We start from the raw sequence: 40,500 nt of genomic DNA on the forward strand, positions 1-40,500 counted from the left end.
CCGCATCAGTGATTCGACGTCGGCGGGTAGGTCGCTGACTGGGGGGACGGTGTTCATGCGACTGGTTCCTGTCTGTCGATGGTGGTGTGGTTCAACCTGTTCCAGCCGCTGGTTCCCTGGGCGAGGGACGAGTGTTCGGAGGCGCCGCGGCGGGTGGTGTCGAGTCCTTTGGCTGCCAGGATCGAGTCGAGGTCCCCGGTGGCGAACCGGCCGTGGACCGCGGCGTGCCCGAGTGCCCAGTTGACGTCGTTGTTGGTGCCCAGGGCGGCCAACTCGACTGCGTGGGCCATCTTCTGCATGATCCGCTCGGTGCCGGCGGCAGCGGCTTCCTTGAGCCAGATCGCGGCCCCGTCCCCGATCGCGAGGAAGGCGTGTTCGGCGGTGGTGCGCGCGCGGATGCGGTAGTCGCCGGGGACTTTGTCGTGGTGGCCGGGGAAATGGGTGTCGTCGACCGCGGGGGTGCCGGGCGTGGTGCGCCGGTGCCGGGCGACTTCGACGGGCCCACCGTCGTCGAGCGCGCAGATGACGATCTCGTCGGTCCCGTCGTGATGTCGGACCCACACACTTTGACCCAACAGTGTTGCAGGAGTGGAGTATTGGCAGTGTTCGAAGGTGATCATCGGCGTGTTGGCGGGGACCCGTCGAGTCACGCCGAGACTCGCGGTATGAGGTAGATCGGGAATCTGGTGCAGCCGCGTGCGTTCCTCGGCGAGCATCTCGGCAGGGACTCGGCGGGTGGCCCGATGGACCCGGGCGTTGATGTGGTCGGTGAACGCGGCGCATGCCGCTTCGACGTCAGCGAAGCTGGCGTACTGGGGCAGCAGGTTGGTCTCGGTGGGCACGATGTCGGCCTTGGCAAGCTTGACGGCGCTTTCCACCCCGCCCTTCGATGCCGGATCGGCGGGTTCGCAGGTCAGTACCGAGATGCCGTAGTAGCGGCCGAACGTCACCGCCTGCCGATTACGGACCGGAACCCCGGCGATATGGCCGGTGGTGACGGTCTTCTCGTTGTCGGTCAACAGATAGGTGGGGGCGCCGCCGATGATCCGGAAGATCCGGTCGAGGCCGGCGAACACACTCGCGGCGGTCCGGTCGTGCAGGGCGATCACGACCCGGAAGCGGCACCACGCCAGCCAGGCGACCAGGAGCACAACCTTGCGGCCGTCGACGACCGGACCATCACCGAAGTCGTATTGCAGCCACAGTCCCGGCTCGGTGATCCACGGCCGATGTACTCGTGTATTGCCCAGGCGCCAAGCGGATTTGATCTCCGCGAGCGCGCGGCGGGTCGTGCGGTCGGTGCCTGTGTAGCCCAAAGCTTGCAAACGTTCGTGTGCCTTGTCGCCGCGGATCTTGCCCCGCGAGTCGTCCACCCACGCTTCAAGAACATCGCGGTAGTCATCGATCAACCGGGCCCGGCGCACCGCCGGTGGCAGGCCCGCGGCCCGGGCCTCGACAGCCTTCTTCACGGTGTGATGCGAGCAGCCACACAACTCCGCGGCCGCCCGATACGACCTGGTCAGATCGTAGGCATTGAGTATTTCCATGAGTTCTCCGTCAGACTTCACTACGGCCTCTCCTGCTGGTTGCGATTCGACTTAGGCATCGGTATCGAAACCACAGGAGAGACCGCCCCGGCGACGACGCGCCGGGGCAGAGGGGATCGGTCTGGGCAGATTCGTGTCCACCAGCGGGCACTTTCATGTCCGCAGGTGGGCAGTTCTTACTGGCCGTCAGCGGGCACTTTCATGTCCACGCATGGGCAGGTTCTCATGTCCGCCGACATCCATACCGCGCCACGCGGAATGGTCACGGGTTCGCGCGGTTCTAACTTGCTCGCGCGGCTGGTCGACCAGCCGCGCGAACCAGCACGGTCCGCGGGAACCAGCACGGTCCGCGGGAACCAGCTGCGGGCCGCGCGAACCCAGCTTCCTTTCGGTGGTCGCGGGCCGAGCCGGCACCGCGAGTTCAGCGCGAATCATTACCGACTATTCGTGCGGTAACCCGATGCGGGGTTAGTATTGTGGTGGATGAAGGGAAGGCGACGAGATGGCGAGACCGACGAGGGTCAGCGGGCCGTGCCAGGCATGGCCGGAGGAGAGTGCGTTCATCCGCGAGGTGCTCGACCGGATCGGCGACAAGTGGACGATGCTGATCGTCAGCACGCTCGACGGCGGGCCGCTGCGTTACTCCGAACTGCAGGCGAGCATCCCGGGGATCTCACAGCGGATGCTGACCCAGACGCTCAAGCTCCTCGAACGTGATGGGCTGATCACCCGGACCGCATACCCCGAGATCCCCCCGCGGGTGGAGTACGAGCTGACGGATCTCGGCCGGTCCCTGATGAACGCGGTCATGGCGATGGCCGGCTGGGCCGTCGCCCATCACAGCGAGATCGCCAGTAACCGGGCGGCCAGCGAACTCACCGGAGTGGGCCGCGGCAGGGCTCCGGTCGGCGCGTCCGCCGGCTGATCCGCGCGGTCCCGCTACTTGTTCCAGCAACTGGCGATGGGCGGAGCATGGGCGGCGCAGGTCGGACCATACCTCGACGACGACCGGCGATCCTTCGCGTTCCGATAGCTGCTCATAGTTCACCTCACTGGTAGTGCGTAACGCCATCGTGAGTGAGATGACAAGCATCTACAAAAGGCACTTTGACGTGCGTCAGGCTCGGCAGAAACGACGTCACCAGAAACGTCGGGTGCACTGCGTCCCACACGTGCCGGAACGTGCCGGCCGCGATGCTCGCGATCTCGTCGGCCCGGGCCCGGCCGCGTTCGGCGATGTAGGTGCCCCCGGCCAGGCGCCGCCATCCGAGCGCGCGTAGTTGCTCGACCTGCAGCAGGTAGTGCTCGACGGTCGGATCCAGCGTCGCCGGGTGTAGCGTTGCCCGCACCCGGTGCGCGCCGGTGAACGCGAAGTCGACCCGGCCGTGCAGGCCCTCGTGGATGGTCGGGTCCTGTGCGATCCAGGCGGTCGCACCGTCGGCGAAGTTGCGCAGGTGCGCGGCGAGCACTGCCTCGAAGTTCTGCCAGCCATCATCGACGGATGTATCGAAGTCGTTGGTGCGCATCATTTCTCCCTCCGGTCGGCCAGGGAGTGGTCCCCCTTGATGCCTACGGTATGCCACGGATACGACACTCCCGGTCCGACTCGGGCGACACCGGACGGATGGAAAGTCAGCGCAAACGTGCCCCCGGCCGTGGGGCCGGGGGCACGATCGTCGGTGTCGGGAACCGATGGTTACTTGAGCTGACCGGCCGCGATCTGGTTGGCGAACTCGGGGTGGTTGTTGAGCCACTCGGTCACCGCGCCGTCGGGGTTGTTGCCCGCGTACTTCTGGGTCATCAGGTTCTCGAGCTCCGAGAGATCGGCGTCGGGGAGAACCAGGTTCTTGAACAGCTGAGCCGCCTTGGGAGCCTTCTCGGAGAAGCCCTTGGTCGCCCAACTCCAGATGCCTTCCTTACCGCCGAGGGCTCCCTTCGGGTCGGCGAGGTCACGAATCTTGAACGCCGAGTAGGCCCAATGCGGCTTCCACAGGGTGACGGCCACGTTGGAGCCGTCGGCCTCGGCCTTGCGGATCGAGGCGAGCATCGCCGCCGTCGAGGACGTGGTGAAATTGAGGCCCTGCAGCCCGTACTGCGGGATCACATCGTTCTTGACGATCCCGGTCTCACCGGCGCCCGGTTCGATGCCCACGAGCGTGTTGTTGAACTGAGAGGCCATCGTCTTGAGGTCGCCGATCGACTGGGCCGGCGACGAGTTGTTCACGGCGATGGTCAGTTTCGCGCTGTCATACCAGCAGCTGAGTGGCTCGAGCTGGTTGCCGTAGCGATCGATGTAGGTCTTGTGCGTCTTGGGCAGCCAGACGTCGGTGAGCACGTCCACGTCGCCCTTTGATGCGGCGGTGAATCCGGCTGCGGCGTCGAGTGTCTTGATGTCGACGGTGTAGCCGTTCTTCTGCAGCACGTCCTTCATCAGATACGCGGTGGCCGCCGACTCGTCCCAACCGCTGAACGCGCCGATGGTGATGTTCTTGTCGTCACCGGCGCCGAGACCGCCCGCGGGTGCCCTACCGTCGGTCAGAGAGCAATTGGCGTACTTCGAGGCGATGTCGTTGGTGGAGCTCGCACCGCCGCCGGAGCCGCTGTCGGAGTTGGAGTTCGATGCTCCGCAACCGCTGAGTGCGAGCGCACCGACCGTGACGGCGGCCGCGACCGCCCCGAGCCTACTTCTGATATTTCTCATCTGTACTTACCCTCTTTCACTACTTCATTGGGTCTTTCAGAGCTTCCCGACGCGTCCGCGGTCGCCGATCGCCGCGCTGAGTCGATCGAGGTAGACGGCGATGATGACCACGGCGAGACCGGCTTCGGCCCCGAGTGAGAGATTGAGGGTCTGCAGTGCCTCGTTGACCTGGCCGCCCAATCCGCCGGCTCCGGCGAATCCGGCGATGACCACCATCGACAGCGCGAGCATGATGACCTGGTTGACGCCGGCCATGATCGTCTTCATCGCCAGCGGGATCTGGATCTGGGTGAGGATGCGCCGCGGGCTGGAGCCGAATGCCTGTCCGGCCTCGACGACTTCGGGATCCACCCCTCGGATGGCCAACTCGGTCAACCGGATTCCCGGCGGCATCGCGAACACCAACGTGGAGACGACGCCCGGGGTCGGGCCGATACCGAACACGATGATCACCGGCACCAGGTAGACCAGGCCGGGCAGGGCCTGCATCAGGTCGAGGATGGGCCGCACAATCGAGGACACCACCCGGCTACGCGCGGCGAGAATGCCGATGGGCAGGGCGATGATCAGGGCGATGATCACCGAGACCAGTACCAGCGCAATGGTGTTCATCGCGTTGACCCATTGGTCGAACGCGCGGATGAAATAGAAGCCGATCACCGTGAACACGGCCAACTTCCAGCCTCGCCGCAGGCCGGCGGCCAGCAGCGCCAGCACCGCGAAGATCGCGATCATCACGTAGTACGGCGGAGACGACAGCACGGTGTTGAAGGCGTCGTAGAGTCCGGTGATCACCGTCTTGATGGCGTCGAACAGCCAGCCGGCGTGCTGGGTCAGCCAGTTGAAGGCGTCCTCGATCGCATCGCCGACGTGAATGCGCGGGTTCATGAAACTCATGCGTTTTCCTCCCCGCGCGGGACGAGCGCGGCCAGCAGACCGACCCGCGGGATGACGCCGCGTAACCGGCCGTCGTCATCGGTGACCACCAACGGGACCGGCGATTCGGCGGATGGCGCGAACAGTTCGGCGACCGGTGTGGATTCGTTCACCTGGACGAGGGTTTCGGTGCGCACCAGCGTTCGCAGGTCCCCGACGTCGGCGTTGACCGCGGCGACGGCCTCCTCGTCGACGACGTAGCCGAGGAGTCGGCCGCGTTCGGTCACCAGCACCCCGCCGACCTGCTTCTGCCGCATCTCGTTGATCGCGCCGCGTGGACCGGCGGTGACGGGCACGACTGCGGCGGCGGGCTCCATCACCGAGCCGGCGGTCAACACGCGGGTGCGGTCGACCTCGGCGGTGAACTTGGCGACGTAGTCGGTGGCCGGGTCGGTGAGAATCTGCTCCGCGGTACCGATTTGGACGATCCGGCCCGACCGCATGACCGCAATCCGATCACCGACGTACATGGCTTCGTTGAGGTCGTGGGTGATGAACACGATCGTCTTGCCGAGGCTGGACTGCAATTCGATGAGCTGGTCTTGCATTTCGCGGCGAATCAGTGGATCGAGAGCCGAGAATGCCTCGTCCATCAACAGGATCGGGCTTTCGGCGGCCAGCGCGCGAGCGAGCCCGACACGCTGCTGCATGCCGCCGGAGAGCTGGGAGGGATAGCGGTCGCCCCAGCCCTTCAGGCCGACGACCTCGAGCCAGTGATCGGCGCGTTCGAGACGTTCGGATTTGGATACGCCCTTTTCGCGCAACGCATACGCCGCATTGTCGCGAACCGACCGGTGCGGCAGCAGCGCGAAATGCTGGAACACCATCGAGATCGAGTCGCGGCGGATCTGACGGAGTTGCTTGTCGCCGACGGTGGTGAGGTCGATGTCGCCGACGAAGACCGAGCCGGCCGTCGGCTTCCACAGGCCGTTGAGTGTGCGGATCAAGGTCGACTTGCCCGACCCGGACAGGCCCATCACCACGAAGATCTCCCCGGGCGCCACGTCGAAGGTGGCGTCGATGACGGCTGCGGTACCGAACTCTTTGACGTCGTCGGCGTCGGCGCCGTCACGCAGGCGTTTGATTGCCTCGCCGGGTCGCCGGCCGAACACCTTGTAGACGTGGTCGGCGCGCAGCGCGGGTCCGGCGTCGGGCGCCGCGCTCGTGGCGTCGCTCTCGGGCGAGATGGTCAAACCTTCCCCTTCCGGCGGGTGTTCAGACGTTGTGCATTGCCCAACAGAATTCGGTGTTGGCAACCGGACACCCTTAGTCACCCTAAACAGCAGCTGAGTGACAGGTATGAGGTACCCCACGATCGAACCACATACTTCTCCGTCGAGCAGTGGAGTGCGAGCGCCCCGGTGGAACTATCCGGTATGTGGCGAATGCACGATATCCGTGCCCGGCCGGCAGCGGGTCGGACATCAGGAATTCGACGCGGCGGCCGACTTTCGGGCGGCGGTGTAGGTGCGCGCGGCCTCGGCGTCCGAATCGACCTGTGGCGGTGAACCACGCAGCGGCTGACGTGCGGATTCACGGAGAAACCAGATCGCGACCAGACCCACCACGCCGCTGGCGATCAGATAGAAGCCGGGTACCAGTCGATTGCCGGTGAGACTGACCAGGGCCGAGGTGATCAATGGGGTGGTGCCGCCGAACAACGACACCGCGATGTTGAACCCGATGGAGAGCGCACCGTAACGCACCGACGTCGGGAACAGGGCAGGCAGAGTCGAGGCGGTGGGCGCGGCGAAGCACGCGAGGATCGCGCCCAAGACCACACACGCCACGATCGGCGCCCAGATCGCGTCCATCCCGAGCAGGATGAAGCACGGGACGGCAACGATGATCTGGATGACCGCGCCGATGGCGAAGACGGGACGCCGGCCGATGTAGTCGCTGACCCGGCCCAGTGCCAGGATCAGTGTCACCACCACGAGCATCGCCAGCAGCACCAAGAGGTCCGAGCTGAGCTGACTGCGTCCGATGACGTCGGTGAAATAGGTCGGCAGATATGCGGTGACCATGTAGTTGGTGACGTTGTAGAGAATCACCACCCCGACACACACCAGCAGCGGCCGCCAGAATCGGACGAAGATCGCGCCGATCTCACGTCCGGCACTCTCGGTCTGCTTGACCTTCGCGTCGTGCTCGTCGAGCTGTTTGCGATAGGCGGGGGTGTCTTCCAGGCGCAACCGCAGATAGAGCCCGATCAGTCCCATCGGGCCGGCGATGAAGAACGGGATCCGCCAGCCCCACGAGAGCATGACGTCGTCGCCGAGTGCGGCGTTGAGGATCGTGACGACCAATGATCCGAGCGAGTAGCCGATGAACGTTCCGAAGTCGAGCCAGCTGCCGAGGAATCCGCGGCGGCGGTCCGGCGAATACTCGGCGATGAACGTGGTCGCCCCGCCGTATTCGCCGCCGGTGGAGAAACCCTGCACCATGCGGGCCACCAGCAACAGGATCGGCGCCCAGATACCGATCACCCCGTAGGAGGGGATCAGGCCGACCGCGAACGTGCCCGTTGCCATCATGATCATGGTCGTCGCCAGCACCTTCTGCCGGCCGATGCGATCGCCGAGCGGGCCGAAGAAGAACCCGCCGAGCGGCCGCACCAGGAATGCCGCGGCGAAGGTCCCGAAGGTGGCGAGTAACTGCACGCTGGACGAGGCGTCGGGGTAGAAGACCTTGCCGAGGGTAGCGGCGAGGTAGCCGTATACCCCGAAATCGAACCACTCCATCGTGTTTCCGAGCGCGGAGGCAGTGATCGCCCGCTTGAGCATCGGCTGATCGACGACGGTGATCGACTCTTGCGTGAGCGGTGGTTTGCGGCCTATCAACAGCCCCAGCGCCCGCAGATGACGGTCGACGACGTGCTCGTGCGCCCAGCGCACGAGAGACGGCCTGCGGCCGTCGGGTGCAGGATCAGGCATTTCCTCAGCCTAGATAGTGAAGGTCCGTGCCGTCCTGCGAAGTGTTCAGCGCGGGGGCGGTGCTCGGATATCGTCGATGGATGGAGCTGCCGAAACCCCGCCTGGAACCGCGTCGGCGTGTCGTTCCGGCGGCGGGCGCGTTGCCCGCGCCGACGCGGCCGTTTCCGCCGGCTCGGCTGATTCCGCTGCCGGGGCGGGCACCCGAGGACGTGGTCGTCGGCGCTGATGGTCAGCTCTATTGCGGGCTCGAGGGCGGGGCCATCGTGCGCGTCGATCCGACGACGCTGCGGACGGAGGTGGTCGCCGACACCGGCGGCCGGCCACTCGGGTTGCTCGCATATGACGACGGATTGATCGTGTGCGACTCGCATCGGGGGCTGCTGCGCGTCGACCCGGCCACCGGGAGCGTGGACGCCCTCGTCGAACGCGTCGACGGTGTGCCGCTGCGGTTCTGTTCGAATGCGGCGCTCGCCCCGGACGGCGCGATCTGGTTCACCGAATCGTCCACGCGGTTCGGCTTCGAGCACTACATGGGCGCGTTCCTCGAACACCGGCCGTCCGGGCGGCTCCTGCGGCGTGACCCGGACGGGACGGTCACGGTGATCCACACCGAGCTGGATTTTCCGAATGGGCTGACACTGGCGCCGTCGCAGGACGCGCTGATCATGGTCGAAACCGGGGGCTATCGCATCAGCCGCGTGCGCCTCGCCGACGGTGCGACGACGACGCTGACCGCCAACCTGCCCGGGTTCCCCGACAACCTGTCGATCTTCCGGGACGGACTGGCCTGGGTGGCCTTCACCAACCCGCGCAGTGCTGCCCTCGACCGCGCCGGCCGACTACCGGGCTGGGTGCGCCGGGCCATCTGGCGTCTGCCCGACGCGCTCATCCCCGGCCCGCGCGAGGCCATCTGGGTGCGGGCCATCACCGAACACTGTGAAACGGTGCACGATATCCGTTCGGTCCGAGGCGATTTCGCGATGGCCACCGGAGTCGTCGAGCACGACGGGTTCCTCTATGTGGCCGGGCCGCCTCAGGGGGCGCTGCTGCGGCTCGATCTCTCCGGATCCGCGCCCGAGGCCGACAACCGCGCCTGATCGGCGCCGCCGGGGGTTCGAAGGTTGGGGGGTCGAAGATTGCCTCGCGGCAATCCGGGGTACGCACACGCGGTATTCACATATCTCGGAAGGTGGCACCGATGACACTGCCCGACGGTCTGTGGGGTGAGCGGACACCATACGGACCCGGCGACCCCTGGCCCACTCGCGCCGACGTACAGCTGGCCGACGGGATCGGCGAGTCCGACGTCGAGCGGTGGGTGCCGACGGCGTCGGTGCTGCATTCCAACGGTGACGGCCTCGATCTCGCGGTACGCGGTGAGCAGATCGTCGGTGTGCGCGGATCGACCGGCGACCGGATCAACCACGGGCGCCTCGACGTCAAGGATCGGTACGGATGGCAGGCCACCGCCTCGGACGACCGGCTGACGCGGCCGCTGATCCGGTCCGGCGGGCGACTGGTCGAGACCGACTGGGAGACCGCGATGGGTCGCGTGGTCGATCACAGCCGCCGGCTTCTGCAGAGCTACGGGCCCGGTTCCATCGGCTTCTACACGTCCGGGCAACTGTTCCTCGAGGAGTACTACACGCTGGGCGTGATCGCCCGCGCGGGGATCGGCACCAACCACATCGACGGCAACACCCGGCTGTGTACCGCGACCGCCGCCGAGGCGCTCAAGGAGTCGTTCGCCTCCGACGGGCAGCCCGGCACGCTCGCCGACATCGACCATGCCGACGTGATCGCCCTGTTCGGCCACAACATCGCCGAGACGCAGTCGGTGTCGTGGATGCGCATCCTCGACCGCCTCGCCGGCAGCGATCCGCCGTCGCTGCTGTGCGTCGATCCGCGGCCGACTCCGGTGGCGCGGCACGCCGCGATCCATCTGGCGCCGCTGCCGGGGACGAATGTGGCGTTGATGAACGGTCTGCTGCACGAGATCGTGGCGCACGGCTGGATCGACCGCGACTACATCGACGCGCACACCGTCGGTTTCGCCGAACTGGAGAAGCAGCTCGCCGACTATCCGGTGGAGCGGGCCGCCGAGATCTGTGGTGTCGATGCCGGCGAACTCCGCGCGGCCGCACAGCTGCTGGGCGGCGCGCAGCGATTGATGTCGACTGTGCTGCAGGGCTTTTACCAGTCACATCAGGCGACAGCAGCGTCGGTGCAGGTGAACAACCTGCATCTCGTCCGGGGCATGCTGGGCCGGCCGGGTTGCGGCGTGCTGCAGATGAACGGCCAACCCACCGCGCAGAACACCCGGGAATGCGGCGCCGACGGCGATCTCGCCGGATTCCGCAACTGGGCCAACGACTCCCACATCAAGGAGCTCGCCGAGCTGTGGAACGTCGATCCGTCGCAGATCCCGCACTACGGTCCACCGACGCACGCGATGCAGATGTTCCGCTACGCCGAGCAGGGCTCGCTCAAGATGCTGTGGGTCTCGGCAACCAACCCGGCGGTGTCGCTACCCGAATTGACCCGCATCCGTTCGGTTCTCGCCCAGCACCGGTTGTTCCTGGTGGTGCAGGACATCTTTCGCACGGAGACGGCCGAGTTCGCCGATGTCGTCCTGCCGGCCGCCGCGTGGGGCGAGAAGACCGGCACCTTCACCAACGCCGATCGCACCGTGCACCTCTCGGAGAAGGCCGTGGACCCGCCAGGGCAGGCGCGCTCGGATCTCGACATCTTTCTCGACTACGCGCGCCGAATGGACTTCCGCGACAAGGACGGTCAACCGCTGCCGCCGTGGACCGACGCCGAGTCGGCGTTCCGCGCGTGGCAGGCGTGCAGTGCCGGTCGGCCGTGCGACTACACAGGCATGAGCTACGACGCGCTGCGCGAGCGCGGCGGCATCCAATGGCCATGTACCGCAGATACTCCCGAAGGCACCGAACGTCTCTACACCGACGGCCGGTTCTGGAGTGCGCCCGATTACTGCGAGGCATATGGCAAGGATCTGGTGACCGGCGCCCCGGTCGAGCCCACCGAATACCGGGCGCTCAACCCTGATGCGAGGGCGATCATCAAGGCCGCTGAGTACCTGCCGCCGCACGAATGCCCGTCGGACGACTATCCGTTCGCACTCATCACCGGACGCATCATCTACCAGTTCCATACCCGCACCAAAACCGGCCGCACACCGCAATTGGACGGTGCCGCACCAGATGTGTGGGTGGAGATGTCGTCCGAGGATGCCGCCGACCACCACGTCACCGACGGCGACCGCGTGGAGATCACCACCCCGCGCGGGGTGGTGCATGCCGTTGCTCGCATCACCGACATGCGGCGGGGCGTGCTGTTCGTGCCGTTCCATTACGGCTACTGGGATGAGCCCGACGATCACCCCACCGACCGTGCCGCGAACGAACTCACCATCACCGACTGGGATCCGGCATCCAAGCAGCCGCTGTTCAAGACCGCGGCTGCGGCACTGAGACGGTGTCCACCGGAGGCTGAACGCCCTGGGGAAACCGTCAACACCGGTGGAGATGCGTCATGAACAAGCTCGGTCTGGTCCTCCGCGAGCTGCACCGGAGCGAATTGCACCTCGCCCGTGACCTCGACGCGGTGTCTCGTCGACACAAGGCCGATCACGAGATCTACTACGTTGCAGGAGATGTCGCCGGATGGTCGCGCGAGCATGTCCGCCGGATCGCCGAGGCGGCAGCCGACATGAACATCGACCTGTCCGCCCGGCCGCGCACCGCAGCACGTGCCGGTGAATTCGCCGAACGATTCAGTGACCTCGTCGCGAGACGACCGGAGCCGTCGCTGCTGCTCCTCGTCGATCTTCGCCGCCTGCACCAGCGAGCCGCCGGGGTGTCGATCGACTGGGAACTGCTCGCCCAAGGCGCCCAGGCAACCAAGAACGCCGACCTGCTCGAGTTGGCGTCGCAGTGCCATCCCGAGACGCTGCGCCAGCTCCGGTGGACCAACTCGATGCTGAAAGTGCTCTCACCGCAAGCACTGATATGAAGTTCTCAAGGAACGGTTGCGGTCCCGGCAAGCCGGGGTGCAGGGTCAGGAAGTTATTGTGGCGAAGCCTGTTTCAGGGCTGTTGGTGTCAGGCGGCGTCGTTGAGGTGCAAGGTGCGTCGGTTGTAGGCCGGAAGTGGTCGTCGCCGGGGGTCGACGGAGGCTGGTGGGACCAACCATGGGTGCCGGTCGAATCCCATCACCACATCCCAGCCAAGGTCGTGTACATCGTGGTGGCACGCGGTGCACAGCAGGCACCCGTTGTCGAGGTCGGTGGGGCCACCATCAACCCAACTGACGAGGTGGTGCGCCTGCGTGCGCGAGGCGGGCGCACCGCATTTGATGCAACATTTGTCGCGTAGCAGCAACGCTTTTCGCTGTGACGGCGTGAACAACCGCTTCTCCCGTCCCACGTTCAACGGCACTTCCTCGCCGTCGATGATGGCGACGGTGATCGCGGCATCACAACCCAACGTTCTCGCCGTGGCGGGCGTGACCGATCCCATGAACTCGAGCGCGGACAGCTGTGGGGCACCAGCAGGAATGGTCAGCAGGACGCCGCCGGTCGGCTTGCACGACACGGTCTCATCAGCAAGACCTCGTTCAGCGAGTTCGAGGACCGTTTCGAGAGCATCGGCGCGTCTACGTTCGACCGGACGCGGGTCGTGTGAACCGTCGGGCTGCGGCTTTGGCGCGGACAGTGTTTCGACGAGACTGTGCAGCTTCTCCCCGGCGACGGCGTCGAGATTGGCGCGCACGTCGAGGCGTCCGTCGCTGGTCTTGTGGTAGCCGAGTTCGTTGATCGTCTTGTCTTCGGCGGCGGGTGCGCCGCCGGTGTCGTCGGCAACAAGGTTGCCGAGTTGGCGTGCGTGCTTACCGATTTCGGCGGGACTCATCCCCGACAGCGCTTGCGACACCAACGCGCGGGTGTGATCGCGACGCTCTTCGGGGGTGACAGGTTCGCCGGCGCGGGAGTCGATATGGGTGAGTCCGAGAACAATGGCGTCGGCGTGGTCGAGGGATATCGCACCATCCACGGTGTGGATGCGTAGTCCGTCGAGCTCCTTCGTGGTGCCGATGCGGACGAGCCGCCCGGCGACGGCGGGCGCGATTCCCATGGTGATCAACAGTTGTCGCACCGACCGGCCTTGGGGCGCGGTCACCTTGAGACGGTCGAACTCGCCGGTCAACGTCGCGGCGAGGTGATCGACCTTGTTGCGCAAGATGATCAGTTGCTGCATCGCCGCGAACGCCTCCCGTGAACTGAGATCCGCACGGACCGTGCGGTCGTGGAGTTGTTTGATGAGACACGCGAATGCATCTGCAGACAGTGATGGCGTAGCTGCGGTGTCGTCGATCATGGAATCCCCCCTGGATGATCTTGCGATGGGTCCAGTGGAGCAGAAGATTCGTTCGATTGGCAGGTCTTGTGGAATCAATCCGCAAGGACCGCAACCGCTTTCGTCCCACCAGTGAACAGGAGCCACACGCCTCCGTCGACGGCGAGTCGGATCAGAGCCGTTCGATGATGGTGGCGTTCGCCAGTCCGCCGGCTTCGCACATCACCTGTAAGCCGTAGCGCCCGCCGGACTGCTCGAGATTGTTGAGCAGGGTGGTCGCCAGGCGGGCGCCGGACGCGCCGAGCGGATGACCGATGGCGATGGCACCGCCGTTGATGTTGACCTTGGCGGGGTCGGCGCCGGTCTCGTGCAGCCAGGCCAGCACCACCGACGCGAACGCCTCGTTCACCTCGAACGCATCGATGTCGTCGATGCCCAGACCTGCTCTCGCGAGGACCTTTTGGGTGGCGGGAATGATCCCGGTGAGCATGTAGATCGGGTCGTCGCCGGCGACGGCGAAGGAGTGGATGCGGGCCCGCGGTGCAAGACCGAGGCGCTGCGCGGCGGCGTCGCTGGTGATGAGTACCGCGGCCGACCCGTCGTTGACCGGCGAACTGTTGCCGGCGGTGACGCGCCAGTCGAGCTCGGGGTAGCGCTGTTCCCAGAACTCGTTGCGGAACGCGAGGCGCAACCCGGCGAGGGTGTCGACGCTGGAGTCACCGCGGACGGTCTCGTCGACGTGCAGATCGGTGACCGGGGTGATCTGGGAGTCGAACAGCCCGTCCTTCCACGCGCGGGCCGCCCGCTGGTGCGACGTCGCCGCGAACTCGTCGAGCTGAATGCGGGAGAGGTCCCAGCGATTCGCGATCAGATCGGCACTGATGCCTTGCGGCACAAGGCCGTCGGGGTATCGCGCCGCCACCTTGGTGCCGAGGAAGTCCTTGCCCTCCGACTGGGACCCGATCGGGACGTGGCTCATGGATTCGACGCCGGAGGCGATCACGACGTCGTAGGCGCCGGCGATCACGCCCTGCGCGGCGAAGTGGATGGCCTGCTGGCTCGAGCCGCACTGCCGGTCGACGGTGACGCCCGGCACGGATTCGGGGAATCCCGCCCCGAGCAGCGCCCACCGAGCGGTGTTGCCGGACTGCTCGCCGACCTGGCCGACGGCCCCGCTGATCACGTCGTCGACGACGGCTGGATCGATATCGTTGCGCGCCACCAGGTCTGCCAGGACGTGGGCGTGGATGTCGACGGGGTGCAGATCGGCGTAGGCGCCGCCGGGCTTGCCCTTGGCGATCGGTGTACGGACGGCGTCGACGATGACGGCTGTGTTCATGACTTGTCCTCTCGGAACTCCGACCACCAGGCTGACTGTTGATCGTCTCAGTCAGAACGTACGCCTCTGGCTGTGGTTTGGCAAAGGCAGAGTTCGGCGTCGGGGCCCAGCGCGGCAGGCGCGCCATATGTCCGGCACGCCTGCCGCGTGGCAACCGCAGCGACACCGCGCTTCCGGCCGTGAACGCTACTTCTTGAACTGGAGAACAGCCTTCATCGTGTCGCACTGCATTGCGCGGAACGTGTCGTCGATTGCGGCACGATCCTCCGACAGCCACGAGGCGATGTCCTCGACCCAGTGTTCGCCGCCAACCAGGGTGGGGCAGCCACTGGTCAGCGGGATGTCGACGGTCACCGGCCGGCCGTCGTGAGAATGGATGACCACCCATGCCCGCACCTGCTTGCCTTCGGCCCCGAGCATTTCCGCGAGCCGTGCCGCGGCGACACCGAAATGAATCTCGTGACTCTGCAATTCGTGCCCGCGGCCCGAGGTGATGAGGGTGCCGTCGGCCCACTGGTAGTTGCACCCGCGCCAGTACTTGGAATCGACGAGCGCGACTCTGTCCCCGAGCACGATGGCGTGGTCGACGTCGGCGACCTCCGAGCCCGGAAATTCCAGGGTGTTGATCATCTGGGCGTCGGGCAACAGGTCGCTGCGGCGGTCGAAGCCGTCGGAGGTGAGCTGTTCGCCCTGGATTCCCTTGGTGACATTTCCGACGCCGAACTTCTCGACGGCGTCGCCGAGTCCGCTTGCCGGTTCCCCGATGACCCGGCGTGCCAGCAGGTCGGGTTCGATCGGCCGGTAGTTCTGCTCGTCCTTCCGCCACGAGGATGCGACGGCAGCGACCGTCACCAGAACCAGCGGTACAGCCAACTCGACCGTCACCTCGGCGTTGGCCACCCACAGGATGAGTGCGAGCAGCAGGACGCAGACGGCAACAGAGAACTTTCCGAGGTAACCGACCACGCCGATGACAACTGCGACGATCGCGAGGACCACACTGATCGCGAGGGAGTAGGCGATCGCTGCCAACACGCCGTGCGCGGACCATGCCTTCCAGATCTCGGTCACCCAGACCACCACGAGGTAGACGGCTGCCACGCCGACGCATGAGACCCGAATCCGTTCGATGTTCCGTCCCAGCGGCGTGGGCACAACCCGCGGGAGTTCGTAGTATTCCGACCCGTTCATCTTGCTCTCCTTGGTTGGGTTTTCAACTGACGGGAGAACGCTATCCAGGGGGTCTTCGGGGGTGCGGCACTTGTATTCGTGCAGGTAGTCGGGTTTTCACCGAACGCCGGCTCTTGACGAGCTTCTCGTGGGGTGGAACCGGGGGACGGTCCGCGGTGGGTGCGCAGCCGAACCTGGTGCGTGCTTTCGGAGCAGCCCGATGCCCGGCTACGCGTCAGACGAAAAGGACGCCCTGCCGGGGCTCGTCTCGACGCCACGAACATGCCCGCCGTCGATATTGCCGGGCAAGATCATCGGGGGAGTTTGATCGCCACCGAAATGTCGTCCACCGGCTCATCGGTCATCACCTGTACGAGATCTCGGGCCATCTCCTCGACCTCGCGGACGTCTGCAGCCCATGTGTGCCGGTTCAGTTCCGGAATGAAAATCGACCAGCCGGGTGCGGCGCGCTCAATGATCGCCGCGTAGTCCGCCATTGTCCCTACCCGTGTCGAGGCCGGGTCGACCGCCGCCGGCCCTGCCGATGAGGCCACGACTCGACCCTGCCGCCGCCGTCCCGGTTTTAGTCCCTTCCGAATGTCATCTTACGGCGACCACAGCTCACAACCGCGTCACCGCCAGCCCACCGTCGTGGAATTGCGAACGCAGGCGCTTCTTGTCGAACTTGCCGACGCTGGTCTTGGGAACTTCGTTGATGACCGTCCAGTTCTCGGGTAGCTGCCACTTGGCGACCTTGTCGGACAAGAACTCTCGCAACGATTCCGGAGTGGCGTCGGAACCCTCGCGCAGCACCACCGCGACGAGCGGCCGTTCGTCCCATTTCGCATCCGGCACGCCGATGACCGCGGCCTCGACGACGTCGGGGTGGCCCATCACGGCGTTCTCCAGGTCCACCGAGGAGATCCACTCGCCGCCGGACTTGATGATGTCCTTGGTGCGGTCGGTGAGCGTCAGGTAGCCGTCGGGGGTGATGGAGCCGACGTCGCCGGTGCGCAGCCAGCCGTCGTCGAACTTCTCGGGTGCGTCGACGCCGTAGTAGGAGCCGGTGATCCACGGTCCGCGCACTTCCAGCTCGCCGATGCTGGTGCCGTCGTTGGCCACCACCTCGCCGTCGTCGTCGACGAGCCGGGCCTGCACCGACGCCGGGAACCGGCCCTGGGTGTAGCGGTAGCGCCAGCGCTGCTCGCCTTCGGTGCCGGCGGGCGGGCGGGCCACCGATCCGAGCGGCGAGGTCTCGGTCATTCCCCACGCGTGCAGCACGTCGATGCCGTGCTGCTCTTCGAAGATGTGCATGAGTGACGGCGGCACTGCGGAACCGCCGATGAGCACCTCGCGCATACTCGAGATGTCTTGTGGATGCTGTTCGAGATATTGGTGCAGGCCCAGCCAGATCGTGGGGACGGCCGCCGCCATCGTCGGGCGTTCGGCGGCGATCAGTGCGGCGAGCGGTTCGGGCTGCAAGAAGCGGTCGGGCATGATGAGCGACGCCCCGATCATGAACGCCGCGTACGGCATTCCCCACGCCATGGCGTGGAACTGCGGGACCACGGCCAGCGCCCGGTCGCCCTGCTTCATCGCCGGGCCGTCGGTCATGCACACCTGCATGGAGTGCAGGTAGATCGAACGGTGCGAATAGACAACACCTTTCGGGTCGCCGGTGGTGCCGGAGGTGTAACACATGGCGGCCGCCGACCGTTCGTCGACGTCGGGCCAGTCGTACTCGGTGGGCTGCTCGGCGATGAGCTGCTCGTAGGAGTGCACCTGCACGCCGTCCGGGGCGTCGACGCCGTCGGTGGAGTCGCCGGTGACGATCACGTGCCGGACGGTGCTCAGTTGCGGCAACTGCGGATTGAGCAAGGGGAGCACCGTCGGGTCGACGATGATGACGTGGTCTTCGCCGTGGTCGGCGACGAAGACCAGTTGCTCGGGGAACAGCCGGATGTTGAGGGTGTGCAGCACCGCGCCCATCGCCGGCACCGCGAGGTACGCCTCGAGGTGTTCGGCGTTGTTCCACATGAACGTGCCCACCCGTTGATCGCCGGTGACGCCGAGCCCACGCAACGCATGGGCCAGCGCCGCGCAGCGCCGCCCCACCTCGGCATAGGTACGGCGGCGGGGGCCGTCACCGGTCCACGTCACCACCTCGGCGTCGCCGTAGACGGTGCTGCCGTGGCGCAAGATCTGCGCGATCGACAGCGGAACATCCTGCATGGTGCTGAGCATCGGTCCTCCTCATGGTGGCCCCGCGTACTGCCGACGGTGGGGGCGCCTACGGTTCCGAGGATGGCACCGTCGGGGGCGGCGCGGAGCGGATTTGCCGATCACGGACGCGCGGCCGGCAGGCAGGTTTCACTCAGCGTGCGAAAAACCGTCGACCTGGGCGAACCACGCCCGGAAGCAGGGTGGGTTTCCCGGTACCGGTGCGATCGCGGATGATCAGTTGGTGACTGCAGAAGATGGGTCGGGCACGGTGGACGATCACGCAGATCTTCATTGGCTTCCGCCGAAGCCCAAACGCGACAAGAGTCTGTTGGTCGCCGGGATCGTGGTGGTGCTCGTTGTCGTCGTCGGCCTGGGCTTCACCCTCTTCGGGAACTCGGGGCTGCTGCGCAGCGACGACGGCGACTCGGTGACGATCGGCACCACCGAGGCGTCGCAGGACTACTGGCCGATCTTCGTGCGCAAGGCCAAGGACCGGGGCGTCACCATCAAGACCGTCAACTTCTCCGACGGCAACCAGGTCAACCCCGCGCTCGCCCAGAAACAGGTGGACCTCAACCTCTTTCAGCATCTGCAGTTCCTGGCCGACTACAACGTGTCCACCGGCAACCACCTCGTGCCGGTCGGCTCCACCTACATCGTGCCGCTGGCCGTCTACTCCAAACGGCATCATTCTATCCAGGACATCCCCGACGGCGGCACCGTCGCCATCCCCAACGATGCCACCAATCAGGCCCGCGCCCTGCTGGTCTTGAAGGCGGCCGGGCTGGTGGATCTGCGCGGCGGCGGCAACATCAAGTCGACGCCCGCCGACGTGCTGTCCGGGTCGCGCGTCAACGTGGTGCCGGTGGCCGCACAGCAGACGGTCGCCTCGCTGCCGTCGGTCGACGCGGCCGTGATCAACAACAACTTCGCACAGGACGCCGGCCTCGACCCGGCGTCGGCGATCTACCAGGACGACCCGAAGAGTGCTGCGGCCGAGCCGTACATCAACATCATCGTGGCGCGCCCGGACGACGCGGACAATGCGGCATTCGGCAAGGTGGTCGAGGCCTTCCATGACCCGGAGGTCACCGCCGCGCTGGTGAAGCAGTCGAAGAACACCGCCGTCATCGTCAGTCGGCCGCGCGCCGACCTCGAGCAGATCCTGGACCGGCTGGAAGGGCAATTGCGATGACCCACCGCGAACCGATCATCGAGCTGCGGAACGTCACCAAGACCTACCCGGTCGAGGGTTCCAAGGACACCCTCGACGCGCTCGCCGGCATCAGCCTGCACATCGACGCCGGGGAGATCTATGCCATCATCGGCGGATCCGGTGCAGGCAAGAGCACCGCGGTCCGCCTGATCAACGCCCTCGAGCGGCCCACGTCCGGGCAGGTCTTCGTCGAGGGCGTCGACCTCGCGACACTCAAGGGCAAACGCATCCGCAAGCTCCGCACCCGGGTGTCGATGGTCTTCCAGCAGTTCAACCTGATGAACTCGCGCACCGTCTACTCCAACATCGACTTCGCACTCGAGATCGCCGGATATCCGAAGGACAAGCGCCGCAACCGTATTGCCGAGCTCCTGCACTTCGTGGGGCTGGCCGAGAAGGCATGGTCGTATCCGAGTCAGCTCTCCGGCGGGCAGAAGCAGCGGGTCGGGATCGCCCGTGCGCTGGCCGCCGACCCGCTGGTCCTCCTCGCCGACGAGGCCACCTCCGCGCTCGACCCGCAGACCACCAACGAGGTGCTCCGGCTCCTGCAGCGCGTCAATGACGAACTGGGCATCACCGTCGTCGTCATCACCCACGAGATGGATGTGGTGCGCAAGATCGCCCACCGCGTGGCCGTGCTCGATCAGGGCACCCTCGTCGAGGAGGGCGAGGTGTACGACGTCTTCGCGCACCCGCGCGACGACCTGACCCGCCGGATCGTCGAGGACTCGCTGCACGGGCGGCCCAGCGCCGAAGACGCTGCGACGCTTCGTGAGCGGTACAACGGCCAATTCATCTCGGTGCCGATCGGTGAGCACACCGAGGTCGGCGACATCCTCGCCGAGGTGGCCCGCACCACCGACCTCGGATTCGAGTTCGTCTACGGCGGCATCTCGGCGTTGCAGGGCAGATCGGTCGGCAACATCACGTTGCTGCTCAAGGGCTCCGACGAGGCCATCGCCACCGCGATCAGCCGATTGCAGGCGTCGACACCCGATGCGGAGGTACTGCGGTGAACATCAACTGGGACACACTCGGACCCATCTTCTGGGAGTCGGTGTGGCAGACGCTGCAAATGGTCGTCGCCACGCTGGTGATCGGTGGAATCCTCGGCCTGCTGCTCGGGGTGGCGCTGTACACGACGCGCCGCGGCGGCATCCTGGAAAACGTCTGGGTCTATCAGATCCTCAACGTCGTGGTGAACTTCGTCCGCCCGATCCCGTTCATCATCTTCATCGTCGCCGTCGGCCCGTTGACGGTGAAAGTGGTGGGTACGACGATCGGGACCGGCGCGGCGATCTTCGCGCTGGCCATCGCCGCCACCTTCGGGATCTCGCGGATCGTCGAACAGAACCTGGTGTCGATCGATCCCGGCGTGGTGGAGGCGGCGACAGCGCTCGGTGCCGGGCCGCTGCGCATCATCTTCCGCGTGCTGCTGCCCGAGGCGCTGGGGCCGCTCATCCTCGGGTACACGTTCATCTTCATCACCATCGTCGACATGACGGCGGTGGCCGGCTCGGTCGGCGGTGGTGGGCTCGGCAACTTCGCGATCCAGTACGGCTACCAGCGGTTCAACTGGTGGGTCACCTGGATCGCGGTGGCGGCGATCATCGTCATCGTGCAGGCCGCGCAGTTCTTCGGGAACTGGTTGTCCGCCAAGGCGTTGCGACGCTGATCCGGCACCGATCCGCGGCGGCCCGGTGAGCCGGTGACCCGCGCGCCGGCGGCCGATCGTGCAGGTCCAAAATGGGGTGATGGTTGATGCTTCGCTCCCCGTGATCGATCTGTCGCTGGCCGAGACCGATCCCGACCGGCTGCACGCCGAACTCCTCGCCGCCGGCCGCGACGTCGGTTTCTTCTACCTGACCGGCCACGGCGTCGACGACGCGCTCTTCGACCGCGCGCTGGCCACCGCACGGGAGTTCTTCGCCCAGCCCGATGCGGTCAAGGACGAGGTGAGCCAACTGCGCAGCCCGCAGTTCCGCGGCTACACCCGGGTCGGTGGGGAATTGACCAACGGCCGCACCGACTGGCGTGAACAGATCGACCTCGGCCCCGACCGCGATCCGGTCGCCGGTGCCGAAGGGTTCTGGAACCTGCAGGGCCCCAACCTGTGGCCGTCGTCGCCGGCGGATTTCCGGGAGATCTTCACCGACTGGAGCGACACGCTGACCGGCGTCGGAATGCGGCTGTTGCAGCACTGGGCGATCGCGCTCGGCGCCCGCCCCGATGTCTTCGAGGCCGCCTTCGAGCAGCCGGAGACGCTGACCAAACTGGTGCGCTATCCCGGTGATGACGCGCAGACCCAAGGTGTTGGTGCGCACAAGGATTCGGGCGTGCTCACGCTGCTGCTGGCCGAGCCGGGTTCGGCCGGCCTGCAGGTGCAGGCCGGTGCCGACGAGTGGATCGACGCCACCCCGATCCCGTACGCCTTCATCGTCAACATCGGCGAGCTGCTCGAGGTGGCGACCGGCGGCGTCCTGCGCGCCACCCTGCACCGGGTGCTCAGCCCACCGGCGGGCACCGACCGAATCTCGGTGCCGTTCTTCCTGAATCCGAGGCTCGACGCGCAGATCCCCGTCCTCGACGTCGCCCACTCCGGGCCCGGCGTGGAAGCCGACCCGAACAACCCGATCTTCACCACCTACGGCGAGAATGCGTGGAAGGCGCGGCTGCGCGCCCACCCCGACGTCGCCGCGCGGCATCACGGTATCGCGCCGAGTGGGCCGGGTGCGGCGTACTGAGCAGATGACACAGTGTCCGGAGTAGCTGCACCGGCAGATTAGAAGCCCAGGCTTGCAATCAGCCGATTAGAAGCCTAGCCTTCATATTGTGAGTGAACGGGAAAGCCTGAACCGATCGACCGCGACCGCCGTGCGGGTGGCCGTGAGCATGATCAAGCGGCGGACCCGAGAGACCTTCGCCGACAACGAACTGAGCGCACCGGAGCTGTCGGCGCTGTCGCAGATCGACCGCACCGGGCCGACGGCGATCGCCGAACTGGCGCGCTCGACGCGGATCACCCCGCAGTCGATGGGCGCGACGGTCGCCGCACTCGAACGGCTCCACCTGGTCTCACGCGATCCCGACCCCGCCGACAAGCGTCGGAGTCTGTTGACCGTCACCGACGCCGGCCGCGACGTCGTCCATTCGGGCCGCGACTCGGTGACCGAGAAGATGGCGACCGCCCTCGCGAATTCCTTCACCGACGACGAGGTCGCCACCCTCGCCGCCGCCGCTCCCTTGCTGGAGCGCCTGGCGCAACTGTTCTAGCCCCAATTCTGTTGACCTGCTTCACGTTCGGTCACCATGACATCCGAGCGGTGCCCCCGCGCAACGATGTGCGAAAGGAGTGTCCATGCCCTCAACGGAAACGACCACCGTCGGCGCGACCGCATATCGCGGGCACCCGTTCTCGTGGCGGTTCACCACACCGCTGTTCATCGGCTCGGCCCTCAACCCCATCAACAGTTCCCTGCTCGCGACGGCGCTGGTGCCGATCGCCCACGGCATCGGCGTCCCCGTCGGCCAGACCGCGACCCTGGTCGCCGCCCTCTACCTGGCGAGCGCGATCGGCCAGCCCACCGCCGGTAAGGCCGCGGAGGTGTTCGGTCCGCGCCGGATCTTTCTCGGCGGCATCATGCTGGTCGGCATCGGCGGCATCATCGGCGGCTTCGGGAACGACCTGGTGATGCTGCTGGTCAGCCGCATTCTGCTCGGCCTGGGCACCTCGTGCGCGTATCCGACCGCGATGCTGCTCATCCGACGGCGGGCCAACGACGCCGGGATGGACCAGCCGCCGGGCGGGGTGCTGGGCGGTCTGATGATCTCCGGCATCGCCACCGCGTCGCTGGGGCTGCCGATCGGCGGGCTCCTGGTCGGCGTCTTGGGTTGGCGGGCAGTGTTTTTCGTCAACGTCCCGGTCGCGGCGATCGCCATGGTGGCCACTCTCCTCTGGGTGGAATCGGATCGGCGCGCCCGGCCGGAGGAACCCGGACGGCAGCGCGCCTCCGCACGCGCCATCGCCTCCGATCTCGACGTGATCGGCGTCGCCGGCTTCGTGTTGGCCATGCTCGCGTTGCTGATGTTCCTGTTCGGGCTCCCCACGACGCGCTGGTGGGTTCTCGCGGTCTCGGTGGTGCTGTGGCCGGCGCTGGGCGTCTGGGAGCTGCGCGCGGCCTCACCGTTCCTCGACCTGCGGATGCTCGTCTCCAACATCGGCCTGAGCAGCGCCTATGTGCGCTTCGGCCTCGCGAATCTCTGTGTCTACGTCGTCCTGTACGGCATCACCCAATGGATCGAATCGGTGCGCGGGTTCAGCGAATCGGCCGCAGGCCTGCTGCTGCTCCCGATGACCCTGGTCTCCGGCCTGGTCATCGCGCCCATCTCGCGCCGCAACCTCGTCCGGCTCCCGGTCATCGCCGCCGCGGTGACCTGCCTGCTCGGTTCCCTCGGCGCACTGTTGCTCACCGGCACGTCGTGGATCGGGATCGTCGTCATCCTGACCGTCCTGTTCGGCATGGCCACCGGATTCGCCACGGCCGGCAACCAGACCGCGCTGTATCGCGCCGCCCCCGCCGAGCAACTCGGCACCGCGTCGGGGCTGCTGCGCACCTTCGGTTACCTCGGCTCGATCGCCGCGAGCGCCATCACCGGAATCGTCTTCCACGACGACGTCACCGACAGCGGCGTGCACCTCATCGGCTGGATCATGACCGGCGTCAGCATCGCCCTCGTCGCCATCACGGTCGCCACCCTCGGCGCGCGGAGCCACAGCCACTGAACTTACCGATTCGGTTGACAGTCAACCGAAAACAGATAGAGGAGAAACAATGCCCATCACCACCATCGACCCCAAGACCGCGCTCGTCGTCATCGACCTGCAGTCGACGATCGCCCAGCTCCCCGCCGTGCATCCCTTCGACGAGGTGCTGGGCAACGCGGTGACACTCGCCGACGCCTTCCGCGCGCGCAACCTGCCCGTCGTGCTCGTCAACGTCGGCGGACGTGCCACCGGACGCACCGACCAGACCGGCGGGCAGCCCGCGGGCAAGATGGACCTGCCCGACGGATGGTCGGATCTGCTGCCCGCGCTCAATCAGCAGCCGACCGACAAGATCGTCACCAAGTACACGTGGGGTGCGTTCCACAACACCGGCCTGGCCGAACACCTCGAGGAACTCGGCGTCACGCAGGTCGTCATCTGCGGCGTCGCGACGTCCATGGGCGTCGAATCGACCGCACGGCAGGCCCACGAACACGGGTTTCACGTCACTCTGGCGATCGATGCGATGACCGACACACGGCTGGAGGCTCACGAGAACTCGGTCACCCGGATCTTCCCCGCACTCGGCGAAACGGGCACCACAGCCGACGTCCTTGCCCAGCTCAGCGCCTGATCGCGGCGCGACGCGGCGCTGTCTGAGCGGACGCTGAGAGCTGCGAGCATCGGAATTGCGCGCTATGAATGGCCGTTGACCTCAATGATGTGTTCTGAAAGCGAGGTGTGTGATGGTCTCTGACTTGAGCACCGTGCATGCGAACGAGGATGACGTCAACGCGGTCAAGGCGGCCGGCACCGACCATCCGCTGCCGATACCCACCGACGATCCGTTCTTCGACGCTCCCGATGGCCTGGACGATCTGGGCCCCGGCGAGATCATCCGGTCCCGGCAGGTGGAGCTCAAGGACTATTGGGCGTCGCACCATCTCAGCCAGGCCTGGCAGCTGCTGTACCGTTCGACCGATCTCAACGGGGTCGCCGGTGTGGCCGCCACCACCGTGGTGATGCCGCGTCGGCCGGCCCCGCCGGGGCAGTTCCAGTTGCTGTCGTTCCAGTGCGCCATCGACGCCGTCTCGTCCAGCTGCTTCCCCTCGTACGCGTTGCGCAAGGGCACCGGCGCGGTGCGGGCGATCGCCCCGTTCGAGTTCCTGGTGGTTCGTCGCGCGCTGGCGAAGGGCTGGGCGGTGTCGATTCCCGATCACGAGGGCATGCTCGGTGCGTGGGGCGCACCGCGTGAACCCGGCTACCGCACGCTCGACGGGGTGCGGGCCGCGCTGGCCTTCACCGACCACGGCCTCGCGCCCGACACCCCCGTCGGAATGTGGGGGTATTCCGGTGGCGGCATGGCCACCTCGTGGGCGGCGGAGATGGCGCCGACCTATGCGCCCGAACTCAATCTGATCGGCGCCGTCCTCGGCTCGCCGGTCGGCGACATGGCGCTCGCGCTCGAAAACCTCAACGGCGGCTTCCACTCCGGGCTGCCGGTGATGGCGATCGCCGGGCTGCGGCGCGTCTACCCGGAGCTGGAACGGGCCATCGACGCCCACGCCACCGAGCTGGGGTGGCGCGATCTGGATGCGATCGCCGAACTCGGCACCGTGGATGCGTTGCGCCAGTACGGACATCACGACATCAACGACTACCTCGACATCCCGCTCACCGAGTTGCTCGCCCAGCCCGACATCGCCGCGATGATCGACGACCTGCAACTCGGTATGCACAAACCCGAGATCCCGCTGCTCGTGGTGCAGGCCGTGCACGACGAGGTGATCAGTGTCGACGCCGTCGACCGGCAGGTGGAGCGCTACCGCGACCAGGGTGTGCCGGTGACCTATGTGCGCGATCAGCTCAGCGAGCACTACTCGTTGCTGCCGCTCTCGGGACCGCTTGCGGTGTCGTGGCTGTCGCACCGGCTCGACGGGCGGCCGGCGAAGGATCGCACCATCATCTCCGTTGCGGGACAGACACGTCCGCGGTTGCCGCGCCAGTGGGTGCCGGGGCTGTTGCGTACGGAGTCCGACGACGCCGCCGTCGAGTGACGGCGGGTCACGGCCCGAATCTGCGCTGCTCGAGTCGTTCGAGGCTGCGGCGGTCGGCGAGTTCGTCCCGGGCCTCCGGGTGTGTCCAGTAGTAGATGAGCAGCGCGTGCAGGGTCGCCGGACCCACGCACGACGCCATCGCGTCGATGGTCGTGCGCCCGGTAAGTGATCGCACTTCGATCAACCTAGAACCCCTGGACCTGGTGGGTCGCAATTCGAGGAGCGCCTCCCACGGCGTGCTGAATTCGCGTCGCGTTCCGGGTCTCAGGATGACGGTGGTCGGCGTCAGAATCAGGGCGGTCCCTGTACGTGGCGTGATGGAGGCGGCAGCGCCCCAGAGGCATGCTGCCCCGAACCCCAGCGCTATCACGGTGAATTCTGTTTCGGATCCCGGTTCGGCACTGATTCCGAGCGTGTCGGTGTGTATTCCATAAGCCATTGCCAGACAGCCGATTCCCGCTGCGAGCACTATCGGAAACTGCAGTCGGGAACGTCGGCGGATGTCGAGTGTCAGGCCGGAGATTTGAGCACGCGCAGCTGCGCGGCTGATGGGTCTGCGATCGGCGCTCATGAGGGCAAACAAGTTCGCGCCGCACAGGGTGATAGCGAAACCCCAAGCAAACAAGAAGGTTTCGTGTGCTCGGGTGCCGTCGGGCGCGTCTGCCACTGCGACGCCGAGAGTCCAGATGCCGACCGACGTGCCGCACACACCGGCGAACGCGGCGATTATCTGTGCGCGCCGCCATGCGCTTGGGACCGGCAATCGGCTCTCGGCCGCTACTTCGGACATACCAGTTGTCCGAGTTCGTCGCCGAGCTTGCCGAACACCCATGTGCCCGCGACTGCCCCGGCGCCGACGCCGACGACAGCGCCGGGTCCGGTGGGGCTTGCGAGCCCCGCGCCGACCGTTCCGCCCACGTACCCGCCGACGCCGCCCATGACTCCGCTCATCAGTGCCCGGCACGCCTCGTAACCGTTGGGTGCCTCGATCATGTCGGACGCGGTCACCGCGACCACCAACGCCGGACCGCCGAACTTCATGCCAGAGTGGATAGCCTCTGTCGCCGCCGGACCGGTGGCGAGGAGTCCACGCTCGGCTGCGGTGCCCATCGAATCGAAGGTCCCGCCGAGCAGCGTTTCGTCGGGATGGGTGAAAAATGGTGCGTCCACGGGCAATTCCTCCTTGCGGGTGCCGTCCGGATTGAGTGACCAACCCTTCTTGGCGCCGTCGGCGGCTACGACCTTGTACGCGCCGCCGGCGGGTGTCTGGACGCGGGTGGCGACGGTGCCCGACCGGTCGCCGCGGGTCTCGTTGACCTGGATCACCAGATTGCCCTGCGGATCGTATTGCGTTTCCGTGTGTGAGGTGAGGGTGTCGTCGGCGGCGAATCCGGACTCGACGACGCCGTCGTTGCCGAGGGCCGACGATGTGCGGTCGGTGCGTACCGTTCTGCTGCCGTCCTGCATCAAGACCGTCTGGGTGGAGCCGTTCGGCATGGCGTCGGTGTCGACGCGGGCGACGGTGGTGGCGGCGTCGACGTCGCGGGTCTGTGCCTGCTTCATGATGCCCGCGGTGAGGGCGGGGTTGGGGACCTCGTCCGGCGGCGGCGCCGAGCCGGACAGCAGCGAACGAAAGGGGTTGGGCGAGGCGGGAAGCGAGACGGCGTGCGACTGCGCGGCTGTGCGAATGCTTTTCGCCGTCGAATCGTCGGCCGTGTCGACGGCGAGTAGCTTCACGTTCGTCGTGGCCTGCGCCGAATCGCGCTTGTTGCGAAGTTGGGGAAGGGCGGCGGTGGCGTACTCCTTGGGCCGGATCAGGACGACCCACTCGTTGTTGACCCACAGATCGCCGGCCTCGACGGCGGTGACGTGATCGAGTAGTGCCTGACGCGCCCAGCCGATGTCGTGCGCGCCGATGGTCAACGCCGACGAGACCGCCTCGGCGGCATCGGCAATCGCACACGCCGCGCGCTTGGCCTGCTCGAATGAGTGCGCCGCCGCGTTTTGCGCGGGGCCGGTCCAGCCGCGGTATTCGGGCAGTGCCGCGCATTGGGCGGCGCTCTGAGCGGTAGCGGTCTCGATGGACGCCCCGGCGGCCTTGACCGTGTCTGCGGCGACGGTGAGCTGATCCGGATGCCAGCCCTGTATGCGAGAACGTGTGGGCAGCATGGGTGTTCAGGCCTCTCACACCGACGACAACCTGGCGGCGACCTCGGTGTCTTGTGCAACATAGTTGTTGGCACTGCCGCGCACGGCCGCACCCATCGCCTCGAGGTGGCGGGCAAACGTGTCCACCAGATCGACGTAACCCTGACCGACGAGTGCCGCGGTGTACTCCGTCGTCGACCCTGCGATGCATTGCCCGGCCGTCTTCACCGCGTCCGGGAGGTGCGCGTCGGACACCGCGCGTGACGTCTCGCTCACCTGCGCGCCGAACGCACGCAACCCATCGGGATCGACATCCATGAGGCCCCCACCTGTCCCTTTTGCCCGGTCTTGGGAATGAACCTAGCACGCCCGACGGGGTGAGCTGCTGCGTTCATCCACAGGCCCTGACCGGGCGATGCCGGATCGCCGTGGTCAGAACTCGGCGTCGGTCCAGCGGAAGTCGCCGCGCTGCAACGGCTCGATCCGTCTCGGGGCGAACCAGGTCGGTGTGGTGCTCGGCTGCGTGGCGTAGAGGCCGTGATATGCGGCGACGACCCGATCGAATTGGCTTGGCCAGCGGATGGTTTCGGCCAGCGAGTCGAGGACGTCACGTCCGCGGTCGAGCGCCCGGGTGACGTGCGCCGGTGCGGGGAGGAGATCGGACTTGCTGGTGTTGCAGGAGCGGCACGCCAAGACCAGATTGGTAAGCCCGTCGATCCCGACCCGCGACCAGGGGAGCACGTGATCGACGTGGCGGCCGGTGCGCAGCGTCGCGTTGCAGTAGAAGCAGTCGTTGCCGAAGTGGTCGGCGAGTACTTCGGCCGGGCGCGCGAGGGACACCCGCTCGGTGCCGAAAAGGTGTGCGGCGATATCGGGTTCGTCGCCGAGCACCTCCCGGTTCATCCGGCGGACGTCGTCGACCCACGCGAGTTGGAAGGCCGGCTTCACCAGCGGCGCGAGCCGGGCGAGGGTGTGGCAGACGCCGGGGAACAGTTCGATCCGGTTGCCGTGGGCGGCGATGACGCGCGCCGAGTCGGTGCCGAGCCAGGAGTCGTCGTAGAGGAAGCAGTCGTACGATCCGGTGCCGACCCGCTGCAGCAGTTTCAGTGGGTAGCGCACCAAATTCTTCTTGATGGTGGCATGCGCGGTCCGGTATGCCTCTGGCACAGCCAGTTTGGCGCTCTCGATGGGCGCTTGCCGAAGGCGGGCGGTCGTCGACGCATCGCGGAGCGCGGTCAGCTGGTCGAAGACGACGCCGCGTCCGTCGTTGGACTGGCGCAGGACGACGTGCTGCTTCTCGTCGAGCGGCCGCAACTGTGTCCAGTAGAGCGCCATCACCCGTTCGGTCAGCTCGTCGAGATCGATTCCCACCGCGGCGCCCGGATCGTCGGGCACCGACTCGACCGCAAGATCCAGCAACGCCACCATCACCGCGAGTTTGTAGGTCGCGGTGCGGTGGCCGCCCTCCAGCACCGCGACCAGCTGCTGGCCGAGGGTGAGCGCGTCGGTGGGCATGGGTGGAGTGTAGTGCGAGAACTCGATGAGCCGACCCGGACCGCCGCCGACGTGGGTCGGAAAGGTGAGCACTCAGCAGGGATTCGGTTCGCCGATCTTGACCGCCGACAGGAGGGCCTGGCCCTCGGTGACCGGGCTTCCCGCCGGCGGGGTCTGCGCGACAACGATCCAGTTCCGGTCGAGGATCTGGGACCGGCCCGCGCCGGTCGCATCTTCGCTGCGGGAGTAGAACACACCGGCGCGCTGGATGGCATTCTGCGCTGCCTGAAGATTCATGCACATGACGTTGGGCATGATCGCAGGTTCGGCCGCGGTGCTCGTCGTGGCGGGCAGTGCCGCCGGCTCGGTCGACGTCGGTGTGTCCGTGGTCGGTGCGTTCGGTAGTCGTGGTGACCGTGTCCGGAGCGACGGCGAGGGCGGTCGTCGATGGGGTGCTCGACGCGGTGTCTGTCGGCGTGCTACTGCAGGCGACCGCCGCCGTGCGACTGCAACTATCGCCACTCCGATTGCCGCGCAGCGGCTTACCCGGCCGATCGTCACTGTTCCTCCAAGGTCTCCTGCCCCGTTGAGGCCTGTTCGTCGTGGGTGTCGTGTTGTGGTGGCTCGGTGCGCTTCTGGGATGACGGGATGTCCAAGTCGGGCTGGAGGTTTGCGAGGTATTTCTCGGGATCGTCGACGTATTGCTGGTTCTCTTCCTCGCAGCGCGCGAGCAGTTGCGCCCGCTCGGCGGCGAGGCGCTCGTGTCGTGCGTTGTTGCGCTTCATCAGTTGCACCGCAACGAACACGAGCGCGGCCGCAACGATCAGCCCGACGATGATGTACCAGAACTTGATGACGAACCACACGACGGCGCCGATCGCGATCACTGCGAAGACGACGAGGTTGTTGGAGTCTTTGCTTTTGGCGGCCATCATCTTTCCTCGAGAGAGCGGGTCTCGATCCGGATCATCGCGGTCGTTATTCCGGGCACGACGCCACGGTGTAGCGGCCGGTGGCAGATACCAGCCCGGACGATTCGCCGTTGACGCGTGTCGAGCACGCGGCGAACTTGCCGTTCGTCTGGATCGAGGCAGCGACCGGTTGATAGGTCGAACGGCTGGTGAAGGTGACGGTGCCGTAGTACCAGCCTTCGGTGCTGTCGTACTTTGACAGCTTGGCGTTCTCGATGGTCTGCAACTCGCCGTCGGCGTCGAAGTAGACGACGCTGACGTTGACCGAGGTGTCCGAGTAGAAGGCGTAGCTGATGGTGTCACCGGTCGTGGGATCGTCGGTGGACGCGGATGCGATGCCCGCGCCGGCGAAGACGAGGAACAGCGCGACCAGTGCGGGGATGATGCGTTTCATCGGGGGACTTCCAATACTTCCGATACGAGGGGCCCGGGAGTTCGACGCTGACGTCGGCCACCGGACTTTCTGAACGATGCAGAGTCTGGCAGAGGGCACCGACAAGATCGGTGTGGTCGACAGTCGATTAGTGTGGGCGGACGACAGAAGCAGCACGGTTTCCGGTGCCGCTGTAGTCCGTTCAGATGACAGCGGAAAGGCTTGCGCGCGTAGATGGCTCGCTCACCCGACGACGGCTCGCAGGCAGTCCGGCCGATGAACTGGCTACCGGGTATGCGTGCAGCCAGATCAGGACTGCGTGGGTGCGCTCCTGACGGCCGCGCCCAGGGCATCAAAACTCACCGAGGAAACACCTAGCGTGCCGGGCAGTCTTGAGAGCGCGATGCTCTTCTGTTGTCCCAGAATGCGATCGATCGTTGCCGTTGCGACCGCGTAGAACTCCCATTGGTCGAGCCGAAGCGGATCGGCCGTCGCGCGGTCGACCGCGGTGTGCACACAGAACACGTACACGTCTGCTGCACGCACGGCGACTGTTCCGTAGGAGTTGGTGTCGGCGTGCCATCCGATTGTCTCTGCGATTCCGAAGCGCCTGGACGCGGGAGAAGTGGTTCCCCAGCTCTGGAGGTAGGCCGTCGACTTCACCTCGACCGTGATTCCATCTCCCGTCTGTAGATCGAAGGGATCCCACTCGCGACGGATACGTCCGTCGACGCAACCGAGGGCCATCCCGACGATGTACTCGGCGAGTTGTCCGCGCAGCGTGTTGGACACCAGATCGGATGCAGCCCAGGACCAGAAGTCGCCAAGGGTGTGTCGGCTGACTGCGTTGTTGTTGGTGAACGACTCGCTGCCCGCGCGGCGCCCAATCTGATGAGGAACGTCCACATTCTCGGCGTGGTCCTCGGCGTCGTTGTTCATGTGCTCAACGCAGTTGTTCGAGAACCGTTCGGCCGACAGTGAATCAATGGGCGACCATCCGAAGATATCGAGATCGACCGCTGCCCGAGTCGGGACAGTTGGGGCTGTTGTATGCCGCGCGCCCAGTCCGTAGAGCCGAAAGACAAGTCGTGGGCGGGCAGGTGGCGCAAGGTGCTTCAGTCTGTCACCCCGATATGCAAGAGTCTCTCCTGGACAGTCACGAAGGGGAGACATGACGAGCACGGTCGGAATCGGTGAGAAGTCCTTGGTGGAAACGGTGTGGGAGCGGCTCGACGCCGATCGCGACCTCGGCGACGACGCCAAGTACCTGGTACTGGCGGCGCTCGAGGGTGACGAGGCGTTGGCCGATCACCTCGGCGGCGCTGGTTCCGAGCACGTACGTCCCGAGCCTGAGGTAAAGGAGGATGACCCGGCCGGCGCATTTCTCCGAGAGATCTCGGTTTCGGGATTTCGAGGGATCGGCCCGCAGACGTCGCTGCAGATCACGCCATATCCGGGCATCACCGTCGTCAGCGGCCGCAACGGCTCCGGCAAGTCCAGCTTCGCCGAGGCCCTTGAATACGCCCTCACCGGCGAAAGCTACCGCTGGAAAAAGAAGGCCGCGTTGTGGACCGACACCTGGCGCAACCTGCATAACGGCAACCCGTGCCAGGTGCGCGTGGACTTTGCCGTCGAGGACGGTCCGGCTACGTCGATCGGTGCCGACTGGGCTCCGGACGCCGACCTCGCAGACGCCAGGCGATGGTCGCAACGAAAAGGTGAGAAACGACAGAGTGGTGTTGCCGCGCTCGGGTGGTCCACCGCCATCGAGATTCACCGGCCGATCCTGAGCTACGACGAGATTGGTGGCCTCCTCGAACAGGAACCCTCCAAGCTCTACGACGCGCTCGACAAACTACTCGGCCTCGCCGAGATCCAAGATGCCGAGACTCGACTCAACAACGAACACTCCGCACGCAAGCAGCCACGCCAGGACGCCGGCAATGCGCTGAAATCGCTCAAACAGACCGTTGCCGACGGCGACGACGAGCGCGTCCTGGCGCTTGGCCAGCTGCTGCGTCCGCGCACGCCCGATATCGAGGCAGTCTCAGCGCTCGTGTCAGGCGCCCAAAGCAATCAGCAGTCGTCGGTGGCGCAGCTGGAGGCTATCGGACACATCGAGCTGCCAGACCTCGATGAGGCGAACTCTGTTGCAAGGGATCTGCGCGACGCGTTGGCAAATGTCCGCGCACTTGCCGACGACGCGATGCGCACCGCGGAGGCTCGCACCGCACTTCTGCGCGGTGCCCTTGAACTCCGCACCGCCGACGGCAGAGACAGCGTGACGTGCCCGGTGTGCGGCGTGGGATCGCTCGACGCCGAGTGGGAGAGCCACACAAGAGAAGCCATCGAACGTGACGACTCGCAGATCGCGACGTATCGCGAAGCGCGAAAACAAGTGAGCGTCTGTGAGTCGCGCGCACGAGGGATTCTCGCTGCATTGCGTACAGTGCGGCCCATCGACGGCGCAGAGCTCGCAAACTTGGCCGCCTATAGCGACGCGGTCGAGAAGGCGACAACGATCCCTCCACAGTCCGAAGAACTGACCGCACATCTCGAAGATGCGATCCCCCCGGTGATCGAGAAATTGTCGGCGCTGCAGACTGAAGCCGCCGAGTTGGCCTCGCAGCGCGCTGACCTGTGGGCTCCGATAGTCGAGTCGACGATGGCGTGGCTCACGCTGGAACGCATCGCTCGCGAATCCGACGGTATCGTCGCGCAACTCGACGAGGCGAAGAAGTGGGTGAAGACCAACGCCCAAATGCTCCGTGACGAACGACTCCTGCCGATTTCGGACAGTGCCCGCGAGATCTGGGCGCAGTTGCGTCAAGAGAGCGATGTCGACATCACCGAGATCGCATTGGAGGGCAGTCGAACTCGGCGCAAGGCAGTTCTGAAGGGCAGCGTCAATGGCCAGCCGACGAGTGCGCTCTCAGTGATGAGCCAAGGTGAGCTGCATGCGCTGGCTCTGGCACTGTTCCTGCCGCGCGCAGCTGCGGCAGCGAGCCCGTTCAGGTTCATTGTCCTCGACGACCCCATCCAGGCCATGGATCCGGCCAAGATCGACGGATTCTTGAATGTGCTCGTCGAATTGGCGAAGTCCCGACAGATCGTCGTGTTCTCGCACGACGACCGACTGGCCACGGCGATCCGTCAGCGCTCCATCGACGCACACCTCATCGAAGTCACCCGCGAGGACGGTTCAACACTCGTCGTGAAGAACGCCGAAGCACCGGCGCGCCGTTACGCCGAAGACGCCTTTGCACTCATAGTCGATGAGAACGTACCGAGTGAGGTGAAGCGACGTGCCGCTCCTGGGCTGTTCCGGTTCGCGATCGAGGCGGCGGCGAAGCAAACGTATTTCACTCGCCGCAATGCCGCCGGCGCAGCACAATCCGAGACCGAGGCGCTGTGGGCGAAAGCACAGGGCGTATCGGCGAGTGTCGCGTTGGCGTTGGACTTGAAGAACCTGTCCGGATGGAAAGCGCACCGGTCGCATCGTGGTCCGGCAATGAAGATCGCCACCGCCGGAACCCATTCGGGAGCGGTAACGGAGATCACCAGAGACAACGTAACCGACCTGCGTAAGACCGTCGACGACATTTTGGCACAGCAATGACTCCCGCAGAACTCTTGGGCTACGCCCAGCAACTTCTGCGTGGGCTGGGTGACACCACGGCGGGAAACTCCGCGAGATTGGCGGCAGTGGTCGCCCGGCAGTCCCTGGAGGCATGCGTCGATGACCGCTGTGCCGCGGTCGCCGACTCCTGCCACAAGGCGTCGATGCGGTCGCGGTTGGCGATCCTCAAAGCGCTCGACGATCGCGAGACCGCCGACCGGATGACGTACCTGTGGGGCCAACTCAGCGCGTGTTGCCATCAGCATGCCTACGAGTTGTCGCCGACGGTCGGGGAAGTGCGCGCGTTGTGTGAAGGCGTGTCAGACGTACTGGCGGGCGACGCCGCGACGAGTTCGTAACGGCTTGTTCTTCTCGTGAGTTTGCGGATCATCGACACAGTGTCAGGACACGCGAGCGTGATAGCCCAGTGTCTTCGATCGGATTGCTGGACGTTCGCCAACCGAACAAAGGCTGATCGGATATCAAAGTTGCGACGATGGCGTAGTCGAATGGACTTGGGCATGAGATAGTTGCGGTTACGTCAACTTTGAGGTGTAGAGAGGTGTCCATCGGTGAGGTCGAGCTTGAACTACTACAAGGCGCGACACAGCATGCTCGACCAAACCTCGCAGTCGGTGTTCACTGCGCTCGGTCGAGGAGAAGTCGCGCTAACCAAGGGGCTGGCCGCGGTGTTCGCGGAGTCGCCGAAAGCCGCTCTGGACTTGGTTGCCCAGACGGAGCTCATCAACTCAGCCTCGGCGCAGGGGGTGTCCGAAGCAGACTTGCGGGTGTGCACCGATTTGACGGTCGACTCGGAAGAACGGCAATCTCCTGGCGTGGGATGCCGCCGCGATGTTGTTCTGCGATTCCTGCATAACTCGAGCCGTGTATTGACGGTTATCATCGAGGCTAAACACACGGATGTGCAGGCAGGTACTGGTGTGCTTGATCAGGTCGGTAAATACCTCGATGCCAGGGGGGCGCTTGATCGCGCAGGCGACAAGAAGATTGGCTTGACGCTTACCAAAGCCGATGTGATTCCTCTCCGTGCGGACACTGCGTCGATAACCTGGACTCGTCTGACTGAAATACTCGCTGACAGCGGCTCCAAGATGGCAGAGCGGTTTGCGAATCACGTAAGGGAGAGCATGGGTCTTCAACATTTCGAGGTCGAAGTCTATAGCGTACCTGTTGGTCGGACTTCCGACGCGGTAGAAAAGACCTACATCCACGCATTCCCGCAGTCGTACAGCGCGCCCGTGTGCCTGTACCTCGCACCTCGATTAGCGGGTGGTGGCGAGATCCCCAGGTTATATCGTGTAGAGAGGGTATTCGACTTATCCACACGACTGCTTACGGAGCAAATATCTCGCATCGAAGAGATCGAGGCTGACGTGGACGGAGATGTCGGTACGCGACTACGCAATTACTTTGCTGATCGAGTAAAGATCACCGGCGAGATCGAGGAGGAGTTACGGGTCTTTGTGTTGGGGACGAAACCAATTCAGCTCAAGCATCGACCACGTCCGAAACGCAACAATTCATTCAAGACTGGCCGCTGGTCCCTGGCGGATCTGCTTGACCCGTCTGTCGAGGTACTGCCTTCGATCTGAAAAACTATTGTATCAAGGTAGCGACTGAAGAGGTGCGCACGTGAAGTTCAAATGGGTTACTCCGACTCAGGCGGCTCGTCGAGTGCCGGAGCCGCTTGCTTGGGCGGGATGGCGTGCTCACGTGGATCCTGGAGGTAACCAAATGCTCGAGTTAGTTAGCCGGGCTGCGGTCACGCTGAGTAGTCCGTTTCTCGGATACTAACCGGAGTAGACCGATTTTTGCGAGGCTATGCGGAAGGTCTGTAGTCGCAATCAGCTCACCCTAGAACGATGTTGTTCAATGTATTCATGTCGGAAGTGATCTTCCTGTCCCAGGAAACCCCTAAAATCACCCAGCTTGAAGATTCGCTCACCATTTACTGTCCTGATGTCGATATTGAAATCAAGAGCTAAGCTAGATAGCCATTTTCCTAACTGTTCACTTGTTGCTGGCGGAATCTCGTTGAGTAGCGAATTCTCGGAAACTCCTTCGGGATGCCGACGTAGCAGATCGTAGAGAGGATCTGCCTGCGTTTGAGTAGTGCTAGTGGAGGACAACTCGATGTGGTCGAAGGCGCTTACTATGGATTTTCCAATGGCTTGAGCGACTGGTGGTGGGAATGCGTTTCCTATTTGCCTATATTGGGCAGTCTTCCGGCCCGAGAACTCCCATTCTCCGCGATTCCATCCCTGGAGGCGGCTGACCATTTCGATCGTCAACCTGGGCGGTGTTTTGAGGGGATGGGGCGCCGACCGTGCAGGGGGCTCGTTGGCAATGCCTTTGCCGTCGACGCCCAGCTGAAGCCACGCCGCCTTCGCGCGCGTGGGGCCGAGGTCTGCGCCACCGTGCTTTTTGCTGCCACCAACGATGGTCGGGGCGACGTCATTGGCAATCTTGGACCACGCATCAGCGTGGCGCCATCCATTTGCAGCCATCTGGTCGAATAATGCCATCCCGACGGACGGTGCGAACTCAGCCGGTGACGGCCACGAAAAGTAAGGCGCGTCCTCCTTTCGCAGCGCGATCAACACGAAGCGCGGCCGTAGCTGGGGAACGCCATAGTCCGATGCGCTGAGCAGTCTCCAGAACGGCTCGTAGCCCAGAACCGCGAGACGGTCGAGGATCCGTTGCCGATAAGGCGCGAACCGCGGTGTAGAGAGCCCACGCACGTTCTCCAACATGAGGGCGCGGGGACGTATGGTGGCTACCTGCTCCACAGCCCACGCGAATAGGTCGCGCTCGTCGGATGCGCCGAGCTGCTTCCCTGCGATCGAGAAGGGTGGGCATGGAACACCGCCAGCGAGCAGGTCTACGCCCTCGAAGTCGGCCGGCTTCCAGACTTGGGTGTCGGCGACATCGCCAGTTCGGACATCCCAGTTGGGGCGGTTCATCAGCAGCGTGCTGCACGCATGTTCGTCGAGTTCTATGGCCAGTTGATGCTCGAAGCCGGCGCGCTCGAGTCCCAATGCTTGTCCGCCTGCACCAGCGCACAGCTCGACGACCTCGTACGTAGACTGCTTCAGTCGTTGTTTGGTCCCCACGGGCATATCCTCCTACATCCGGCATGGTGAAGGGGAGGCGACACCCACCCTTGCGTGTAGCTTCTACCGGACGGCTACGACATCGAGCGTCTGTCCGGGTAGCTTGCTGATATGGACCGCCAGCGACAGTGCGCACGTGGCGACGTATGACAACACCGGCACGTTCCAGGAACATGGCTGCCATCAGGCGGACCGATACAAAGCCCGAGGTAGAGCTGCGGAGCGCCCTGCATCGACAAGGGTTGCGGTTCCGTAAGGACTATCCGATACGGGTCGGCGGCCGCCTCATCAGGCCAGACGTCGTCTTTACCCGCCGCGAAGTGGCCGTATTCCTCGATGGCTGCTTCTGGCATTCCTGTCCCGTGCACGGTCGCATACCAAGGACCAACGCTTCCTACTGGACTCCGAAGTTGGCTAGGAACGTAGCCAGAGATGCGGCGCAGACCGAGCAACTCAAGCAGGCAGGGTGGACCGTACTGCGTTTTTGGGCGCACGAGGACGTCAGCAGGATCGTCACGGCGATCACGCAGATGCTAACCGACCAAGCGACGATTTCCTAAGCGTTAGTTCGTCGCTGAAGTCGAACCGATTCTCGAGTACGCTGGCGCATTCGGTCGGCGAGGTGTCATGGCGGCTCATTGGGCCTGTGCTGCGAGCGGCAGCACGCACAACGGTCGACCGGCTTGTGTGGCCCTTCGCCGAAGGGACCGTGGCGACACAAGAGCGTGGGGAGTCCTCCGGCCGGGTGCGGTACGCTGCCAGATCCTTCCGAGCATTGAGTTCCGCCAGAGTGCGTCGACTGCGGCCTCGCCGTTCGATCAGCAGACTCCGACAAGCCAGGACAAGAGTTCTTGGAATAGTCTGCGAACTACTGGCGCGTCGCGCCACCACCCAGCGCCGACCCGATCCGCCCGACTACATCATCGCGGTCAGCAGGAGCGAGTTTGCGAATCCTGTCGTAGAGTTCGTCAATCTTGTCACGGCCCCGATACCCCTGGGCGACCCATGCGCTCAGCCGCCGAAGGTCCGCAGTCTTGAGCGTACGCACCAAACTCCAGATCTCGTCCGGGGTGTCCGGATTGTCCCCCTCCGCCCTTCGGGGCTCGTTGCATCGCTGGCACTCAACACGCAGATTTCCTGGCCGAGCACTGCCGCCACGTGCGTATGGAAGGAGGTGACCAATCGTCATCTTCGCCGTCGTGTGAGGTTCACCGGGATACGGCTCTCCGTCGCCGGCCCCACACATCTGGCATCGGCTGCCGTCACGTTTCAGCACCTCGGCGCGTACCTTGTCGGTGATGACGCCGTCGTCCTTGGGGCGAGGGCCCAAGCCCGGATGCCATCCGATCTTGTCGATCCGATACTGCTCCTGGCCGAGCGTCCTGTCATCCTGCCAACCGGTCAGCTGCCAGCCATCCCGAACGCTCCTCAACTGCCGAATTCGCCGCTGAAAATGCTCCGCTGAGTTCTTCACACCCTTTCGGGTGATCGCGTTGCGCAACTCCGTGGTTGTGAACACATCACCGACCTCGTAGTTGTTCGCAAGGAACGCAGCGATCCGAGGCTCATCGCCAAATGGTCTCTTCTGACCCGGTAAAGTCTCGATTTCCCACCACAGAGTGCCGCCCGGTTCGTACGCATCCTGTCCCCAGTTCTTGGTCATCATAAGCTCGATGCTCGCACATCGCCCTGCGCCGTGCGGCACCTGCCTGACCAGGCCATAACGAAGAAACTCTCGGGCTCGGCCCGGACGACCTGGCTGCCCTTGCCGCATTTCAACCGCGTCACGCCCGGAATCGGATCGGCCGACGACCACATCATCCGACTTCACGCAGCGTCTGACATAGACCGCAGATATCGGCGATCCGTCACGCTGTCACGCCGCCCGCAAGCCCTGCTACGTGTAAATCCGCCACCTATTGTCGGCGACGCGTGAATACTGACCCCCAGGCGACGGGTGAAAGTTGACCCCCCTTGACACTCGGAGGGTGATTTCAGTGGAAGATTGGGCCGAGATTCGGCGGTTGCATAGGTCTGAAGGGTTGTCGATCAAGGCGATCGTGCGGCGGACTGGTGTGGCGCGCAACACGGTGCGCGCGGCGTTGGCGTCGGATGATCCGCCGAAGTATCGGCGGGCGGCGAAGGGGTCGTTGGTTGATGGGGTTGAGCCGTTGGTGCGTGAGCAGTTGCGGTTGGATCCGCGGATGCCGGCGACGGTGATCGCTGAGCGGATCGGGTGGACGAACTCGATGACGATCCTCAAGGATCGGGTTCGGCTGATTCGTCCGGAGTATGTCGGGATCGATCCGGCGGATCGGATCGTGCACCGTCCGGGTGAGTCGGCGCAGATGGATTTGTGGTTCCCGGCCACCCGCATCCCGACGGGGTTCGGGTCGACGGCAGTGTTGCCGGTGTTGGTGATGACGTTGACGTTTTCGAGGTTCTTGTCGGCGATGATGATCCCGTCGCGGCAGGCCGGTGACATCCTGGCCGG

The 40,500-nt window shown here is 65.3% G+C and carries 38 protein-coding genes; 17 read left to right on the forward strand and 21 right to left on the reverse strand.

Features of this window, described 5'->3' with window-relative positions; translation table 11 throughout:
• Positions 1-53: 53 nt before the first annotated feature.
• On the reverse strand, positions 54-1,568 hold the full coding sequence (gene istA / locus ACLQ3C_RS19790) for an IS21 family transposase (RefSeq protein WP_425706807.1): 1,515 nt from the start codon (positions 1,566-1,568) through the stop codon (positions 54-56).
• A 481-nt stretch (positions 1,569-2,049) separates the two neighbouring features.
• Between istA and ACLQ3C_RS19795 the strand changes: the two genes are divergently transcribed.
• Positions 2,050-2,472, forward strand: a complete 423-nt coding sequence (locus tag ACLQ3C_RS19795) for a winged helix-turn-helix transcriptional regulator (RefSeq protein ID WP_425706808.1) — start codon at positions 2,050-2,052, stop codon at positions 2,470-2,472.
• 124 nt (positions 2,473-2,596) lie between these two features.
• Here ACLQ3C_RS19795 and ACLQ3C_RS19800 read toward each other — a convergent pair whose 3' ends face one another.
• From ACLQ3C_RS19800 to ACLQ3C_RS19820, 5 genes are all read right to left on the reverse strand, one after another.
• On the reverse strand, positions 2,597-3,073 hold the full coding sequence (locus ACLQ3C_RS19800; RefSeq protein ID WP_425706809.1) for a TY-Chap domain-containing protein: 477 nt from the start codon (positions 3,071-3,073) through the stop codon (positions 2,597-2,599).
• Between the two features lie 170 nt (positions 3,074-3,243).
• Positions 3,244-4,248, reverse strand: coding sequence for a glycine betaine ABC transporter substrate-binding protein (locus ACLQ3C_RS19805; protein WP_425706810.1), 1,005 nt, complete (start codon positions 4,246-4,248; stop codon positions 3,244-3,246).
• 36 nt (positions 4,249-4,284) lie between these two features.
• A complete protein-coding gene (locus ACLQ3C_RS19810) occupies positions 4,285-5,145 on the reverse strand; it encodes an ABC transporter permease (RefSeq protein WP_425706811.1) in 861 nt (286 codons plus the stop codon).
• Positions 5,142-6,377 carry a quaternary amine ABC transporter ATP-binding protein gene (locus ACLQ3C_RS19815; RefSeq protein WP_425706812.1) on the reverse strand — a complete coding sequence of 412 codons (1,236 nt, stop codon included), beginning with the start codon at positions 6,375-6,377 and terminating at the stop codon, positions 5,142-5,144. Before ACLQ3C_RS19815 ends, ACLQ3C_RS19810 begins: the two co-directional genes overlap by 4 nt.
• Positions 6,378-6,608: 231 nt before the next feature.
• A complete protein-coding gene (locus ACLQ3C_RS19820) occupies positions 6,609-8,120 on the reverse strand; it encodes an MFS transporter (protein WP_425706813.1) in 1,512 nt (503 codons plus the stop codon).
• 80 nt (positions 8,121-8,200) lie between these two features.
• Between ACLQ3C_RS19820 and ACLQ3C_RS19825 the strand changes: the two genes are divergently transcribed.
• From ACLQ3C_RS19825 to ACLQ3C_RS19835, 3 genes are all read left to right on the forward strand, one after another.
• Complete coding sequence (locus tag ACLQ3C_RS19825) at positions 8,201-9,217, forward strand: SMP-30/gluconolactonase/LRE family protein (RefSeq protein ID WP_425706814.1); 1,017 nt, start codon at positions 8,201-8,203, stop codon at positions 9,215-9,217.
• Positions 9,218-9,318: 101 nt separating this feature from the next.
• The gene (locus tag ACLQ3C_RS19830) at positions 9,319-11,682 is read left to right on the forward strand and encodes a molybdopterin oxidoreductase family protein (RefSeq protein ID WP_425706815.1); all 2,364 of its coding nucleotides are present in this window, start codon (positions 9,319-9,321) and stop codon (positions 11,680-11,682) included.
• Complete coding sequence (locus ACLQ3C_RS19835; RefSeq protein ID WP_425706816.1) at positions 11,679-12,158, forward strand: hypothetical protein; 480 nt, start codon at positions 11,679-11,681, stop codon at positions 12,156-12,158. The genes ACLQ3C_RS19830 and ACLQ3C_RS19835 overlap by 4 nt, the downstream gene beginning before the upstream one ends.
• Positions 12,159-12,246: 88 nt before the next feature.
• Here ACLQ3C_RS19835 and ACLQ3C_RS19840 read toward each other — a convergent pair whose 3' ends face one another.
• From ACLQ3C_RS19840 to ACLQ3C_RS19860, 5 genes are all read right to left on the reverse strand, one after another.
• Positions 12,247-13,518 (reverse strand): DUF222 domain-containing protein, encoded by a 1,272-nt coding sequence (locus tag ACLQ3C_RS19840; RefSeq protein WP_425706817.1) that lies wholly within the window; start codon positions 13,516-13,518, stop codon positions 12,247-12,249.
• Between the two features lie 151 nt (positions 13,519-13,669).
• On the reverse strand, positions 13,670-14,836 hold the full coding sequence (locus tag ACLQ3C_RS19845) for a thiolase family protein (protein WP_425706818.1): 1,167 nt from the start codon (positions 14,834-14,836) through the stop codon (positions 13,670-13,672).
• A 186-nt stretch (positions 14,837-15,022) separates the two neighbouring features.
• Positions 15,023-16,027 (reverse strand): NERD domain-containing protein, encoded by a 1,005-nt coding sequence (locus ACLQ3C_RS19850; protein ID WP_425706819.1) that lies wholly within the window; start codon positions 16,025-16,027, stop codon positions 15,023-15,025.
• A 290-nt stretch (positions 16,028-16,317) separates the two neighbouring features.
• A complete protein-coding gene (locus tag ACLQ3C_RS19855) occupies positions 16,318-16,503 on the reverse strand; it encodes a hypothetical protein (protein ID WP_425706820.1) in 186 nt (61 codons plus the stop codon).
• A gap of 124 nt (positions 16,504-16,627) precedes the next feature.
• Positions 16,628-18,250 carry a long-chain fatty acid--CoA ligase gene (locus tag ACLQ3C_RS19860; RefSeq protein ID WP_425706821.1) on the reverse strand — a complete coding sequence of 541 codons (1,623 nt, stop codon included), beginning with the start codon at positions 18,248-18,250 and terminating at the stop codon, positions 16,628-16,630.
• Between the two features lie 304 nt (positions 18,251-18,554).
• Between ACLQ3C_RS19860 and ACLQ3C_RS19865 the strand changes: the two genes are divergently transcribed.
• The 8 genes from ACLQ3C_RS19865 to ACLQ3C_RS19900 all read left to right on the forward strand — a co-directional run bounded on the left by ACLQ3C_RS19865 (position 18,555) and on the right by ACLQ3C_RS19900 (position 26,267).
• The gene (locus ACLQ3C_RS19865; RefSeq protein WP_425706844.1) at positions 18,555-19,424 is read left to right on the forward strand and encodes a MetQ/NlpA family ABC transporter substrate-binding protein; all 870 of its coding nucleotides are present in this window, start codon (positions 18,555-18,557) and stop codon (positions 19,422-19,424) included.
• Positions 19,421-20,461 (forward strand): methionine ABC transporter ATP-binding protein, encoded by a 1,041-nt coding sequence (locus ACLQ3C_RS19870; protein WP_425706822.1) that lies wholly within the window; start codon positions 19,421-19,423, stop codon positions 20,459-20,461. Before ACLQ3C_RS19865 ends, ACLQ3C_RS19870 begins: the two co-directional genes overlap by 4 nt.
• Positions 20,458-21,120, forward strand: coding sequence for a methionine ABC transporter permease (locus ACLQ3C_RS19875; protein ID WP_425706823.1), 663 nt, complete (start codon positions 20,458-20,460; stop codon positions 21,118-21,120). Before ACLQ3C_RS19870 ends, ACLQ3C_RS19875 begins: the two co-directional genes overlap by 4 nt.
• A gap of 79 nt (positions 21,121-21,199) precedes the next feature.
• Positions 21,200-22,189, forward strand: a complete 990-nt coding sequence (locus ACLQ3C_RS19880) for an isopenicillin N synthase family dioxygenase (protein WP_425706824.1) — start codon at positions 21,200-21,202, stop codon at positions 22,187-22,189.
• A gap of 88 nt (positions 22,190-22,277) precedes the next feature.
• Positions 22,278-22,718, forward strand: a complete 441-nt coding sequence (locus tag ACLQ3C_RS19885; protein WP_425706825.1) for a MarR family winged helix-turn-helix transcriptional regulator — start codon at positions 22,278-22,280, stop codon at positions 22,716-22,718.
• A gap of 85 nt (positions 22,719-22,803) precedes the next feature.
• The gene (locus ACLQ3C_RS19890) at positions 22,804-24,228 is read left to right on the forward strand and encodes an MFS transporter (RefSeq protein WP_425706826.1); all 1,425 of its coding nucleotides are present in this window, start codon (positions 22,804-22,806) and stop codon (positions 24,226-24,228) included.
• Between the two features lie 49 nt (positions 24,229-24,277).
• Positions 24,278-24,844: an isochorismatase family protein gene (locus ACLQ3C_RS19895; protein ID WP_425706827.1), complete on the forward strand. Its 567-nt coding sequence runs from the start codon at positions 24,278-24,280 to the stop codon at positions 24,842-24,844.
• Positions 24,845-24,956: 112 nt separating this feature from the next.
• The gene (locus tag ACLQ3C_RS19900; protein ID WP_425706828.1) at positions 24,957-26,267 is read left to right on the forward strand and encodes a lipase family protein; all 1,311 of its coding nucleotides are present in this window, start codon (positions 24,957-24,959) and stop codon (positions 26,265-26,267) included.
• Between the two features lie 7 nt (positions 26,268-26,274).
• On the opposite strand, the gene ACLQ3C_RS19905 is transcribed toward ACLQ3C_RS19900, so the two are convergent.
• From ACLQ3C_RS19905 to ACLQ3C_RS19940, 8 genes are all read right to left on the reverse strand, one after another.
• Entirely contained in the window at positions 26,275-26,442 is a 168-nt protein-coding gene (locus ACLQ3C_RS19905) for a hypothetical protein (protein WP_425706829.1), read from the reverse strand.
• A gap of 602 nt (positions 26,443-27,044) precedes the next feature.
• Positions 27,045-28,436: a hypothetical protein gene (locus tag ACLQ3C_RS19910; protein ID WP_425706830.1), complete on the reverse strand. Its 1,392-nt coding sequence runs from the start codon at positions 28,434-28,436 to the stop codon at positions 27,045-27,047.
• A gap of 15 nt (positions 28,437-28,451) precedes the next feature.
• Positions 28,452-28,733, reverse strand: a complete 282-nt coding sequence (locus ACLQ3C_RS19915) for a hypothetical protein (RefSeq protein WP_425706831.1) — start codon at positions 28,731-28,733, stop codon at positions 28,452-28,454.
• Between the two features lie 114 nt (positions 28,734-28,847).
• A complete protein-coding gene (locus tag ACLQ3C_RS19920; protein WP_425706832.1) occupies positions 28,848-29,930 on the reverse strand; it encodes an HNH endonuclease in 1,083 nt (360 codons plus the stop codon).
• A 72-nt stretch (positions 29,931-30,002) separates the two neighbouring features.
• The gene (locus ACLQ3C_RS19925; protein WP_425706833.1) at positions 30,003-30,206 is read right to left on the reverse strand and encodes a PASTA domain-containing protein; all 204 of its coding nucleotides are present in this window, start codon (positions 30,204-30,206) and stop codon (positions 30,003-30,005) included.
• A gap of 260 nt (positions 30,207-30,466) precedes the next feature.
• Entirely contained in the window at positions 30,467-30,841 is a 375-nt protein-coding gene (locus ACLQ3C_RS19930; RefSeq protein ID WP_425706834.1) for a hypothetical protein, read from the reverse strand.
• A 46-nt stretch (positions 30,842-30,887) separates the two neighbouring features.
• Complete coding sequence (locus ACLQ3C_RS19935) at positions 30,888-31,274, reverse strand: hypothetical protein (RefSeq protein ID WP_425706835.1); 387 nt, start codon at positions 31,272-31,274, stop codon at positions 30,888-30,890.
• Between the two features lie 288 nt (positions 31,275-31,562).
• On the reverse strand, positions 31,563-32,192 hold the full coding sequence (locus ACLQ3C_RS19940; RefSeq protein ID WP_425706836.1) for a hypothetical protein: 630 nt from the start codon (positions 32,190-32,192) through the stop codon (positions 31,563-31,565).
• A gap of 361 nt (positions 32,193-32,553) precedes the next feature.
• Between ACLQ3C_RS19940 and ACLQ3C_RS19945 the strand changes: the two genes are divergently transcribed.
• The 3 genes from ACLQ3C_RS19945 (at position 32,554) to ACLQ3C_RS19955 (ending at position 36,485) form a co-directional block, all read left to right on the forward strand.
• On the forward strand, positions 32,554-34,872 hold the full coding sequence (locus ACLQ3C_RS19945) for an AAA family ATPase (RefSeq protein ID WP_425706837.1): 2,319 nt from the start codon (positions 32,554-32,556) through the stop codon (positions 34,870-34,872).
• Positions 34,869-35,231: a hypothetical protein gene (locus tag ACLQ3C_RS19950; RefSeq protein WP_425706838.1), complete on the forward strand. Its 363-nt coding sequence runs from the start codon at positions 34,869-34,871 to the stop codon at positions 35,229-35,231. Before ACLQ3C_RS19945 ends, ACLQ3C_RS19950 begins: the two co-directional genes overlap by 4 nt.
• A 225-nt stretch (positions 35,232-35,456) precedes the next feature.
• Entirely contained in the window at positions 35,457-36,485 is a 1,029-nt protein-coding gene (locus ACLQ3C_RS19955; RefSeq protein WP_425706839.1) for a hypothetical protein, read from the forward strand.
• Between the two features lie 252 nt (positions 36,486-36,737).
• On the opposite strand, the gene ACLQ3C_RS19960 is transcribed toward ACLQ3C_RS19955, so the two are convergent.
• Complete coding sequence (locus ACLQ3C_RS19960; RefSeq protein ID WP_425706840.1) at positions 36,738-38,012, reverse strand: DNA cytosine methyltransferase; 1,275 nt, start codon at positions 38,010-38,012, stop codon at positions 36,738-36,740.
• A gap of 140 nt (positions 38,013-38,152) precedes the next feature.
• Here ACLQ3C_RS19960 and ACLQ3C_RS19965 point away from each other — a divergent pair, with 140 nt between their 5' ends.
• Positions 38,153-38,566: a very short patch repair endonuclease gene (locus ACLQ3C_RS19965; protein ID WP_425706841.1), complete on the forward strand. Its 414-nt coding sequence runs from the start codon at positions 38,153-38,155 to the stop codon at positions 38,564-38,566.
• Between the two features lie 308 nt (positions 38,567-38,874).
• Here ACLQ3C_RS19965 and ACLQ3C_RS19970 read toward each other — a convergent pair whose 3' ends face one another.
• Complete coding sequence (locus ACLQ3C_RS19970) at positions 38,875-39,672, reverse strand: HNH endonuclease (protein ID WP_425706842.1); 798 nt, start codon at positions 39,670-39,672, stop codon at positions 38,875-38,877.
• Positions 39,673-39,994: 322 nt separating this feature from the next.
• On the opposite strand from ACLQ3C_RS19970, the gene ACLQ3C_RS19975 reads away from it, so the two are divergent.
• The coding region (locus ACLQ3C_RS19975; RefSeq protein ID WP_425706843.1) for a helix-turn-helix domain-containing protein at positions 39,995-40,500 on the forward strand (506 nt) is incomplete at its 3' end.

Origin of the sequence: Gordonia sp. DT30, from assembly GCF_049844915.1 — a bacterium.
GTDB lineage: Bacteria > Actinomycetota > Actinomycetes > Mycobacteriales > Mycobacteriaceae > Gordonia.

What these genes read in the sequence shown, in the direction of transcription:
- ACLQ3C_RS19795 (WP_425706808.1), top strand. Translation starts at nt 2,050, where the DNA reads ATGGCGAGACCGACGAGGGTCAGCGGGCCGTGCCAGGCATGGCCGGAG.
- ACLQ3C_RS19800 (WP_425706809.1), bottom strand. Translation starts at nt 3,073, where the DNA reads ATGCGCACCAACGACTTCGATACATCCGTCGATGATGGCTGGCAGAAC.
- ACLQ3C_RS19805 (WP_425706810.1), bottom strand. Translation starts at nt 4,248, where the DNA reads ATGAGAAATATCAGAAGTAGGCTCGGGGCGGTCGCGGCCGCCGTCACG.
- ACLQ3C_RS19810 (WP_425706811.1), bottom strand. Translation starts at nt 5,145, where the DNA reads ATGAGTTTCATGAACCCGCGCATTCACGTCGGCGATGCGATCGAGGAC.
- ACLQ3C_RS19820 (WP_425706813.1), bottom strand. Translation starts at nt 8,120, where the DNA reads ATGCCTGATCCTGCACCCGACGGCCGCAGGCCGTCTCTCGTGCGCTGG.
- ACLQ3C_RS19825 (WP_425706814.1), top strand. Translation starts at nt 8,201, where the DNA reads ATGGAGCTGCCGAAACCCCGCCTGGAACCGCGTCGGCGTGTCGTTCCG.
- ACLQ3C_RS19830 (WP_425706815.1), top strand. Translation starts at nt 9,319, where the DNA reads ATGACACTGCCCGACGGTCTGTGGGGTGAGCGGACACCATACGGACCC.
- ACLQ3C_RS19835 (WP_425706816.1), top strand. Translation starts at nt 11,679, where the DNA reads ATGAACAAGCTCGGTCTGGTCCTCCGCGAGCTGCACCGGAGCGAATTG.
- ACLQ3C_RS19840 (WP_425706817.1), bottom strand. Translation starts at nt 13,518, where the DNA reads ATGATCGACGACACCGCAGCTACGCCATCACTGTCTGCAGATGCATTC.
- ACLQ3C_RS19845 (WP_425706818.1), bottom strand. Translation starts at nt 14,836, where the DNA reads ATGAACACAGCCGTCATCGTCGACGCCGTCCGTACACCGATCGCCAAG.
- ACLQ3C_RS19850 (WP_425706819.1), bottom strand. Translation starts at nt 16,027, where the DNA reads ATGAACGGGTCGGAATACTACGAACTCCCGCGGGTTGTGCCCACGCCG.
- ACLQ3C_RS19855 (WP_425706820.1), bottom strand. Translation starts at nt 16,503, where the DNA reads ATGGCGGACTACGCGGCGATCATTGAGCGCGCCGCACCCGGCTGGTCG.
- ACLQ3C_RS19860 (WP_425706821.1), bottom strand. Translation starts at nt 18,250, where the DNA reads ATGCTCAGCACCATGCAGGATGTTCCGCTGTCGATCGCGCAGATCTTG.
- ACLQ3C_RS19870 (WP_425706822.1), top strand. Translation starts at nt 19,421, where the DNA reads ATGACCCACCGCGAACCGATCATCGAGCTGCGGAACGTCACCAAGACC.
- ACLQ3C_RS19880 (WP_425706824.1), top strand. Translation starts at nt 21,200, where the DNA reads ATGGTTGATGCTTCGCTCCCCGTGATCGATCTGTCGCTGGCCGAGACC.
- ACLQ3C_RS19890 (WP_425706826.1), top strand. Translation starts at nt 22,804, where the DNA reads ATGCCCTCAACGGAAACGACCACCGTCGGCGCGACCGCATATCGCGGG.
- ACLQ3C_RS19895 (WP_425706827.1), top strand. Translation starts at nt 24,278, where the DNA reads ATGCCCATCACCACCATCGACCCCAAGACCGCGCTCGTCGTCATCGAC.
- ACLQ3C_RS19900 (WP_425706828.1), top strand. Translation starts at nt 24,957, where the DNA reads ATGGTCTCTGACTTGAGCACCGTGCATGCGAACGAGGATGACGTCAAC.
- ACLQ3C_RS19910 (WP_425706830.1), bottom strand. Translation starts at nt 28,436, where the DNA reads ATGCTGCCCACACGTTCTCGCATACAGGGCTGGCATCCGGATCAGCTC.
- ACLQ3C_RS19915 (WP_425706831.1), bottom strand. Translation starts at nt 28,733, where the DNA reads ATGGATGTCGATCCCGATGGGTTGCGTGCGTTCGGCGCGCAGGTGAGC.
- ACLQ3C_RS19920 (WP_425706832.1), bottom strand. Translation starts at nt 29,930, where the DNA reads ATGCCCACCGACGCGCTCACCCTCGGCCAGCAGCTGGTCGCGGTGCTG.
- ACLQ3C_RS19925 (WP_425706833.1), bottom strand. Translation starts at nt 30,206, where the DNA reads ATGAATCTTCAGGCAGCGCAGAATGCCATCCAGCGCGCCGGTGTGTTC.
- ACLQ3C_RS19930 (WP_425706834.1), bottom strand. Translation starts at nt 30,841, where the DNA reads ATGGCCGCCAAAAGCAAAGACTCCAACAACCTCGTCGTCTTCGCAGTG.
- ACLQ3C_RS19935 (WP_425706835.1), bottom strand. Translation starts at nt 31,274, where the DNA reads ATGAAACGCATCATCCCCGCACTGGTCGCGCTGTTCCTCGTCTTCGCC.
- ACLQ3C_RS19940 (WP_425706836.1), bottom strand. Translation starts at nt 32,192, where the DNA reads ATGAACAACGACGCCGAGGACCACGCCGAGAATGTGGACGTTCCTCAT.
- ACLQ3C_RS19950 (WP_425706838.1), top strand. Translation starts at nt 34,869, where the DNA reads ATGACTCCCGCAGAACTCTTGGGCTACGCCCAGCAACTTCTGCGTGGG.
- ACLQ3C_RS19960 (WP_425706840.1), bottom strand. Translation starts at nt 38,012, where the DNA reads ATGCCCGTGGGGACCAAACAACGACTGAAGCAGTCTACGTACGAGGTC.
- ACLQ3C_RS19965 (WP_425706841.1), top strand. Translation starts at nt 38,153, where the DNA reads ATGACAACACCGGCACGTTCCAGGAACATGGCTGCCATCAGGCGGACC.
- ACLQ3C_RS19970 (WP_425706842.1), bottom strand. Translation starts at nt 39,672, where the DNA reads ATGATGACCAAGAACTGGGGACAGGATGCGTACGAACCGGGCGGCACT.